Source organism: Streptomyces hokutonensis (genome assembly GCF_042751305.1).
Classification (GTDB): domain Bacteria; phylum Actinomycetota; class Actinomycetes; order Streptomycetales; family Streptomycetaceae; genus Streptomyces; species Streptomyces hokutonensis_A.
Window position 1 is genome coordinate 1,083,850 of the sequence record NZ_JBHYWD010000001.1, and the last position, 46,519, is coordinate 1,130,368.

Sequence of the window (46,519 nt, forward strand, 5' to 3'; positions counted from 1 at the left end):
TCGGCCGCCTCGTCGGCGTTCATGACGACCTGCATGTTGTCGGCCGGCCGGATGTGCAGGCCGTCGGTGGGCAGCAGGGCGAGGGATATGTGCCCCAACCGCTCGGGGATCTCGGCCAGTTCGGGGATGAGCAGGGAGTCTCCGGCGAAGTACACCGCGTCGGAGCGGGCGCGCAGGACGAAGGTGACCTCGTAGACACCGTGCTTGGCCGGGGCCGCCGCGATGGTGACGCCGCGATGGTGACGCCGCCGACCTCGGCCTCCTGCCAGGGTTCGAGGGCCGTGACGTTCGTGAAGCCGTGCTTGCGTGCCGTCTCGACGACGGTCCCGGCGACGAACAGCGGGACTGTCCGGTCCCGGTACGCGGCGAAGGCGTCCAGGTCGCAGTGGTCGTAGTGCTCGTGGCTGATCAGTACGCCGTCGAGCCGGGGCAGGTCGGGGATGCGGATCGCGATCGGCTCGCCCTGGTGGTAGCCGGGCCGGGTACTGAACCACGGGTCCGTCAGGAAGGTGCGGCCGCCTATTTCGATCAGGTGGCAGCTGTGCGTGATGCGGGTGACCGCGGTCTTGGGCATGGCGGGGTCTCCGTGGCGGGCGGGGGTCGGCAGGTGGTCCCGGCTCAGCGGGCGAAGGCGGAGAAGTCCGTGTCGGCGCTGTCCCAGATCGCGTGGTCGACCTGGTCGGGGGTCTCCAGCTGCGGGGAGTGGCCGGTCCCGGGGAGCAGTTGGAACCGGGCCAGGGGGATCGCGGCGGCGTAGGCGCGTCCGTAGTCGACGTCGACGATCCCGTCGCTCTCGCCCCACAGCACGAGGGTGGGGATCTCCAGGGACCCGAGACGCCCGAGGAGCGTGGGGTCGGTCATGGCGGAGCCCGCGTAGACGGCGATCGCGGCCCGGTTGCCCGCGGCGATCGCCTGCGCCGCCGGGGGCAGGGTCGCGGGGTCGATACGGAAGGGCTCGGGATCGTGGAAGCTGAGCTCGAAGACCTGATCCATGGTCAGGGCGAAGAAGTCGGCCACCGGGTGGCCGGTCACCTCGATCCCGACCGCGTCGACAAGGACGATGCCGCTGACCCGGGGCGACTTCAGCAGTGCGATCTCGGCGGTGATCCAGCCGCCGATCGAGTTGCCGATGACGGTCACGTCGGTCAGGTCGAGCTGGACCAGCAGCGCGCCGTAGAGCGCGGCCAGGCCGGAGACGGAGGCCAATGACTCGGGTCGTACGGTGCCGCCGAAGCCCGGGTGGGTCGGGACCAGCACGCGCACGCCGTGAGCGGCGGCGAACTTCTCGGCGAACCCTGTCACCGACTGCGGGCCGGCTCCGCCGTGCAGCAGCAGGAACGGCTGTCCGGAGCCGTATGCGGCCACGGACACCTCGACCGGGCCGACTTCGCCGAGGCTGACGGTGTACTGAGTGGTTGTTCCCATGGCCTTCTCCTTGATAGCAAGTGCAGTTACAGGTGCGGGTGTTCAGGCGAAGTCGGTGGACGGTTCGGTGGAGTACCGGCTCATCGCCTCGACCGTCGCCTCGTCGGTGAGCGGCCGGCCGCCGGCGATCATGTCGCGCAGGTCCCGGAAGTAGTTGACGTACAGATCCGGGGTGAACGTGTTGAGCAGGACCGTGGTGCCGTCGGTCGGGTTGGCGAAGGTGTGCGGGGCGCCGGGCGGGATCATGACCAGCGTTCCGGCGGGCGCGTCGTACACGGTCTCGCCGACGGTGAACCTGGCCGCGCCGGAGACGACGTAGAAGCCCTCGTCGTGCCGGGCGTGCCGGTGCTGCGGCGGACCGTCGGTGTGCGGGGCGAGCGTGATCTCCCCGATGCCGAGGCGGTGATCGGTCGTGGTGCCGTCCTCGAGGATCCGCATCCGGGTCGGGCCGAGCTGGATCGACTCACCGTCGTCCGGACCGACCACTGAGACGTCCGTCATCTGATCCTCCAGGGAGAGAGACCGCTGTGTTCATTGGGGTTGACTCTCATGAAGTTAGACGGTCAGCTCTCTTTATGTAAGTGAACTCTCATTATGAGGGCATGCCTGTTTCGAGGCCGTGGCAAGCAGCCGGGTGCGGGGCGCAGAGCCGCTCGGAGCGGTCGGCCGCGAGGTCTCGCGCGGCCCGTTCGCCGCTGAAGTCGACCGAAGTCCTCGCCGCAAGGCTGAGCCGAACCGAGCGTCCGGACCACGCCTGCCCGCGGCTCCCGACGTCCGCCTCGGCGCACCCGCCCCACGCGTGCCGGGGCAGACCCGCTCGCGGCGGATGCCGACGGATATGAACGGCGGGGCTTGACAACGATGTCGGCCGACGGCAGGTTCCACCAGGCGTGCACGGCGACCGACGCACCCGCTTCAGGACGGAGCTGTCCATGAGAAGAAGATCAGCGTTACGCGCGACGCGCTTCCTGCGAAGACGTCTCACGGGCATCGCCCTGGTGAGCAGCCTGGCGGCCATGACACTGACCGGTACGGCACGGGCGTCGGCGGACGCGCCGGCCAACCACCGCACCGCGTCGGTGACTTCAGGCAACGCGCGCTTCCAGGTCCTGTCCCCGACCCTGATACGCACCGAGTACGCGCAGGACGGGAAGTTCACCGACAGCGCGACGTTCAACGCGATCGGCCGCACCGCGTTCGCGCCGGCCTCGTACACCTCCAGCACGTCCGACGGCTGGCTGACCATCAGCACGAGCGCGCTCACCCTGCGATACCAGGTGGGTTCCGGGCCCTTCGACGCCCAGAACCTCTCAGTGCGCCTGTCGGCCGGCGGGTCGTCCGTCGACGCCACGCCGTGGCAGCGACTCACCTGCGGCCCGGGTGCCCTGTGCGAGGCCGAGCAACTGCCGCACAGCGGGCCCGGCGTGGCCTCGGACCACTCCGGTTACACCGGCTCCGGATTCCTGGCAGGCTTCGAGGGGACGGGCGACTCCCTGTCGGCCGACGTCGATGTCGCCACGTCGGGGACGTACCGGTTCGACATCCGCTACGCCAACTCCCTCGGCGGCGACGGCCAGAACACGGCGCGCACGCTCACCCTGTCGGTGGACGGCGGCGCGAGCCGGCCGGTGAGCCTGCCCGTCACCGCGAACTGGAACACCTGGGGTCTCGCGAGCAGCGCGGTGCAACTCGGCGCAGGCCACCACACCGTCACGCTGGCCAGGACCGCCGCGGACTCCGGCGACGTCAACATCGACAGCGTGGCCCTGGTCGACGAGGGCGACGGCTATCCGCCGACGTCGACAACCGCGATCACCGGCTGCGCGTTCGGGGCCAACTGCGAGGCCGAGGCCGACCGCGCCTCCGGTTCGGCGATCACGGCCACCGACCACACCGGCTACTCCGGCAGCGGCTTCCGTGCCGAACTGAACCAGGGGGCAGGCCTGTTGACCCACGTGGTCGGCGTACCTGCCGACGGCACCTACGCGTTGCAGGTCCGCTACGCCAACGCCACCGGCAGTGACGGACTCAACCAGACGCGTACAGCGACGGTGTCCTCCGGCGGCACCACGGGGACCCTGTCGCTGCCCGTCACCGGCAACTGGGACACCTGGAAGACCACCTCTGTTCCGGTCGCCCTCAAGGCCGGAGCGAACGACATCTCCGTCGGCTGTCCGGACGCGGCGAGCTGCCACATCAACCTCGACACGGTCTCAGTCACCGCCGCCAACTCACCGCCCCCGCAACCGCACTTGGCGCTCGGCGGCTACCGCCGCAGCCTCGACGGCTTCAACGGCGACAACGGCACACCGGCCACCACGCCCGGCCTGCTCTACAAGGACGGCTGGTACCTGCTCGACGACACCGTCTCGGCCCTCTATGACACCGGCACTCGCCAGGTCACCCCACGCCTGTCCCACGGTGGCACGCCGTACCAGGACGGCTATGTCTTCGGCTACGGCCACGACTACAAGCGAGCCCTGTCCGACCTGGCCACCCTCACCGGGCCGCCCCAACTCCTTCCCCAATGGGCCTACGGCGTCTGGTACTCGGAGTACATCGACCGCACCGCCGCCGACTACGAGAACAGGATCCTGCCCGCGTTCCGCGCCGAAGGTGTGCCCCTGGACGTCCTGGTGACCGACACCGACTTCAAGTCGCCCAACACCTGGAGCGGTTGGGAGATCGACACGTCCAAGTTCCCTGATCCGAAAGGGTTCTTCGACTGGTCCGCCGCCCAGGGACTGCACAACACCCTCAACGTCCATCCGAGCATCCTCAGCGGCGACCCGCAGTTCGCCCAGGCCCAGGCGACCGCCAAGGGCAAGCTGCACAAGGGCGGTTGCGCCCCTTCCGCGAACAGCGGCCCGGGGGACTGCTACACCTTCGACTGGGGCGATCCCGACCAGCTGAAGGCGTACATGGACCTGCACCAGACCATGGACCGGCAGGGCAACGACTTCTGGTGGCCGGACTGGTGCTGCGACAACTCCCAGTCCTCGCTGCCCGGCGTCACGCCCGACGCGTGGATCAACCAGCAGTACGCCACTGACGCCGACAAAACCGTCGGCCGAGGCTTCGTCGTCTCGCGTGCCTACGGCTCCCTCCAGGCGGGCGGCTACAGCGGCCAGCAGGGTTTGCCGACCGGACCGTGGGCCGACAAGCGCACCACCGTCCACTTCACCGGCGACACCTCCTCCACCTGGGGCACCCTGAAGGCGGAGGTCGGCTACACCCCCGGCGAAGCGGCGGCCACCGGCCTCTCGGCGATCAGTCACGACATCGGCGGCCACAACGACACCACGAACCTGACCGGTTCGGAGACCTACACCTCCGACGGCACGACCCACACCACGCACAAACTTCCCGACGACATGTACGCCCGCTGGGTCCAGCTAGGCACCTTCCAGCCCGTCGACCGCCTGCACAGCAACCACAGCGACCGCCTGCCCTGGCAGTACGGCACCGCGGCCCGCGCCTCGGCGGACAAGTTCCTCAACCTGCGCGAGAACCTGGTGCCTTACACCTACTCACTCGCCCAGCAGGCCAACGCGACGGGCGTCCCCGTCACCCGCGCGACCTACCTGGAATACCCCAACGAGCCGCAGGCGTACGCCACTTCGGGCAGCGAGTACTTCTACGGCCCCGACCTGCTCGTTGCCCCCGTCACCACACCCGGCACCACGGCCACGACCTCGGTGTGGTTCCCGCCCGGCACTCAGTGGACCGACTACTTCACCGGACAGACCTACGCCGGCGGCACCACCCAGAACATCACCTCCGGCCTCGACACCATGCCGGTGTTCGTCAAGGCGGGCTCCGCCGTCCCGACCCGCACCAAAAACGTCACCAGCGACGACAAGGCCCCGCTGACCAAGGTCACACTCACCGTCGCCGCGGGCGCGTCCGGCTCCTCCTCCCTCTACGAGGACGACGGAACCACCACCGGGCGCGGCCACACGGCCACCACGAAGATCCGGTACCGGGAGAACGGCGCCCGGCGCACGCTGACGATCAGTCCCACCACCGGGACCTTCCACGGCCAGGTCGGAACCCGGCAGTGGACCGTCTCCCTGCTCGGCGTCACCGCCCCGAACACCGTGCGCGTAGGAGGGTTCCAACTGTCCCCCGACAACTACCACTTCGACCGAACGACCCGCACACTGACGCTCACGCTGCCGCCGCGCAGCCGGCACGCGGCGATCACCGTGACGTGCAGTTGATCACTGCGAGGGAGGGCGAGCGCCGGCCCGTCATTCCGCGAAGTAGTGGCCCTCTTCGATGTCCGGGACCAGCGCGGGGTGCGTCGGCTTCCATCCGGTGCGTTGCCGGGTCAGCGCGCTCGACGCAGGGTTGTCGAGCGGGACGAACGCGGCCAGGAAGCCGGCGAAGTGCCGGTTCGCCTCGTCGGGCGTCAGGCTGACGGCCGGGACCTGCAACCGGCGGCCGATGGCCCGCGCGACCTCCCGGAACGGCACCCCCTCCTCGGCGACCGCGTGGAGGCGGGTGCCGGCCGGGGCGGATTCCAGGGCCAGCCGGTACAGGGTCGCCGCGTCGCGTCGATGCACCGACGGCCACCGGTTCGAACCGTCGCCGACGAACGCGGACACACCCGTCGTACGGGCGACGCCGATGAGAGCCGGGACGAATCCGCGTGCGTCCCCCAGGCCGTGCACGGTCGGTGCCAGCCGTACGGAGGACGAGCGCACCCCGAGCTCGCTCAGCGCGAGGACGGACAGTTCGACCTGGAGCCGTGGTGCGGTGACGACGGTCGGGACAGTGGGGGTCTCCTCGGTGAGCAGCTGCCCCGGGGTGCGGCCGAGGATCCCCGAGGTCACCACGAACGGCCGGTCCGTGCCCGCCAGTTCGGCGCCGATCGCTTCCACCGCGGCCAGCTCGGCCTTCGCGCGGGCGGTCGGGTCGGTGGTTTCGGAGATGTGCTGGTTCGCGGCGTAGACGACACCGTCCGCCGCCGCGGCACCGGCGCGCAGGCTGTCGGCGTCCGTGATGTCACCGCGGTGCACGGCGGCGCCGGATCGCGTCAACGCGTCGGCGGCAGAGTCCGAACGGGCGAGGCCGACGACCTGGTGCCCCGCTCCGAGGAGTTCGCGGACGACCGCGGATCCGACGTAGCCCGTGGCGCCCGCAACGAAAACACGCACAGTGGAGATCCCTCAGATCGGTCCGGGTCGACCCGGCGCCGGAGGGCGGCGGGCTCGCGGACCACGTTAGGAACGGAGATGCCCGGGTGTCCAAGGCCTGTGCGGCATACGGCGATACGCGGCAGGCATGACCTGGAGGAGAGGACAGCGCGAGACGGCTACGGCGCCGGGACCCATGACCTCGGGTCCCGGCACCGCGTCGTCCTGTCCCCGGCGATCAGCTGATGTGGTAGCTGTCTCCGTAGACCTTCCAGGACAGCGGTGTGTTGAGGTCGAGATTGCCGTTGCGGAGGAAGACGCGCTGTTCGGTGTCGACGCGGGTGGTGTCGCTGTGCGCCTCCTCCTGCTTCATGGCCCACACGCGCGCGTCGAGGAAGGCGTTGAGATACGTCGTCTCGTTGCCGCCCTGGGCCGGCGGCTTGGCCGAACGCAGGGCGCGGGCGCGGATGTTGCGGAAACTGGTGGGGTCGTCGCCGTCGCCGTGCATGACGATGGCGTCGTAGTACGTGAACTGGCCCAGGGCGCGCAGCCCGTCGGTCTTGCCCTGGCTGACGGCCGGGTTGAAGTACACGCGGTCGCGTTCGTCGTTCTGCGCCTGCTGGAACACCGTGTCCTTTGCCGCGGTGCGCCAGTCCTTCGGGAAGTTCGGGTCGAGGCCGGAGTGCGAGTCGGTGCCGTTGACCGAGCGGAGCGCGGGCAGGTACTTGGCGAGGACGTTGCCGGGCTTGCGGGTCGCGTAGAGCTGCACGAGGTCGAGCATGTCGCCGGTGCCGGAGCAGAATCCGATGATCCCGGCGGTGTAGCCGCGGCCGTCGCCTATGTCCTCGATGTACTTGTACTGGGCCTTCCAGTCGAGCGAGGAGTTCTCCGCGCTCGACACCAGCTGCATGGCGATCTCCTTCTTCGCCGGGTCGTCGAGGCCGACGGCCCGGACCGCCGGAGCGGCGGCCGAGGCCTGCGGAGTGCGCAGCAGAGGTACTGCCGTGAGCGACACGCCGAGCAGCGCGAGGAGGGTCCGGCGCGAGGGGCTCGCCGGTTCGGGGGTCGCTGAGGCACGGAACGGGTGGACCACTGGGACTCCAAATGGTGGTGGGGGGTGGGGAGTTGGTCGTACCGCTGAACTGATAGGAAACTTAACTATCAGAGGTTCCGCGAGGACGGCACCCGCCAGGAGTCAAGTTCGTAGATATGAACGAGAGTCGCATGTCTGTGTGAGGGCGATGCTTGACGGTTTGCCCGCCCTTGTCGCACCGGCCATGAGGCGAGGGCCGAAAGCGTGCACCCGGGTCTGCGCTGTACACCACCGAGGCCCTGTCGTCCGGCGACGGCCGCAACGGCGAAGTCCGTTCCCCCGACGGGATGTTGGACGAAGTCCTCGCGGCCCCAAAGGAGATGGGCGGCCCCGGCGGCGACAGGACCAACCCCGAGCAGCTCTTCGCCCGACTCGGCGCCTCCACCGTCCAGTTGGTGCAGGCCACCCATGAGGTGTGCCCCTACTCCAACGCGACCCGCGGCAACATCGACGTGACCCTCACGACCACCGTGCAACAAGGGGGAACAAGCACCTTCAGGCCTCGCGCCTCCCGACAGCGCGCGGCCTGCGGGCATCGGGCGGAAGCTAGGATGCGGCTGCCGAAGATCGGGAGACGCCATGGCACCAGGGACAGGACGCGGCGCGGGAGCCGCACCGCGCAGTGTCGACGTGGCACGCCTCGCGGGCGTGTCGCAGAAGACGGTGTCCCGGGTCATGAACGACGAGCCGTATGTCTCCGCGGACGTACGCCGTCGGGTCCTGGCCGCGGCCGAGGAACTCGGCTACCGCTCGAACAACGCGGCCCGCGCGCTGGCCTCCGGGCGCACCCGTTCCATCGGCGTCGTGACGCTCGGTACCGCTCTCTACGGTCCTGCCTCGCTGCTGATGGGCGTCGAGCGAGCCGTACGCGACACCGGCTACGCGCTCCGGGTGGTCAACACCATGGAGGGCGAGTCGGCGGGCATCGCCGGTGCCGTCGACTCGCTCCTCGAACAGGGCGTGGACGGCATCGTCATCTCCGAGCCGATCGACGAGGAGGACGGCGCCGACCTGTCCGCGCGGGTCGATGTGCCGGTGCTCGTCCTAGGCGCGCCGCCGCCCTTCGTCGCACCGCATGTGGTGACCGCCGGGATCGTCTCCGGCCGGCTGGCGCGGGCCGCAACCGAACACCTGCTGGAACTGGGCCACACCACGGTCCATCATCTGGCGGGACCTGTGCGCTGGTACTCGGCCCGGGACCGTCTCGAAGGCTGGCGGGCGGCACTCGCCGCGCACGGCCGGGCGGAACCGCCGGTCGTACCGGGCGACTGGTCGGCCGCCTCCGGCTACGCGGCCGGTCGCGCACTGTCCGCCGACCCCGGCGTCACCGCGGTGTTCGCCGCCAACGACGACATGGCGATCGGCCTGATCCGCGCCCTGACGGAGGCCGGCCGGCGGGTGCCGGAGGACATCAGCGTGGTCGGCTTCGACGACACCCCGGTCGCGGCCTATGTGACTCCGCCGCTGACGACCGTACGGCAGCCGTTCGACGCGATGGCGCGGACCGGACTCCAGCTGCTCGTGCACGCCATCGAGAACCCGCAGGCACCCCCGCTGACGGTGACCGAACCACCGGTCGAACTCGTCGTCCGCGCTTCGTCGTCGGCCCCGCCTCGCCAGGCCCTCCGGGCATGAAGGTCCGTCACAAGGCGCGGGTCGTGCTGCTCGACCGCGGTCACCTGGTCTTCCTGAAACGGGGCTGGCCGGGCGGCGACTCCTATTGCACGACCGTCGGCGGAAGCGTCGAGCCCGCCGACGCCGACCTCGAAGCGGCCCTGCGCCGCGAGGCCATGGAGGAGATCGGTGCCACGATCGGTCCCGCCACCGAGTTCCTGACCCTGACCGAACCGGGCGGGACGACCACCGTCGTACAGCACTACTTCCTCGCCGACCTGCTCGACATGGACCTGGACCGCCGGTACGGTCCCGAACTCGACGACCCCGACACGGGCGACTTCGAACCGGTCCGGGTGGCGCTGAGCCGCCCCGCCGTGGCGGCCCTCAACCTCCAGCCGGCCGAGCTCGCCGACTATGTGCTCCGGCATGTCGACGTTTGGGGCGCCGCCTGACGGTCGCCGTCACGGGAAGGCCGTCCGTCGAGGGAGGGCCGTACTACGGCGTCAGTACGACCTTCCCGGCGACCGTGCCCGACTCGGCGAGGCGCAGGGCGTCGGAGACTCGGGCGAGCGGCAGTCGGGCCGCGATCCGCGGTGTGACCTCGCCGCGCTCGACGGCGGCGAAGACCTGTGAGAGGTCGGTGCGCAGCTGGGTGCGGAAGCGGTTCTTGTTCAGGGCGCGCCCGGCCCAGACGTTGAAGAAGTAGGCGTGGCGGCCGTTGGGCAGCGCGTTCCACATCCAGACCCGGCCGAGGATCTTGAGCACGGGCAGCTGCTTGGAGCCCTCGTCGTCGCGGGTGGCGGCGCTGCCGTAGGAGACGAGGGTGCCGCCGGGGGCGAGGAGGCGCCAGGATCGGACGACGCTCTCGGCGCCGACGTGGTCGAAGACCGCGTCCACCCCGCGCGGGGCGAGGTCGCGGACCCGTGCGGCGAGGTCCGGGGTGCGGTAGTCGATGGGCTCGGCGCCCTGGTCGCGCAGGGCGTCGTGGTGGCGCGGTGACGCCGTGCCGATCACGTGCACGCCCATCGCGCGGGCGAGTTGGACCAGGACCGTGCCGACGCCGCCGTTGGCGCCGTGCACCAGGATCGTCTGGCCCGCGCGGACCCGGGCCTTGCGGTGCAGCATCTGCCAGGCGGTGATGCCGTTGACCACCACGGTCTCGGCCTCCGCCGCGCCGACTCCGGCCGGCACCGGCACCACGTCGGCCGCGTCGACCACTACATGGCTGGCCCAGCCGCCGACCTTCACCAGCGCGGCCACCCGGGTGCCGGCCAGGCCCGGTTCCACGCCGGTGCCGATGCTCTCGACGGTGCCGACCAGGTCGTAGCCGGGGACGAAGGGGAACGGGGGCTGGTCGTAGTACCGGCCGCGGCGCATCTGCTGCTCGGCGAAGGAGACCCCGGTCGCCTCCATCCGGATCACGACCTGGCCGGGGCCCGCGACGGGAACGGCTCCGTGCCGGACCTCCAGGCCCTCGGGCTCGACCTTGCCCGGCAGGACGACCTCGACGAGTGCGTCGGTGGTGTTGTTCATGGCGACCTCCACTGGGAGCTGCGGCGAGCTATGTTCTTTCGTGTTCGTTATAAGGTCTAACTCATGCTAGAAGGGATCGTCAAGTGCAATCGTGATACCTTCTAACTGAAGCGTGAGTATGTAGTCCCGTGAGTGTGGAAGGCGGCCGGTCATGGCGGAAACAGGCACGAGGACTCCGCGTGAGCGCTACCGCGACCAGGTGCGCACGGAGATCAAGGACCACGCGCGGGAACAGATCGCCACGGCGGGCGCCTCCGCGCTCTCCCTCAACGGCATCGCCAAGCGGATGGGCATGAGCGGCCCCGCGCTCTACCGCTACTTCGCCAGCCGGGACGATCTCATCACCGAACTCGTCCGGGACGCCTACCGCAGCCTCGCCGACACCTTCCGCACGGCCGCCGGCACCGGCACCGACCTGCCCGGACTGGCCCACACTCTGCGGTCATGGGCCCTCGCCGACCCCCAGCGGTACTTCCTCGTCTACGGCACTCCCGTCCCCGGCTACCACGCGCCCGACGACATCACCGCCATCGCGTCCGAGATCATGACGCCCCTGCTGGACGCCTGCGCCGCCGCAGGGCTCTCGGACGGTTCCGCGACACCGTTCGAGACGCATCTCGGGGACCACCGCGACTGGGCGGGCGACCACCCCGCCCCACCCGAGGCCCTCCACCGGGCCCTGACCTTCTGGACCCGCCTGCACGGAGTCCTCTCCCTGGAACTCGCGGGCCACTTCACCGGCATGGGCTTCGACCCGGCCGAGCTCTTCGCGTCCGAGGTGGCGGCTCTTGTGGAGAAGCGGGGGGAGTGAGGTCTGCCGGGTGCGGTGACGAGGGCCGAGGCGCGGTGGTCTTCGCCGCGCTGCCGATCAACTTCGGGCCCGGTGAACTCGGTGCAGTGGGGGAGGCCGTCCCGCGTCCCCTTGGGGGAGGGGCGCGGGGTGTTCGGCAGGACGGGTGAGGTAATAGGGGGCGGATTGGTGGCCGGTGACCGCCTTCTGTCCCTGGCCGTTGTCCTCGCGTATGTCCGGGCCAGGGCGCGGACGCGACGGCGGAGTTCACTTGAAGCGCGTTTTCGAACTCCTGGGCTGCAACGCGTGTGGCCGCCTGATCGTCGGCGTAGGCGTTGCGGGGCGGGCTGGTGCGGTCGTCGGCCTTGACCCTCACGACACGGGTTGCGAGTGCCGCGTACGGCGGGTTTGCCGGGAGGGGCGCATGACGGTTCCGGTGTCGTGCAGCCGGTTGGAAACGGTGCCGTGGGGCAGGTTGCCGACAGCCACGAGTCGTCGACCGTGGCAGCGGACTTGGCACGGGCGGTGGCCGGATGCCCTCTGACCGGGTCGAGGGCAGGACTGGTGGACGGCCCGCGCCCATGTACCGCTCCTCCGGTTCGAGGCACTGCACGAGACCGAAACGCGTTCGGCGGGCGGGGTGAGCGGAGGGCCCCAATTATCCGCACTGTGCCGGTAGTTGACACGCCGGATGACAAGGTGCGCCTCGGGTTGGGCTGCCCGGGCCGATGATCGCTCCGGGCAGCCGTACCGGCTTGATCAGGTGGTGAAGCGGTGGGTGCCGGAGCCGACCCGGTACACCGCGCTGTCGTCCTCCTGACGCAAGTAGGTCCCGTGCGTGTGGGTCACCGCGTTCGGGGTGGACGTGGGGATCCACACCTCGGCGGTCGTGTTGGGCGGCACCGTGCAGGTCAGCGTGAACCGGTCGGACCGCTGCCGCCAACGGGTGGAGACCGGGCCGTAGACCGAGGTGAACGTGGCGTGGGCGGTGGTGACGGCTCCGCCGGGGCGGGGGCGGATGACGATCTCGCGGTAGCCGGGCCGGCCCGCCGAGATGCCGGCGATGTTCGTGTACATCCATTCCCCCACCGAGCCGTAGGCGTAGTGGTTGAAGGAGTTCATGCCCGCGTCCTGGAAGCTGCCGTCGGGCCGGATGGAGTCCCAGCGTTCCCACATCGTGGTGGAGCCGCGGTCGATCTGGTAGCCCCAGCTGGGGAACGAGCGCTGTTGCAGGAGGCGGTAGGCGACGTCGGTGTGGCCGGTGTCGGTCAGGACGGGCAGCAGACGGGGAGTGCCGAGGAAACCTGTCGACAGATGCCAGTCCCTGGCCTCGATCAGGGCCACGAGCCGGTCGGCTGCGGCCTTCCGTGACGTGTCCGGCAGCAGGTTCATCGACAGCGCCAGGACGTAGGCCGTCTGCGTATCGCCCTTGATCCTGCCCTCGGAGGTGACGTAGGCGTTCTGGAAGGCTGTTCGTATCCGTTCGAAGAGATCGAGGTAGGGGGCGGGGTCCGTGCCGAGTTCCCCGGCCATGCGGGCTGCGAGGTCGGCGCTGTGCGCGAAGTACGCGGTGGCGATGACGTCCTTGGGGGTCTCGTCCTCGACGTTCAGCCAGTCGCCGTATCCCTGGTCCGGGCGCAGCAGCCGGTCGCTGTTCTTCTCCAGGTAGGTCAGCCAGGTCCGGACGGACGGCCAGGCGTCCGCGAGGACCTGGCGGTCGCCGTACGCCTGGTAGAGGGACCAGGGGACCGTGACCCCCGCGTCGCCCCAGCCTGCCGTGCCGTTGCCGACCGTGCCGACCATCGGTGCCACGTCCGTGAACGCGCCTTCCGCGGTCCGGGAGTCCCGAAGGTCGACGAGCCACTTGGACAGGAAGCGCGCCGACTCCATCGTGTACGCGGCCGTGGGCGCGAAGACGTTGATGTCTCCCGTCCATCCGAGGCGCTCGTCGCGTGCGGGTGTGTCGGTCGGAACGGAGAGGAAGTTGCCGCGCTGGCCCCAAGTGATGTTGTGGTGCAGCTGGTTGAGCATCGGTACGTCGGTCTCGAAGTCGAGGGTGAAGGGGGCGGACGTATGCATGACCCGGCCGGTGACGGTTCTCGCCGAGGGAGTGCCGGGGAGTCCGGTCACCTCGACATACCGGAAACCGTGGAAGGTGAAGCGCGGCTCGTAGATCTCCTCCTTCCCACCGCCCTTGAGGACGTACGTGTCGGTCGCCGCCGCGGTCCGCAGGTTCGCGGTGTACACGGTGCCGTCGGGGTTGAGCACCTCGGCGTGTCTGAGCCGGACGGTCGTCCCCGCGTCGCCCGACACGCGCAGCCGCACCGAGCCGACCATGTTCTGGCCCAGGTCCAACACGTAGACGCCGGGCCTGGGTTGGGTGACCTTCTTCGGCGTCAGCTCCCGCTCCACCCGCACCGGACCGTCCACCTGCGCGGTGATCAGGTCGGGACCGAAGTCGCCGACGCCCCCCATGCCTCGTACGCCGAGCCAGCTTGTGTCGTCGAAGCCGGGCGAGGCCCAGCCGGGGGTCTCCTTGCGGGCGTCGTACGTCTCGCCGTTGAGCAGATCGGCGGCGACGATCGGCCCCGCGGCGGCCCGCCAGCCGGCGCCCGACACGATGCGCTCGCTCGTCCCGTCTGCGTAGTCCACCTCCAACTGGGCGAGGAGCGAAGGGACTTGACCGTACTGACCGGGCCCGAACATGCCCACGTTGCCGGCGTACCAGCCGGGTGCCAGATACGCCCCGATGGCGTTGGCGCCGGGCCGCAGGAGTTCGGTGACGTCGTACGTCTGGTACTGGACGCGGGTGCGGTAGTCCGTCCAGCCGGGGGCGAGTTGGTCGAGTCCCACCCGGGTGCCGTTGAGGTGACTCTCGTACAGGCCGAGCGCCGTGGCGTACAGGCGCGCGCGGGCCACTTTCCTGCGCGGCAGCCGGAATTCGTGCCGCAGCTGTGTGACGGCGTACGACACCGGGACGACTCGCCCCCATGGTCCGCCACCCCAGGCCGCTGCCACCCGGACCGCCGGCCAGCCCCCGTCGTCGAAGCCCAACTCCCGCCACCCGTCGGCCGGTTCCTGATTCGTCGCCTTCCATGAGGCCTCGGTGAACACCTTCTGCTCGCCGGAGGCGGTCCGGACGGCAAGCACTGCGATGAGCCCCGCCGGGCCTTCCGTCGCGTTGGTGGCGGCGACCGCGATAACGTTGTCGCCGGCCCGGACGCGGTCCAGTACGTCGATCACCGCCGGGCGTTTCCAGTCCTCGTTGTCCGTGTCGAGGTCGGTGTGGGCGACCTCGACACCGTTCAGGGAGACGGTGTACACGTTGTCGGCGGTGATGGCGAGTGTGGCCGAGGTGATTCCGTCGGGCAGATGGGCAGTACGGCGGAACCAACGGGCTGCCGCAGGAACGCTGTTGGTCGGATCGCCCTCGGGGAACCAGATCCAGGAACCGCCCTCGAAGGACGGTGCGTCCACGAGGCCTGCCGGTGCGGAGATCCAGTCGGCGGTCCACTGCCCGGTGTCCATCAGTCCGGTCTCCCACCATGAGGGCGGGCTCCAGGCGGAGACCTGTCCGTCGGCGTCCCACACGCGTACGGACCAGTGGTAACGCGTCCGGGGCCTGAGCCCAGGACCTCCGTAGGACACGAGGACGGACTCGCCGGACGTGACCTTTCCGCTGTCCCAGACGTCCGGGCGGGACAGGCCCGACGCGGTGGTGGCAACGCGGATCTGATAGGCGCTCTGGCGCATGTCCATTCTGTCGGAGGCCAACGGCCAGCTCAGCCGGGGCTGTTGTGCGTCGATGCCCAGCGGGTGTCGGACGTATTCCACGGTCGGCGCCGTGACGCGCAGTCCGTCGCGCGGGGTCTGTGTCTCTGCCTGCGTCCGTCCGGATGCCGGCGCGGCCATCGCTGGTACACCGTCGACGGTCGCTGCCGCGACCGTGGCGACCGCGCCCGCGAGCATGTTCCTCCTGCTGATCACTACGACTCCTCACTCGCACGGAATGGATGAATCGATTCAGACTTGAGAGGCGTGGGTAACGTAGAGCTTGGTGAGGTCGGGGTCAATCGTCGTGCAATTGTTTTCGTGAAGCGGCTACTTCGCGATCGCTCCGGGCAGGGTCGGCGGGCGAGGTGGTTGCGAGGGCATTGAACGGTTTCAATGCCGGTCCGCAAACCCTTCTGCTGGGCAGGGCTCGGCACGCCGTGATCAGGGCTGCGCGGCGGCGTACCCGGCCGCGTGGAGACGAGCGTCGAACGCCTCGTGGGCGTCGGCGGGGAAGTGCGCGTCGGTCGGTCACAGCGGGCAGGAGGCCGGGCCGACGCAGTCGCGTCACAAGCCGGTGTACGGGTCGAAGCGGTGACCGGAAAGGAGCCGATGGCGTGCGGACGGTGTCGGTGACCGGGCTCCGGCCACTACCTGATCTTCGTATCGACCACCGCGGAGGGGGCGGGCCCGGCGGCCTGCGCCGCGCACGTCACGCGGCACACCGGCGGCTGCGGGAGTGACGGTCACCGTCCCGGCGGCCGTCACCCTCCTCACGGCCCGGGCGGTGCGTCTACGACCCCACCAGCGCCGTACGGCAGAACGGTTGCCGTTTCCCGTGGCCGCGGCCGACATCCTTGCCGTCGCACGGGGCCCGGCACCCGCGCTCGTCGCCGGAGTGCCGCTCGCGGCGTCGGCCACGCTGTTCACCCGGGAACGAGGAACGGCGCGGCCGGACACCGTGAGGATGTCCGGCCGCGCCGCCCCGCGCCGGGTCAGCTCGTCGCGCGCACCGCGTCACGGATCAGGTCGGCGACCTCCTTGGGCCGGGAGACCGCCACGGCGTGCGAGGCGCCTTCGAGTTCCACGATGGTGGCTCCGGCCCGCTTCGCGCCGAAGCGTTCGACCTCGGGGTTGATCGCCTCGTCCGCCCCGGCGACGAGCGCCCAGGCGGGCTTCGTCTTCCACGCGGCCGCGACCGCGGTCTCCTCGAACGCCGCGGCGGCCAGCGGGCGTTGGGCCGCAGCGAGGACCTTGGTGACGTCCCCGGGCACGTCGGCGGCGAACACCGACGGGAAAGCGTCCTCGGCGATGGTGACCTCGACGGCCGGGTCGCCGCCCGGGACCGGGTACGTCCACTGCTTGAGGTTGCTGACGAGCGACGAGAGCGGGAAGCGCCCCTGCAACTCGCCGAGGCTCTCGCCTTCTTCGAGGGCGTAGGCCGCCACATAGACCAGACCGACCACGTTTTCCGTGGTGCCGGCCACGGTGATCAGCGCACCGCCGTAGGAGTGGCCGACGAGGACGACCGGGCCGTCGATCTGGGACGCCACGGACGCGATGTACGCGGCGTCCGACGCCAGGCCGCGCAGCGGGTTCGACGGCGCGAGCACGGGGATGCCGTGACTCTGCAGCTCCGCGATGACACCGGACCAGCTGCCGGCGTCCGCGAAGGCACCGTGCACGAGGAGGACGGTGGGCGTGGTGGACATGGGGGGCTCTCTTTCTGGTGTCTCAGTGGCCGTGGAGCGCGATGTGCAGGGTGTCGACGGCCAGCTTGATCGCGGCCTCGGCGGCGTGGGTCTCGCGCAGGGCGTTGAGCATGACGAAGTCGTGGATGATGCCCTGGAAGCGGACGGCGGTGACAGGGACTCCGGCTTCGCGGAGTTTGTTGGCGTAGGCCTCGCCCTCGTCGCGCAAGACGTCGGCCTCGCCGGTGATGACCAACGCCGGGGGCAGGCCGGTGAGTTGCTCGGTCGTGGCGCGCAGCGGGGACGCGGTGATCTGGGCGCGCTCGGTCTCGTCGGTCGTGTACTGGTCCCAGAACCACTGCATGCCGTCGCGGCGCAGGAAGTAGCCCTCGGCGAACTGGTGGTAGGAGCCGGTGTCGAAGTTCGCGTCCGTGACCGGGTAGAACAGCACCTGCTGGAGGAGGGGGACATCGCCCCGCTCCTTGGCCATCAGGGTCAGCGCGGCCGTCATGTTGCCGCCCACCGAGTCGCCGACCACCGCGATGCGGGTCGGGTCGAGGTCCTTGGCGGCGCCCTGCTGGACGACCCACTGGGCGACGGCGTAGTTCTGCTCGATGGCGACGGGGTAGCGGGCCTCGGGGGAGAGGTCGTACTCCGGGAAGACCACCGCGGCGTTCGCGCCCACGGCGAGTTCGCGCACGAGCCGGTCGTGGGTGTGGGCGTTGCCGAAGACCCAGCCCGCACCGTGGATGTAGACGATCACCGGCAGAGGTCCGGAAACGCCCTCGGGCTTCACGATCCGGGCCCGGACGCTGCCCGTGGGGCCGCCGGAGACGGTGATCCACTCCTCGTCGACGGCGGGCTTCTCGATCTCGCCGGACTGGACCTCGTCGACCGCCTTGCGGCCCTCGGCGGGCGTCAGGTCGAAGAGGTAGGGCGGGTTGGCGGTCGCCTTCGCGAAGGCGGCTGCCGCCGGCTCCAGCACCGGCTGGACCGGTTCGACGGCGTTGGACATGTGCTTCTCCTCGGTTTCGGATGAGATCTGTGGGGACCCCGGTCAGGACGTTAGAACCGCGGGCTCGACGGACATTGCGCGTCAGCGCACCGGTGCCGGTCCGGAAGTGCACAGGAACTGACCCGGCAGCGCACCTGAGGGGGAAGCGGCGCGCTGTCGGACGCGAACTGCCGCGGAATTCACGGCGGTTCGCGTCCGCGGAACGCCGTCGAAACCCCGTCAGCCGCCCGGCCGCTGCCCGCGGTACTGCGCCGGGGTCATCCCGTACGCCTTGCGGAAGGCCTGGCTGAAGTGGGTGGGGCTGACGAACCCCCACCGGGCGGCCACCGCGGCGATGGTCCGGTCGGCCGCCGTGGGACGGGCGAGTTCGGCTCTGCACGACTCGAGCCGGCGCCGGCGTATCCAGCCGCCGACCGTGGTGTCGTGCTCGTGGAAGAGCTTGTGCAGATAACGCAGGGAGACACCGTGCGCGTCGGCGAGGGCTTGGGGGGAGAGCTCGGGCTCACCGAGGCGGGTCTCGATGGTGACCTTGACGCGGTCCAACAGTGTGGACTCCTGCGGACCGGGCGGTTCCGTGGTGGCCAGCCGGTCCGCGGCCAAGGTGGCGAGGAGGTCGGAGACGGCGCGGGCGAGCTCCTCGCGGGCGGCCGGTGCGACCAGGCCGATCTCCTGAGCCAGTCCGGACAGGAGCGGGAGCAGGAACGCGGCAGGCCCCTGGGACGCGTCGCCGACGACCTTCGCCGTGACCCGGCGTATCTCCGTCTCGCCCAGCCTCAGCAACGGGCGCGGAACCATCAGGACCCGAGCCCGCTGGTGTTGCGGCAGGACGAGGCCGAACGGCCGGCTCGCGTCGTAGAAGGCCAGGACTCCTGGGTACAGGTCTGCCGAGCGGCCGTCCTGGAACAGCCGGGCCCGGCCGTCGAGTTGCAGACGGGCGAACAGGTGGTCGCGGCCGTCGGCCGCCGCGTCCCGAGGAGTCCGGACGATCCGCACGGGGTCGGACTCCTCGGTCGCGACCTGGAGCGTGCCCAGTCGCAGCACCTGGAGGGAGCCCCGCCAGGACTCCGGGTCCGAACGAGCGACCAGGTCGAGATCGCCGTAGGCCGTCGACAGAGCCCGCTTGCAGGACGACAGCCCGTCCACGGCGGTCAGGTGGCCCGGCACCAGTCCTCCTCCGCGAAGCACCGGGCCCGCTCGTCCCGCAGCCAGTCGGTCGGGGAGACGCCGTACTCCCGGCGGAAAGCCCGTGCGAAGTGAGCGGTGCCGCTGAACCCCCAGCGCCGGGCGACGCTGCCCATGCTCGCGGCGCCGGTCAGTTCCCTGCGGCACTCCTGGAGCCGGAGCCGACGAATCCAGCGGCCGACGGTCGTGCCCTCCTGCTCGAACAGCCGGTGCAGATACCGCGCCGAGATGCCGTGGGCCCGGGCGATGACCGCGGGTGTGAGGCCCGGCTCCGCCAGGTGCCAGCGGATGAACCTCTGGACGCGCAGCAGGAGCACCCGGTCGGCGCCGGGCAGGTCGGCCGGTTCCTCGCCCAGTTGCTGCGCCGCGGTCGCCGCCAGCAGGCTCACGGCGCTCTCGGCCAGCCGCTCGGCGACCGGTCCGGAGTAGGACTCGGAGGTGTCCGCGAGACGCGACATGAACGGTGAGAGCAGGGCGGCGAGCCCGCCCACCGGACGCAGGGACCGCGCCGTGATCCGTCCCAGGGCCGCCTCCGACTGGCCGAGGAGACACCGCGGTACGGCGAAGATCTTCAGCTGGAACCGCTGCGGAAACCGCGTGCGGAACGGACGGACGGTCTCGAAGAACGCGAGGTCACCGGGACGGAGTTCCGTGCAACGGCCGTCCTGTTCGACCTGAGCGGTGCCGCTGCTCTGTACGGCGACGAGCACCTGACCGCCGTCGCCGCGGGCGACGAAGCGCGGGGCCCGGTGGACCTCTCCCGGATCGCAGTCGACCGTGGTGATCTGGAGTTCGCCCAGTCGGTCCGTACGCATCGTGGCGTCGTACGTCCCGCTCTCCGTGGCGATGTCCATCCCCACCAACGTGGCGAGCACGGCGTCGTGCCAGAACTCCAGACTTTCGCCGGCCGGTACGGAACTCGTGGAGAGCACCTGGCCGCGTCGCCTCGTCGTGGGGTCGTTCCCTGTGAAGGAATCGTAGAAGGCTGACATACCCGTCAGCCTGCCTTCGGCCGGGGGCGGACGCATCAGTCGGTCGACTGGTCCTCGCCACACAGCAGTTCGCGCAGAAAGGCGACGCCCTGCCGGACGGCCGCCCGCGTCGGCGGGCTGTCACGCAGTGCGGCCAGCGAGACGAAGTCGTGGACCGTGCCCAGGAACCGGGTCGAGGTCACCGCGACCCCGGCCAGCCGCAGCCGGTCCGCGTACTGCTCACCCTCGTCCCGCGTCACATCGGCCTCCGCCGTGATCAGCAGGGCCGGCGGCAACCCCGCCAGCTCGGCCGGGCCGGCGCGCGACGGGGACGCGGTCGGCCGGGCCAGGTCCCCGGGATCGTCGCTGTACTGCCGCCAGTACCCGCGCAGGGCCTCCCGGGTGAGCAGATAACCCTCGGCGAACTGCCGTTGGGACGCGCTGGCGCAGTGTGCGTCGGTGATCGGGTAGTACAGCAGCTGGGCACTGATCCTCGGGCCGCCGCGCGACTTCACCAGCATGGTGAGCGCGATGGCCAGGGTGGCGCCCGCGCAGTCCCCGGCCACTGCCAGCCGGCCGGCGTCCAGCTCCAGTTCGGCCGCGTGGCGGACGGCCCAGTCCAAGAGGGCGTAGCACTCCTCGACGGCCACGGGGTAGCGGGCCTCGGGGGCGCGGCTGTACTCGGGTACCACGGCGGCCACTCCCGCGCCGAGTACGAACTCGCTGATGAGCCGGGCGTGGGTCTGCGCGTCTCCCAGCACCCACCGGCCGCCGTGGACGTAGAAGAGGACGGGAAGCGGTCCCCGTACTCCGCGCGGTCGGAAGATCCAGAAGCCCACCAGCCCGGACGGTCCCACGGGTGACACCTGGAAGGAGGCGTCCACCGCGAAGTCCTCCACCCGGTGGACCTGGGACTCCGTCAGGGCCTGCCGGCCGGTGGCCGGCGACAGCTCGTGCAGAAAGGGCGGCGCCGAGGACGCCTCGACCAGGCGCTGCACCAGCGGATCGAGCGTCAGTGAGGAGGGGTGTCGTCTGTCCGGTTCCATGCGATGGCCGCCTCTCGCCCGTCACTTCTCGCACACGAGGAGATCGCGCAGCTGGTGGCGGCTGCTGATGCCGAGTTTGGGATAGACGTTGTACAGGTGCGAGCCCACGGTACGCGGCGACAGGAACAGCTGTTCGCCGATCTCGCGGTTGGACAGGCCGTCCGCGGCCAGCCGGACGATCTGCCGTTGCTGGGCGGTCAGTTCGACCAGCGGATCCGTCGACGCGGGAGCCTCGGCCACCCCGCTCGCGCGCAGCTCGCCGCGGGCCGACTCGGCGAGGTGCCGGGCGCCGAGCCGGGCGGCCGCTTCCAGTACGACGGTCAGCTGGGCGCGGGCTTCCAGCGGCCTCCTGCGTCGGCGCAGCCAGATCGCGTAGTCCAGGCGGGCCCGGGCACGTTCCAGGGGCCAGCGGGCCGCCTCCGGATTGACCACGGCCAGCTGGAAGTGGTGCTCGGGGTCCGCGTCCTCGTCGACCAACGCCGTCGCGTGGTGCATGAGCAGCGTCATCCGGGTCGTCGGCCGGGCGCCCTGGCTGCGCCGGACCCGCGCCAGGACGTGCGCCCCTTCCCGTCGCCGGCCCGTGCGATGGGCGGCGACGGCCAGTTCGGCGACGCAGCGGGGCGAGAGGAAGGGGTCGAGGGGATCGCCGTCGTCGGTGAACAGCGTCCGCAGGTGTCGGAAAGCGCTGTCCCCGTCTCCGAGGACCATGGCCGTCAGACCGCAGGCCCGCAGCATCCGGGCGTGCGTGGCGCGGTTCTCGTGGAGGCTGACGGAGCGCCAGTTCGGGCCGGTGAACCGGGTGCCCGGCACACTCTCGCCGCGCAGCGCGCGCAGGGTCGTACCCAGGGCTTCGAGGTCCATCTCGACCCGGGTCCACCGGTGAACGGCCGCGTACGAGAGCCCCTCCTCGATCAGGGACTCGGCCTCGGCCCAGCGTCCGAGCCCCAGGAGCGTCTCCACCTGGGCCGCGACGGTCCAGGCGAGCCGGCCCAGGGTACCGTGTGCGCGCAAGCGCTCGCCCGCCTGACGGAACTGCTCCGCGCACAGGTCCGACTCGTCGGTGAGGTGGGCGAGCGAGGCGGTCGTGAGCAGGCGGGCCGACCGGCTCGGACCGGTCGTGGTCGAGGCGAGGGCCTTCAGCGAGGCGAGGACGTCGGTGTGCGGCCCGCCGTCCTCGGACACCCGGCCGAGGAAGAACCCCAACTGCCGCCGGTGTTCCGGGAGTCCGGACTCGCGGGCGATGCCCGTCGCCACGGCCGCCAGGGCGAAGGCCGTCGTGCCGTCGCTCTCCGGCGTCCGCCGCGCCGCCTCCAGCAGGAGGTCGAACGCCTCTCGCTGGAACGACAGCAATGACAGCGCCCCACTCATGACGCAGGCCGCGACACCCATCAGCTCCGGGTCCCGGTTCAGCTGGCTCTGTGCCGTGTACAGCTCGCGCACCCACGCCGGGTCTCCGACGTCGCTCGCGGCGATGAGCGCCGCGGTGAGACGGCGGGCGCGGTCGTGGTCGAGGGTGCTGAGGAGCGCGGCCCGCTCCAGTGCGCGGGCCGCGGTGAACCGGTCACCCCGGTCGGAAGCGGCTTCCAGGGCCGCGGCCACGGACTCGTCCGGACCGACCGCGGCCATGGCCAGGTGCGAGGGGCCGTGGGCGGACACGGCGGCCAGATCCCGGTGCGCCCGCCGGCGCAGTTGCGCGGGCTGCCGGTGGTAGGCCGCCGTACGCGTCAGCGGGTTGCAGAAGGCCAGTCTTCCCTGGGCGACGGTGACCAGTCCGGCCGCCTCCGCCGGAGCCCACACCCTCAGGTCGTCGGAGCCCAACGCGGCCATGACGGTGCCGAGTTGCTCCTCCGGCAGGGCGGCCGCCGCATACAGCAGGGCATTCCGCGTTTCTTCCGGCAGCGCGTCCAGTCGCGCCGCGAACATCTGCTGGATGCCCCGGGTCCGCTCCCCGGCACGGCTGAGCTCGATGATCGCCAGCGGATTGCCCTCCGCCTGCCGGAGCAGCTCCAGCCTGGCCCGTCCGGTGGGCGCACCGGGCTGTGCGTCCAGCAGCCGGGCCGCCGCCCGCCGGGACAGGGGACCGAGGGACAGTACGGCGAGGTCCGAGGGGACGTCTGGAGGGGGAGCCTCGCCGTGTGCCGAGAACAGCACGGTGACGGACGGGTCGGTGAGGCGTCGTGCCACGAAGGACAGCACGGCCAGGGAGGCGCGGTCGCAGTCCTGGAGGTCGTCGGCTGTCAGCAGGAGGGGACCGGTCCGCGCGAGCTGGGTCAGCAGGGTCAGGACCGCGGTGGGCAGGACCATTCCGTCCGGCGGCACGTCGTCCGGCGTCGGTGCGAACAGGGCGCGCAGCGCACGCTGTTGGGGAGCGGGCAGGACGTCGAGCTCGTCCCGCACCGGCAGGAGGAGCTGGTGCAGACAGGCGTACGGCTGCTGCGCCTCCGACGAGCAGGCACGCGCCGACAGGACACGGGCCCCGCGCGCCCGGGCCTTCTTGGCGGCGATCCGGAGCAGCCGGGTCTTGCCGGTGCCGGTGTCCCCCAGCACCAGCAGGGACCGCGGCCCGTCCACGCCCCGCAGGATCCGGTCGACGTCCGCTTCCCCACCCACCGCTGTACTCCCGATCACTCTTGCCGCGCCCGGAGACCGGATGCTGCCAGGGATGCGACGAGCACCGCTTCTGTCATGTGACCAGTCGTGCGCGGCGGCCCTGGCAGGATGGGACGTGAGCGGTGGGGAGAACGGAACTTCATGGACGTCGGTGACTTCGGTACCGAGCAGGGACACGGGCCGGCGATCCTCGGCAGGGATCGTGAGATGTCACGGATCACGCGGCTGGTCGACACGGTGGACGGCGACGGCCCCAAGGTGCTGGTGCTGACCGGTGAGCCGGGGGCGGGAAAGAGCACCCTGGTCGACCGGGCCGCCACGCAGGCCGCGGACCGCGGCCGGCGCGTGCTGAGGGTACGGGGCTGCGAGGGCGAGCAGGACCTCGGCTTCGCCGGGGTGCATCAACTGCTGCGTCCCGTGCTCGGCGGCGTCGACCGGCTTCCGGCGCGTCAGCGCGACGCACTGCGCCACGCGTTCGGCTTGGATCAGGCCGACGCATCACCGACCCCCGAACCGCTGTTGATCAGAACCGCGGTGCTGACACTGCTCTCGGACACGGCGGCTGAGCGTCCGCTGCTGATAGCCGTCGACGACGCCCAGTGGCTGGACGTCGGCTCGCTGGACGTGCTCGCCTTCGTCGCCCGGCGGCTCGACGGGGAACCCGCTGTCCTCCTGCTCGCGGCACGCGACGAAGCGGTGCCCGCGCGCTTCGACCGTGACTTCCCGCATCTGACGGCCGGTCCGCTGGACCGGGCGGCGGCCGGGCTCCTGCTGGACCGGCAGCCGCAGCCGCCGCGGGGCCGGGTCCGGGCACAGATCCTCGACCAGGCGGCTGGGAACCCGCTCGCCCTCATCGAACTCGCGCGGGCCTTCGCCAGGCATCCGGGCGGCAGCGACCTCGGCCCGTTCGGTTCGCTGCCGCTCACCGCCCGCCTTGAGCACCTGTTCGCCGCCGACCTGCCCACGCTGCCACCCGCGACCCGACGAGCCCTGCTCCTGGTGGCGGCCGCGGGCAACGCACAACTCTCGGACGTACCGGATGCGGGCGGACCGGAGGTCTGGGAACCCGCCGAGCAGGCGGGCCTGGTGCGTGTCGACGGCGGCCGGGCAGGGCTCCGCCACCCTTTGGTCCGCTCCGCCGTGTACCAGGCCGCCTCCTTCGCCGAACGCCGCGAGGCCCACCTCACCCTCGCCGCCGCCCTCGCGCACGAACCCGACCGCCGTGCCTGGCACCTCGCCGCCGCGGCGCTCGGCCCGGACGAAGACGTCGCCCGCGCCCTGGCCGAGAGCGCGGAACGCCTCCAGCACCGCGGCGGCCACGCCGCCGCGGCGACCGCCCTCGAACGCGCCGCCGAACTCACCCCCGATCGGCAGGAACGCGCCCGCCGCCTGCTCGCCGCGGCCACCTCCGCCATGTACGCGGGGCACCCGCAGTGGGTGGGGGAGATCGCGGGCCGCGTCGACGGCCTCACGGACGACCCCCAGCTCCTCGCCGAGGCCTCCTTGCGGGCCGGCTGGTCCCTGGCTGTCACCCTGCGGCACGACGACTCGCTGGCCTTCCTGCTCCCCGTCGCCGAATCCATGGCCGCCCACGCGCCGGCCCTCGCGCTGAACGCCCTGGGCACGGCGGCGACCCCGGCGTACAACTCGGGCGACCCCCGCTACCGGCACGACATCCAGCGGATCGACGGCCTCATCACCCGGCAGCCGGACGAGACCGACCGCGTCTGGCCGCAGGCGGCCGGCCGGCCGTTCACGGACCGGCAGCAGACCCTGAAGAGCCTGCACCACGCCGTGGACACCCTGCCGGCCGGCTTCCTGGCCGGCCTCGTCTCACTCGGCGGCGCGGCCTGGATCCTGGACGAGACCGACGAGGCCGTACGCCTGCTCGACCAGGCCATGGACCAGCTGCGCCGGACCGCCACGGCCGGCGCCAACTGCACCGTCGCGCAGGCCCTGGCCCTGGCGCACTTCGAGAGCGGAGCCTGGAGCGCGGCCCAGGCCGCCGCCGAAGAGGCCCTCTGGATGGCCACGGAGGCGGGCGCGGACAACGTCATCGTGGGATCGCCCCTCCTCCAGGCCACTCTGCGCGCCGTTCGCGGGGATTACGCGGGCGCGCGGGCGCAGGTGGACGACGCCGTCCGCGGCCGGGACCTGCGCAAGTCCCGCAGCCTGTACGTGCGTCACCGGCACGCGCTCGCCCTGGCCGCCCTGGCGGAGGGCGATCACGAGACGGCGTACGGCCAACTCCGCCGCGCCTTCACCCAGGACGCCCGCCCGGTCCCCGTCCACTACCACGCGTCCCTCTACTGCCTTGCCGATCTCGCCGCCGCAGCCGTCCGGGCCGGACAGGCGGACGACGCCCGCGCCGTGCTCCATGCCGCCGAGCGGACCCTGGAGCAGCGTCGCTCCGCCCGTCTGGCCGCGATCGTGCACCGCGCCTCGGCACTGCTGAGCGATCCCGACGACGCGGAGCCTCGTTTCCGTGCGGCGATCGGCGATCCGGCCGGCGCCCGCTGGCCCTTCGAACACGCCCTCGCCCACCTCGACTTCGCCGAGTGGCTACGGCGCCGCCGACGCACCGCCGAAGCACGCCCGCTCCTCGGCACCGCCCTCGACATCTTCGAACGACTGGACGCGCGCCCCTGGGCCGAGCGCACCGCCGCGGAACTCCGCGCGACGGGCGTGGCCGTGGCACCTCCCGCCGTTCACGACGTCCTCGCCGACCTGACGCCGCAGGAGTTGCAGATCGCCGAACTGGCGGCGGAAGGCCTGACGAACCGGGACATCGGCACGCGGCTCTACCTCTCCCACCGCACCATCGGCTTCCACCTGCACAAGATCTTCCCCAAGCTCGGCATCACCGGCCGCGCCCAACTGCGCGACGTCCTCGACCGCTTCCGGCGGCCGGATTGACGACGGTGCGGGCTCCTGAGGCCGGCAGGGAGTACCGGCGAGCGCCGACGACACTGTGCGGCTGTGGGACGTGGCCACGGGAAGGCTGGGCCACGTTGACCGGCCATGGGGGCTCCGTACCGTCCGTGGCTTTCAGCCCCGACGGCCGCACCCTCGCAACGGGAGGCGAGGACGGAACCGACCGCCTGTGGGCCCGACACTGCCCGACCCGCGACAGGCCGTCGACAAGATCTGCGCCGCCGTGCGCCGGGACCTCACGCCGCTGGAACGGACCACCTACCTCGACGGCCACCGGGACGCGACCTGCTGACCCGACCGGCTGGCTCCGCCGACCCCGACGGTGTGGCGGCGCCGTTGTGAAGATCGGGTCGGGGACACTCGCCGTCCGGCGCCGCGCGGGCGGCGGGTTCCCCTGTCTGGCTGGAGAAACGTGGTGCGACTTCCCCTGCTGCGGGCCGTACTGGCGGCCTCGGTGCTCGTGGCGTCCGGAACGGCCGCCGCCGCCCCGGTCCGGGCGGACGGCAAGCCCCGGCCCCGGGCCGTCGACGATCTCGCGCGGTACGTCAACCCGTTCGTCGGCACCGCCCCGGGCGGCCCCGACTTCGGTCACGGCGGCGGCGCGGGCAACACCTTCCCGGGGGCCTCGGCGCCGCTCGGCGGGATGCAGTGGAGCCCGGACACGGTGACGTACCAGCACGGCGGTTATTCCTACGGCGACAACCGCATCCGCGGTTTCAGCCTCGCGCACATCTCCGGAGCCGGCTGCGCCGCCTACGGCAACGTGCCGTTCATGCCCACCCAGGATGCCGCGCCCCCGGCCTACGCCACGTTCTCGCACGCCAACGAGCAGGCGGCGCCGGGCAGTTACCACGTCACCTTCGACAACGGCATCGGCACCGACCTGACCACCACCCAGCGCTCGGGCATCGCGCGCTTCACCTATCCGGCCGCCGACACCCGCCCGGCAGCCGTGAGTATCGACGCGGCCAAGGCGTTCACCGCGGCCACCGGATCGGTCGACATCGGGACCGACACCCTGTCCGGGTACAGCGACAGCGGGGCCTTCTGCAAGTCCAAGAACCGCTACCGGCTGTACTTCCACGCCACCTTCGACCAACCCTTCGCCCAGGCCACGCACCCCGACGGCAAAGCCGGCGCGGCCATGGTCACCTTCGCTCCCGGAGTGCGCACCGTGACCGCCCGGGTCGGCATCTCCTTCGTCGACGTCGAGGGCGCCCGCCGCAACGCGCTCACCGAGCAGGCGGCGCGGTCGTACGACACCGTCCGGCAGGCCGTGCGCGACGACTGGAACAGCTGGCTGAACCGCGTCACCGTCGGCGGCGGGACGGACGCCCAGCGCCGGGTCTTCTACACCGCGCTCTACCACGCCCTCCTGCACCCCAGCGTTTTCAGCGACACCGACGGCCGGTACACCGGCATGGACGGACTCGTCCACCGCACCCGCACCGGGCATGTCCAGTACGCGAACTTCTCCGGCTGGGACGTCTACCGCTGCCAGGTCCAGCTGCTGGCGCTGCTCGCCCCGCGCGAGTCCTCCGACATCGCGCAGTCCGTCCTCAACCAGGGCCTGCAGGCCGGGTACTTCGACCGCTGGACCCTCGCGAACGGCGGCAGCGGTGTCATGGTCGGCGACCCGTTGCCCGCCGTCGCGTCCGCCATCCATGCCTTCGGCGGCACCGACTTCGACGCCGACGCCCTGCTGCGTACAGCTCTCGCGGATCGGGAGGACGACCGTCAGCGTCCCGGGCACACGCAGTACGACACGCTCGGCTATGTGCCCGCCGGCACCAAGGGGGTGTGGGGTTCGGTCTCCACCACCCTCGAATACGCCGTCGCCGACTACGCGCTGGCCCAACTCGCCCACCGGCTGGGTGACTTGACCGCGTACGACACCCTGTTGCGCGCCTCCGGGAACTGGCGCAACCTCTTCAACCCCGCCACCGGATACCTCCAGCCCCGCGCCGCCGACGGCACCTGGCCGGCCTTCACCCCGGCCCAGAAGACGGAGTATGTGGAGGGCAACGCGGCCCAGTACACCTGGATGGTGCCGCAGGACCTGCCGGGACTGTTCACGGCCATGGGCGGCGACGCGGCCGTCACCACCCGCCTCGACACCTTCTTCAGCAGCCTCAACGCGGGCGCCGGGGAGCCGTACGCATACCTCGGCAACGAGCCCTCCTTCGGCACCCCTTGGGCGTACACCCACGTCGGCCACACGGACCGCGCGGACGCCGTCGTGCACCGCGCGCTGGCCACGCTGTTCAGTGACGCGCCCGGCGGTCTCGTCGGCAACGACGACCTCGGCGCCATGTCGTCCTGGGCGGTGTGGGCGAGCCTGGGCCTCTACCCCGAGGTCCCCGGCAGCGCCCGACTCGCCCGCACCGCACCCCTGTTCACCACCGCCACCGTCCACCGGGGCGACGGCACCACCCTCACGGTCGGCTCCGCGTCGCCCAGACACTCGCTCCGGCAGCCACCCAAGTACTCAGTGCGGTAGCGGACTTCGTACGGCACGGGCCGCCGGGCCGGGAACGGCCGTCACCTCGGTCGGTGCGAGTGCGCCGTGCGGTCCGTCGCACTCCACCACCACCCGGACCGGCGCGCCGCACGCGGTGTGCCGGACGTCCAGCACCTGGCCCTCGGGGTCGGCGGCATACGTCTCGCCCCACTGCCGCAGCGCCATGAGGATCGGCCACAGATCGCGGCCCTTGCCCGTCAGCCGGTACTCGTTGCGCGTCCGGCTCCCCGCCTCCTGGTAGGGGACGGTCGTCAGGATGCCGGCCGCGACCAGCTTGCGGAGCCGGTCCGACAGCACCGCGTCCGAGAGCCCGATATGGCGCCTGAAGTCGTCGAAACGGCGGACCCTGATGAAGGCGTCCCGCAGGATCAACAGGGTCCACTTCTCGCCGACGAGATCGAGCGTGCTCTGGACCGGACAGTTCTCCGTGCTCACATCGAGCCATTCCATGCCGCCACCATAGCCACCTGGCTCTGTCATTGACAGTCAGCTGCGACCGGATCTAGCTTCAATGACAGAAGCCAGCAGAGGAGGCAGTACCGCATGGGACGGTCACGCACGTACGAGTGGCAGGACCCGGGGATCTCGGCAGCCGCCGTAGGGAAGACCACGGGTCTGGAGTTCCTGCGGGAAGTGCTCGCCGGACAGCTCCCCGCCGCACCCATCGGCGCCACCCTGAACTTCACCGTCGACGAGGTCGAGTACGGCCGCGCGGTGTTCTCCCTGATACCGGGGGAGGAGCACTACAACCCCATCGGGAGTGTGCACGGCGGGGTCTTCGCCACCCTGCTCGACTCCGCTGCCGGCTGCGCGGTGCAGTCGACGCTGCCGGAGGGCATGGGGTACACCTCGCTCGACCTGACCGTGAAGTTCCTGCGGCCGGTCACCGCCGACACCGGGCGGATCCGCGCCGTCGGCAGCGTCCTCAACGGCGGACGGCGCACCGCGCTCGCCCAGGCACAGCTGCTCGACGAGAAGGACCGGCTGCTCGCCCACGCCACCAGCAGCTGCCTGCTGTTTCCCGTGCCCTGACCGTCCCCTGACCGGAAACAGTCGTAGAAGAGGAGTCCGCCTGTCCCCCGCGCAGGCGGATCCGTACCTTCAACTCCCTTGATCCTCACTGACCCGGGCCTTGCAGGCACGCTGTGAAGTTTGCCGCAAGCCGTTGCCGTGGTGGTATGGGGAGAAGTACGTACGTGGATGTGACAGAGCGGGATCGTGAGGGCGAATGACGGTCGGGGCGACCGGGGCGTACGAGCGCATGCTGACCGTGGCGGTCGCGGCGCTGCACGAACGGGATCCCGCACGGCTGTGGCCGATGGTCGCCGCGGCACTGCCCGGCCTGTGCGGGGGCGAGGCGCTGATCTACAAGCTCGGCGAGTGGACGGACCGGACCGGCGCGATGGGGCTCTCGCCCGCCGCCGCGGCACACTTCGGGCGGATCGACGACGAGGCGATGACGGTGCTGCGCCGGGGCTACCCCTTCGCGGACCACTACGTCACGGCCGGTGCCGCCCGCCGCCCCGCAACCGCCCACCGGATGGCCGGGAAGGGCTGGGCCGACAGCCGCATGGCGGGCACGATCAACCGGCTGATGGACGCCGACCACGTCCTGGCCGTCCCGCTGCCGGGCACCTCCACCCCGGTCACCGGTGCCCTCGTCTACCGGTCCGGCACCGACTTCACCGAGGACCACGTCCGGGCCGCCGAAATGATCCAGCCCCTGCTGGCCGGCGTGGAACAACAGCGGCAACTCCTCGAACGCTGGCACGCCACCCAGGCCCCGCCCGAGATGTCCGAGGACTGCCCCCTCACCCCCCGCCAGGTCACCGTCCTGCTGCTCCTCGCCGACGCCCTCACCGCCTCGGCCATCGCCCACCGCCTGGGCATCTCCGTGCGGACGGTGCACAAGCACGTCGAGAGCCTGTACCGGAAACTGGGCACACGCGACCGGGTGAGTACGGTGCTACGGGCGCAGGAGATCGGCCTGCTCCCACCCCGCACGGGACGCTGACCCCCGAGCCGCCGCACCGACAGGAGCTCACCCTCGTGACGTACGACATCACCGCCCTGCGCGCCCTGTTCCCCGCCCTCAGCACCGGGACCGCCCACTTCGACGGACCCGGCGGCACCCAGACACCCCGGCCCGTCATCGAGGCCATAACCCGGGCGCTCTCGAACCCCCTGTCGAACCGGGGCCAGGTCACGGCGGGGGAGCGCAACGCCGACACCATCGTCACCGGCGCCCGCCAGGCCATGGCCGACCTCCTCGCCGCGGACCCCTCGGGCATCGTCTTCGGCCGCAGTGCCACCCAGCTCACCTACGACCTCGCCCGCACCCTCGCCAGGACCTGGGCGCCCGGCGACGAGGTCGTGGTCACCCGCCTCGACCACGACGCCAACATCCGCCCCTGGATACAGGCGGCCGAGCGGGCCGGCGCCACCGTCCGCTGGGCGGACTTCGACCCGGCGACCGGTGAACTGACCCCCGACCATCTCCGCGCCGCCCTCTCCGCACGCACGCGCCTGGTAGCCGTCACCGCCGCCTCCAACCTGATCGGCACCCGGCCCGCGATCCCCGAGATGGCCCGCCTGGCACACGCGGCGGGGGCGCTGTTCCACGTCGACGGCGTCCACTACACCGCGCACGCCCTGGTCGATCTCGGGCAGCTCGGCGCCGACTTCTTCGTGTGCTCGCCGTACAAGTTCCTCGGCCCCCACCTCGGCGTCCTCGCGGGCCGGCCGGAACTGCTGGAGACCCTGCGCCCGGACAAGCTGCTCGCCTCCTCCGACGCGGTCCCCGAGCGCTTCGAACTCGGCACCCTGCCCTACGAGTTGCTCGCCGGCACCAGCGCGGCGGTCGACGTCCTCGCGGGCCTCGACGCGGGGGCCTCCGGGAGCCGTCGCGAGCGGCTGACGGCCAGTCTCGCGGCGCTCCACCGGCACGAGGAGGTCCTGCGCACGAGCATCGACCTCGGTCTCGCCGCCCTGGACGGCATCACCGTCCACTCCAACGCGGCCGACCGCACACCCACCGTGCTCCTCACCTTCGACGAGGACTTCGGCGCGCACGCCACGCAGGACGCCTCCCGCTACCTCGCGGAACGCCACGTCCACGCACCTTCCGGCTCCTTCTACGCCATCGAGGCCTCCCGCCGCCTCGGCCTGGGCGACTCCGGCGGCCTGCGCATCGGCCTCGCGCCCTACACCGACACCGAGGACGTCGACCGGCTCCTGAGCGGACTGGAGCTGTTCCTGAAGCGGGCGTAGCGATGATGGGAAAGAGCGGTGCCCAATGACGGGAAAATGATGGATCCCATCCCTTCAACAATGCCCCGCGCCGCACCTACCGTTACGCCCAGGTAAATAACCTGGCCGCCGGCACCGGAAGCGGGACGGCGATGACCTCGACCTTCGCCGACCCCCACCGGAACCCCAGAAAGGCCACAGCATGACCACGTCCCCCCTGAACAGGATCGCCGGTGCCCCCATCTCGTGGGGTGTGTGCGAAGTACCCGGCTGGGGCTACCAGTTGACGCCCGAGCGGGTGCTGAACGAGATGCGCGAGGTGGGCCTGTCCGCCACCGAGTTCGGCCCCGAGGGCTTCCTGCCCGCCGAGCCCGGCGCAATGGCCCGCACCCTCGCCGACCACGACCTGCACGCCGTCGGCGGCTTCACCCCGCTGCTGCTGCACGTGCCCGGCCACGACCCGCTGCCCGAGGCCGAACAACTCCTCGCGGGCTACGACGCCTCGAAGGCGGAGGTGCTGGTCCTGTCGGCCGTCACCGGCCAGGACGGCTACGACTCGCGCCCCGAACTCGACGCCGACGGCTGGAAGTTGCTGCTGTCCAACCTCGACCGGCTGGCCTCGCTCGCCGCCGAACGCGGGGTGCGCGCCGTACTGCACCCGCACGTCGGCACGATGATCGAGAACGGCGACGAGGTCCGGCGCGTCCTGGAGCACTCGGCGATCTCCCTCTGTCTCGACACCGGCCACCTCCTCATCGGCGGCACCGACCCGGCCGAACTCACCCGCCAGGCGCCCGAGCGGATCGCCCACACCCACATGAAGGACGTGGACGCCTCCCTCGCCGCCAAGGTCCAGGACGGACAGCTCAGCTACACCGACGCCGTCCGCAAGGGCATGTACCGCCCGCTGGGCGCCGGCGACGTGGATGTGCAGGCCATCGTCACCCACCTCAGCGCCCGCGGCTACGACGGCTGGTACGTCCTGGAGCAGGACACCATCCTCACCGAGGAGCCCAAGGCGAAGGGCCCGGTCGAGGACGTGTGGGCCAGCGCGGAGCACCTGCGCTCGGTGCTGCGTGGGGTCGCGTAGCCCGTATGGAGGGCCTGATGCCTGAGCGATCGGGCGTCGCGTCCGTTCCGACTTCCCGAGCGTGACGAATCCATGGGAAGGCCAATGACCGCTGACGAATTTCTGTCCACTTGTTGGACCACAGCGGGCGACGCCGCTCCGGACGAGGTGGACCAGCGCAGTGCGCTGAATCTGCGGGAACGGGTGGAAGCGGCGCGCGAGGCCGGATTCACCGCTTTCGGGCTGCTGTACGCGGACCTGGTGGAGGCCGAGCGTGCATACGGAATGGCCGGGATCCGGTCGCTCTTCGCGGACAACGGGATCAACCACGTCGAGCTGGAGCTGCTGACCGACTGGTGGGCGGACGGACCCCGGCGGGCCGCGTCGGACGTGATCCGGACCGGCATGCTGAAGGCCATCGAGACGCTCGGCGCCCGCACCTTCAAGATCGGCCCCGACGCGGCGGACGAACCCTGGGAACTCGACGTCTGGGCCAAGGAGTTCGCCGTACTGGCCGCGCAGGCCGACGGGGTCGGCGCCCGGCTCGGCGTCGAGCCGCTGCCCTGGTCCAACCTGAAGACCGTGCACGACGGGCTACGGCTCGTCGAGGCCGCCGGCCATCCGGCGGGCGGCCTCATCATCGACGTCTGGCACACCGAGCGCGCCCACACCCCGCCCGCTGAACTGGCGAAGGTACCCGGTTCGCGGATCGTCGGCGTGGAGCTCAACGACGCCGACAGCGAGGTCGTCGGCACGCTCTTCGAGGACACCGTGCACCGCCGACGCCTGTGCGGAGAGGGTTCGTTCGACCTGCCTGGAGCTATCGCCGCGCTCCGCACGGCCGGTTTCCGCGGCCCCTGGGGCGTGGAGATCCTCTCCGACGCGCACCGCGCGCTGCCGGTGCGGGAGGCCGCCGCGGCGGCATATCGGAGTGCCGCGGCACTCGTGAACTGAAAAGGCCACAGGGGTGGCGGGAACGAAACCACGGTCGTTTCCGCCGCCCCTGTTCTCATATGCAAGAACACGGGGACGCCATCTTTCATGATGGCGAGACCGCCTTCTGCCGGGGGTGCGGCTCAGTCCTGGCCGCCGAAGACGTTCTGGTCCCAGTCGATGACCGAGCCGGTGACCACACCGCTGCGGTCGGAGAGCAGGAACACGACGAACTCGGCGATCTCGTCGACCTGCCCGAGCTTGCCCATCGGCTGCGACGCGGCGGCCTTCTCCCGCCAGTCGTCGCCCGCGCCGTGGAAGGCGCGCTGGGTGGTGTCCTCGCCCTCGGTGTCCGTCCAGCCGATGTTCACCGTGTTGATCCGGATCCGGTCGAAGCGGTGCGCGTGCGCCGCGTTGCGGGTCAGGCCCGCGAGTCCGGCCTTGGCGGCGGAGTACGGGGCGAGGTGCGGGGGCCCGCCGTGGGCGCAGTTGGAGCCGATGCTGACGATCGTCCCCGGCTCCTGGCGCGCGGTCATGTCGGCCACGGCCGCCTGCATCGCGAAGAACGGGGCCTTCAGGTTGATCGCCATGTGCTGGTCGAACAGTTCGGGTGTGGTGTCCAGCAGCGAGCCGCGTGACGTGAGCCCCGCCGCGTTGACGAGGCAGTCGACGCGTCCGTGGGCCTCGACGGTCTGTACGACGCTGTCGCGCGCCTGCGCCGGATCGGCGAGGTCCGCGCGCAGGAAGTGGGCTCCCGTTTCCGCGGCGAGTTTCTCGCCCACGTCGGCCCGGCGGCCGGTGAAGACGACGGTCGCGCCCTCCGCCACGGCGGCCCGCACGACACCCGCGCCGACGCCCTGGCTGCCGCCGTTGACGAGGACGACCCTGTCCTCAAGCAGTCCCATGAGAGTGATGTTTCCTTGTCTCAGCTCTGGCGGCGCTTGGCCGCGGCCTGGAGTTCGTGGCGCAGCCGCTCGGGGTCCCAGTCCTCGGCGACGGCCTGCCGCAGAGTGTCCGCCTGCGAGGGCGGGGCGAGACCCTCGACAGGCGGGTCGAGGTCGAGGTTGGTCGGGAAGGGGTAGCCCTCGGCGGTGGCGGCGATCACGCGGCGCAGCCAGTCCTCCGAGACACCCTCGGCCTTGCGGCTCAGCAGCACCGGGAAGACGGCGTTCGCCATCGCCTCGCGGTCCACCGTCTCCATGGCACGCCCGAACGCGGAGGAGACCTGAAGGAGATTGGCCATGCGCTTGATGTCGGCCGACCGGTTGTGTCCGGCGGCGTGGAAGAGCGCCGGGTTGAAGAAGACCGCGTCGCCCTTCTCCAGCGGGAGCTGGACGTGGTGCGCCTCGAAGTACTCGACGAACTGCGGGAGCCGCCACGCGAGATAGCCGGGCTCGAACTTCTGCGAGTGCGGCAGATACAGCGTCGGACCGGACTCGACGGGCATGTCGCAGTGGGCCACCGCGCCCTGGAGGGTCAGTACCGGGGAGAGCCGGTGGACGTGCGCGGGATAGGCCGCCGCCTGCTCCTGGGAGAGGAACCCGAGGTGGTAGTCACGGTGCACGCTCTGTGCCGCGCCGCCCGGGTTGACCACGTTGACCTGCGAGGTGACCTGGTACGCGGGGCCGAGCCAGGCCTCCGAGATCAGCTCCAGGATGTCGTTGGCGTAGTAGTCGGCGAACGCCTCGGGCGCCCGTACGGCAACCTTGTCCAGCGCGTTCCACACACGGTCGTTCGCGCCGGGCTTGGCGAAGTGGTCACCGCGCCCCGCGCCGCTCGCGCGCTCCTCCTCGATCAGCGCCCGGAAGGCGTCGGAGGCCCGGTCCACGACAGCCTCGTCGGGGAAGGCGCCCTTGAGGACCACGATGCCGGGTCCGTCGAGCAGCGCCCGCACCAGTTCGCTCTGTACGTCGCGGCGGCCCTCGGCGGTGGCCGCGAGCTCACGGAGCCGGGCGCTGTCGTAGAGCGGGACGTTCTGCTCGATCCGCTCCGCCAAGGGGTGGCCGGCGAGATCGGTGCGCTGCTCCACGAGGGAGCGGAACGCGTCGAGATCGCAGTCCGCCTCGGTCAGCCAAGTCCGCGTCCCTGCGGTTACGGAAGACATCCGGGTCCTTTCGCCGTGGCGTGGTTTCTGCCAGTCTTGATAACTCGAACCCATCATTCAATGCTTGTCAGTACATCAAAAGTGCATCACCGGCTCTTGGGACCCGTCATGCGACACCGCTATCCGATCAGGGAAATCGCCCGCCAGGCCGGGCTGAGTACGGCCACGGTCGACCGTGTCCTCAATCAGCGGGGAAACGTGACGGAGAGCACCATCAGGGAGGTGCAGGAAGCCATCAAGGACCTGGACCGCCAGCAGAGCCAGGTCCGGCTCGCCGGCCGTACCTTCATGATCGACATCGTGATGCAGACCCCGGAGCGGTTCTCCACCGCCGTACGGGACGCGCTCGAAGCCGAACTGCCCTCGCTGCACCCCGCTCTCGTGCGGTCGCGCTTCCACTTCCGCGAGACCTGCCCGCCCGCCGAACTGACCGCCACCCTGGACGGGATCGTGAAGCGCGGCAGCCAGGGCGTGATCCTCAAGGCCCCCGACGAGCCGGAGATCTCGGCGGCCGTCGCCCGGCTGATCACGGCCGGTATCCCCGTGGTCACCCTGGTGACCGACCTGCCGCACAGCGCGCGTCTCGCCTACGTCGGCATCGACAACCGCGCGGCCGGCGCCACCGCCGCCTACCTCCTCGGCCAGTGGCTGGGCAGGCGGCCCGGCAATGTGCTGACCACCATCAGCAGGGGTTCCTTCCGGGGCGAGGAGGAACGCGAGATGGGCTTCCGCAGCGCCATGCGCCTCGCCGACCCCCGACGGTCACTGGTGGAGGTCACCGACAGCGACGGCCTGGACGCCACCCAGCACGATCTCGTCCTGGCGGCGCTCAAGCGGGACGAGGACATCATCGCCGTCTACTCGGCGGGCGGCGGCAACCTCGCCACCCTCGACGCGTTCGACGCGCTCGGCCGGGAGTGCGCGGTGTTCATCGCCCACGACCTCGACCACGACAACACCCGGCTGCTGCGCGAGCGCCGCCTGTCCGCCGTCCTCCACCACGACCTGCGCCAGGACATGCGGCGCGCCTGCCAGATCATCATGCGCGCCCACAAGGCACTCCCCGACGACGGCCCGTCCCTGCCCTCGGCGATCCAGGTCGTCACCCCGTTCAACATGCCGCCGGGAGCGCCGTCCGCGGCACCGGCCGACTGACAACGCGGGGCGCGCGCGGGGCCGCGCCGATAGGCTGGTGGTGGTCGGCACATCAGGGCTCGCTCAGCCGGAACTCCAGCGATCGCAGCACAGGAGGAACCATGGCCGGTCAGTTCGAGGCGACAGCCGAGATCAACCGCCCGGTCGAGGAGGTCTTCGCCTTCCTCGCCGCCGGCACGAACGACCCCAAGTTCAGCCCGAGAGTCCAGCAGATCACGAAGGCCCCGGAGGGCCCGACGGCCGTCGGCACGGTTTTCACCAGCACGGTCAAGGACGCCGGGATGAAGACGGGCCGGACCTTCCGCATCACCGAGTTCGAGGCGCCGAACCGCATCCGCTGGGCAGAGACCTCGAAGAACGTCGTCACGGCCGACGAGGGCGGCTACGACCTCGAATCCACCGGTCCGGGCACGACCAGGGTGCGGATCTTCAACGTCCTCGAAGGCCACGGCATCGGAAAACTGCTCGTGGGCTTCGCGCTCAGCGCGGCCCGCAAGGACGCCCCGGCGTTCGGACAGCGCATCAAGGCGGCCGTGGAGGCGTCCTGAGGCGCCGGTGACCGTCAACGCGCCGTCGCGGGGCGGCTGTTGTAGGCCTCCACCGTCAGCAGCGGATGCCCGGAGGCCAGTGCCCTGGCCGGCCAGGACAGGGTGACGGTCTGCGACTCGCCGGGCAGCAGCCACAGGCAGTTGTGGCTGTACAGCGTCGGCAGCACACGGTGGCCGGTCGCGCCGTTCGTCAGCAAGAGCCGGACCATCGCGGCGACGGCGGGACCGTCGTTGCGAACGGTGGCGGTGAGCCAGGAACGTGTCACGCGCCCGAGCATCGCCGACATCGTTGTCCGCGGCGCCCCGCTCAAGCCCCGCATGGCGGCCGGCGTGCGATAACGCCAGTACGTGTTCCGCGACCGGACCCGGCCGTCACCGTCCTCCAGCGTCAGCCGCAGCAGATGCAGATCGGGCAGGTCGTCGGTCCAGGGAGCGCTGAACGCCTTCGCGGTCGCGGCCGGTGCCACGTCCACCCGGGCGCTCCTGCTCCCGCCGAGCCGACGGCCCGACAGGTCGAGGAAGAGCGCGGAGACCACGGCGTTCTGCGGACCCTCACGCGTGTGGTTGACGGCGATGACCTGCCCCTCGGGGTCGGCCTGGACGTGCAGCGGCTCGCAGGCCGAACGGGCGCCGTAATACGTGCCGTTGACGTCGAAGTCGTAGTCGTAGGTCTGCCAGACCGTGCTGTGCCAGGCCGGGTGGGACATCCACAGCATCAGGCCGCCGGCGTTGTCCCAGAGGTTCGCGTTCCAGGCCTCGAACATGGCGCGCGTGTTCTCGCAGTTGACGAACTGCGCCTTGCGCGCGAAGTCGTCCAGGCCGGTCACCTCCCCGAGGCGCGTCTCTACGGCGGCCTTGTACGTCTGCGGTGCCTGGTTCCCGCGCTCGCTCCAGTCGTGGTAGTACCAGGCGCCCCGGATCGGCCACTCGGGCTCGTCGCCCGTCATGTTCCGCAGGCTGGCGGCGGTGGAGACGACAGGCATGCCGATCTCGGTGTGGAAACGGAAGTCCTTGCTGCCGTAGGTCGCCGGGTCGAAGTACCTCTCCGGCTCGACCCAGCCGTAGGGTCCGCCGCCGGTGATGATGCCGCCCGCCGAGTTGTTCTGGTAGAGGACGCCGGGGACTTGGTCCTCTACGGGCTTGCGCATGCCCTGGTCGATCGCGGCGGGCGGGTTGCCCTGGTTGGCACCGCACCAGACCACCACGCTGGGGTGGATGCGATAGCGCAACACCGTGTCCCGTGCATGGGAGTTGAAGGCGTCGTGGTCCGGCGGGTCCATGCCCCACGCGTTGGGGAAATCGTTCCACACCAGGATTCCGTGCTCGTCGCAGGCGGCGAAGAACTCCTCCCGGTCGGATGTGCCGACCCAGTTGCGGATCATGGTGAAGTTCATGTCCCGGTGCATCCGCACGGCCGCGTCCGTCCGCTCCGGCGGCATCCGGCGCAGCAGCTCGTCCCAGCCCCAGTTGCCGCCCCGGGCCAGCACCCGCACCCCGTTCACGCTGATCTTCAGCGGATCCGGGGTGTTGGACACCGACTTCACATCGGTCCAGGTGTCCGCGTCGTCCGACACCTGGATCACATACGTCTTCGGATATGCCGACTCCCACACGAGGGCGACCTGGTCGAACTTCTTCGAGGCGCCCAGGTCGACCTGGATCCACTGGTGGTCCTCGTAGGCCGAGGACCAGCGGGTGCCCGGATCGTCGTCCGTGGCGTGCGCGGCCGGGTGGTCGGGATCCTCGGTGGAGGCGGTCGTCGTACGACGGAGAGCGAGATCGGTGCCGGGGGCCGTGCTGTCGATGACGTTCAGGGACCACAGGGAGTTGCCCCAACTGGTGTTGCGCAGCCCGCAGTTGATGCGGAAGTAGCGCGCGGTCCGGGGAGCGAAGCCCTCTGTCTGCAGGCTGGCGTTGCCGTTGTTGAAGGGCTGCGGAACCGCGCTGTTGTCCACCTGGTCGTGCTGCTGCGCGAGTGAGCCCCGTTATGTTTCCAGCAAGCCCTGACGCGCGAAGGAGTCGAACCCCACGATGGACCAGCTCGTACGACGGCACGGCGCCCGCTTCACCGGGCGCACGGCCGTGATCACCGGAGCGGCCTCAGGAATCGGCGCCGCCACGGCCGTACGCCTCGCCGAGGAGGGAGCGGACGTCGTGCTCGTCGACATCGCCGAGGAGCGGGGCGAGGCGGTGGCGGAACGCATCGGCAAGGACGGCGGCTGGAGCGTCGTCAAGGCCTCCGCGTGACCACGTTCCCCACTCAGCAGAAAGGCTGTACGACATGACGCCCTATGCCCGTCGCGGCGTGCACGGCCAGACCGTGGAAGTCCTCGCCCGCCGCATCCTGGGCGGGGGGATCCCCGAAGGGGCCACGCTGGACCTGGTCACGCTGCAGAGCGAGCTGGACGTGAGTCTGACCGCGCTGCGCGAGTCGCTGAAGGTGCTCGCGGCCAAGGGGATGGTCGACGCCCGTCAGCGGCGCGGTACGTTCGTGCGCCCCCGCGCCGAGTGGAACCTCCTCGACGCCGACGTGCTGCGCTGGCAGTTCGAGGGTGCCTCCACCACCGAGTCGGACCGGGCGCTGCTGCACAACCTCGCCGAGGTGCGCGCCATCATCGAGCCCGCCGCCGTCCGTCTCGCCGCCCAGCGCCGCACCGAGGAGGACCTGGCGGCTCTTGACGGCGCCCTCGACGCGATGGGGGAGGAGGGCGGCGACGCGGCCCACGCCGTCGAGGCCGACCTCGCCTTCCACCGCGCACTGCTGGCCGCCACCCACAACGAACTCCTCGAACGCATGGAGATGGTGATCGAGTCGGGCCTCGCGCACCGCGACCGCATCGTGCACAGCGCGCCGCACAGCGAGGACCCGGTCCCGGCCCACCGCGCCGTCCTGGACGCCGTACGCGACCAGGACCCGCAGGCCGCCGAGGCCGCGATGCGGGCCCTGCTCGACCAGGCAGGCCGCGACCTGGACCGGCTCGGCGAGTCCGAAGAGGGTTCGGAGACAGACCCCGAAGAGACAGACCCCGAAGAGACAGGCTCCGAAGAGGCGGAAGGCTCCCGCTCCCGGTGAAGATCACCCGTGTGGAAACCTTCCTCGTCCCGCCCCGCTGGCTGTTCTGCCGGGTCGAGACCGACGAGGGCGTGGTCGGCTGGGGCGAACCGGTCGTCGAGGGGCGCGCCGAGGTGGTGCGCGCCGCGGTCGACGTGCTGGCCGAACACCTCGTCGGCCAGGACCCGTTGCGCATCCAGGACCACTGGCAGGTGATGTCCAAGGGCGGCTTCTACCGGGGCGGCCCCATCCTCTCCAGCGCCGTCGCCGGCCTCGACCAGGCGCTGTGGGACATCGCCGGGAAGACCTACGGCGCTCCCGTGCACGCCCTGCTCGGCGGCCCGGTGCGCGACCGCGTCCGGGTCTACGCCTGGGTCGGCGGCGACGAGCCCGCCCAGCTGAGCGAGCAGATAGCCGCCCAGGTCGAGGCGGGCTTCACCGCCGTGAAGATGAACGCCGCCGGAGCCACCTCACCGATCCCCACCCCCGCCGGGACCGCAGCGATCGTCGCCCGGGTCGCCGCCGCCCGCGAGGCACTCGGCCCGGACCGCGATGTCGCCGTCGACTGCCACGGCCGCTTCACCGCCCCCGCCGCCCGCCGCGTCCTGTCCGAACTCGCCCCGCTGCACCCGCTGTTCGTGGAAGAACCGGTACTTCCGGAGCACGGCCATCTGCTGGCCGGGCTGGTCGAGTCGAGCCCGGTACCCCTGGCCACCGGTGAACGCCTTTACGGACGCGCCGAGTTCCTGCCCCCGCTCGCCGCGGGCATCGCCGTCGTCCAGCCCGACCTGTCCCACGCCGGCGGCATCTCGGAGGTGCACCGCATCGCCTCCCTCGCGGAGGCCTACGGCGCCCAGCTCGCCCCGCACTGCCCGCTCGGCCCGATCGCGCTGGCGGCCAGCCTCCAAGTCGCCTTCGCCACCCCCAACTTCCTCATCCAGGAACAGAGTCGGGGCATCCACTACAACAAGGACGCCGACCTGCTCTCCTACCTCGTCGACCCCGCGCCGTTCCGGTTCGTAGACGGCCACGCCCTGCGCGGCGACGCCCCGGGGCTCGGCATCACCGTCGACGAGGCCGCCGTACGCGCCGCCGACCGCACCGGTCACGCCTGGCGCAACCCTGTATGGCGGCACCCCGACGGTTCCTTCGCGGAGTGGTGACCGTGCCGCTGGACATCGTTATCGACCTTGCCCACGGCGGGCGTTGGACCTCGCTGCGGGCGGGGGAGTGCGAATGGCTGTGGCGGCGCGACGCACCCGAGCGGGAGAAGTCGGTGCCCGGCGACGCCTTCGTGGACGCGGGCGGACTGGAGGAGTGTGTCCCCACGGTCCGGGGCACGCCCGACCACGGGGACGCCTGGTCACGGCCCTGGACGCGGGAGGGGGAGGCGGATGTCGTCCGCTGCGACCGCTTCACGCTGGCACGTATGGTGCGCGGCACCGGCGGCGGTGCCGAGGCCGACTATGTGTTGACGGCCGACGCGGGTTTCCGCTTCGTATGGGCAGCTCATGCGCTGCTCGACCTCTCCGACCAGGCGCGGCTGCACCTCCATGAGGGAGCGCGCACCCGGGTCTTCCCCGAGGCGGCACCGCTATTGGACGGGGTGTGGCCGGAGGGCGCGCCGTGGGCGGAGGGCGACTGGCCCGCGCCGCGCGGACTGCGCCTCGACCGGTATGGGCCGGACGACGGCACCGCCGTAGGAGCTGTCGTGGACGCTTCGCGGTGCTGCGTCCACGACGGGGCCGACCGGCTCTCGCTCGCCCTCGAGTCCTGCCCGGCTCGCCGTGGACTTGACCGCACCGCGGGACAGCCCCAGCGTGTCGGCGATCTGCGCCTCGCTGAGAAGGGTGCGGCCCCGGCCTTGCGAGGCCGCACCCTCAGTGCACGCTCTAGTTCGGTGCCGTGATCCGGAGCCTGATCGTGCGGGCTTCCGGGCGCAGCGCGAACGCGGGCCACACGTCCGGGCCGCAGGCCCGTGAGCCGAGGCCGTGCTGGGCGGCGTCGACGGTCAGGTGGCTCGACGTCGAGCGCGGCAGTTCGAACGGGTGTCCGGAGCGGGCGATCTCCTGCGGGGTGTGGCGGCTCAGCGTGAAGCCGGGACGGCGGCCCTGGGTGTCCGCGAGAGCCTCGATGCGTAGCACCCTGGTGTCGCCGGTCGTCAGCGCGAGGTGCCGTACCGCAGTACGGTGTCCCGTCTCCTGGGGCCGCGCGTACTCGACCGAGAGGTCACGGATGCCGGCGGCGAACCGGCCGGTGCGGGCCGCGCGCAGGCTGTCGGGGTAGGACTCCAGTGGACCCAGGCCGAACCACTCGGCGCCGTCGACGGGAGCCGTGTCGTCGGGCAGTTCGAATCGCACCCCGATCCGCGGCCACACCGTGCGCCAGCCGTGCGAGGGCTGGATCTCCACTCGTAGTTCGACCTCGCCGTCGCTCTCCCGCGACCAGACGGACTCCACCAGCACCGACAGCGCCGAGTCGGCGGCCGAGACCTTGTCGACCGTGCGCAGCGCGTCCTCGGTCTGCTCGACGGACACCCGTCGCGAGGTCAGCCGGTCGAGCCCGTCGCGGAGCCACAGCTCGGCGTTGGACACCCCCGAGACGCTCGCGTCACTCTCCTCGACCTCGCCCCACGCACCCTTGTCGTTGTCGGTCGGCGCGCGGAACAGCTCCAACCGGGGCCCCGATACGGCACGTTCACCGAGCCGCACGAGTGATCCGCCGACGAACTCGGCGATGCCGAGTGTCAGTGTCCCGTTGCCGGGCAGCCAGCCCTTCCGGGGCCGTACACCCGGGGCCGGGCGGCGAACCGAGCGGTCCAGCTGGGCAGTTGCCACCACATGACCCTCGGACGCCCACGCCGTGTCCCGCGCCAGCTCCGCGTCGATCGTCAGCCACGTCTCCGCGTCCGGCGACACCGCGACCGGAGGCAGCGACACCCACCCCGAGTCGCCCGCCCCGACGGACGGGACCTCCAACTCCCCTGAATCCACCGGCACTCCGTCGTGCTCGACCCGCCAGCGGAACCGCAGGTCGGACGTGTCGGCCGTGTGCCGCAGATTGGTGATCGCGACCTTCTCGCCGTCGAACGCGAAGTCCACCGGCGCCACGACGGCCTTGAACTCGTACAGGCTCGGCGTCGGGCTGCCGTCGCTCAACACCATGCCGTCCATCACGAAGTTGCCGTCATGGATGACCTCCCCGAAGTCACCGCCGTAGGCGTAGTACGGCGTTCCGTCCGGGGCCGTGGCCAGGATGCCGTGATCGCGCCACTCCCAGACGAACCCGCCGTGCAGACGCGGGTGTTCACGCACCAGCGCCTCGTACTGGTCGAACGCGCCAGGACCGTTGCCCATCGCGTGGGCGTACTCGCACAGCAGGAACGGCTTGGTGCGCTGCCGGGCGCCCTGCGCGGGCGTGCAGTTGAGCAGCGGGGCGCGGGAGCCGTCGGTGCCGATCTGCTCGGTCTCCAGCACGGACGCGTACATACGGGAGTAGACGTCGGTGTACTCGCCGGTGTAGTCGCCCTCGTAGTGGACGGGGCGTTCGGCGTCGCGGGCGTGGACCCACGCGGACATCGCGGCGAGGTTGCTGCCGGTGCCCGCCTCGTTGCCGAGCGACCAGATCACGATGCTGGGATGGTTCTTGTCCCGCTCGACTGTGCGCTCGATACGGTCGAGGTACGCCTCGCGCCAGGCCGGGTCGTCACTGGGGTTGCCGGTCCAGCCGACCTTGTCGAAGCCGTGCGTCTCCAGATCGCATTCCAGGATCACCCAGAAGCCGAGCTCGTCGGCGAGGTCCAGCAGCCGGGGATGCGGCGGGTAGTGGCTGGTGCGGATCGCGTTCACGTTGAACCGCTTCATGAGCGTCAGGTCCTCGCGGGCGTGCGCCTCGTCGAAGACCCGGCCGCGCTCCGGGTGGGTCTCGTGCCGGTTCACCCCGTGGAACACGACCCGGCGCCCGTTGACCAGGAACTGGTCCCCGCGGATCTCGACCGTACGGAAGCCGACCCGCAGGGAGAGCGTCTCCGCGGCCGTCGACACCGTGGCGTCGTAGAGGCGGGGCAGCTCGGCGGACCACGGCTCGACGGCGGCGATGTCGACGGGCGTCACGTCGGCCGGCGTGGCCCAGACCCGCTCCACGCCGAGCTCGGGGATGCGCAGTGTGACCGGGAACGCCGTCGCGTCGGCGGTGATCTCCGCCTCGACCCGGCCGCGCCCGCCGTCGAAGCCGGTCCGCAGCCAGACGTCCTCGATTCCCCCGGCCGGCCGGGCGACCAGGGTGACATCGCGGAAGATACCCGGCAGCCACCACTGGTCCTGGTCCTCGACATAACTGGCCGCCGACCACTGGTGCACCCGCACCGCGACCACGTTCTCGCCGGGCCGCACCGCGGACGTCACATCGAACTCATGGGCCAGCCGACTGCCGCTCGCGCCGCCGATCTCCACCCCGTTCACCCACACCCGGAACAGCGACTCGACACCGTCGAAGCGCAGCACGACCCGCTCGGCGTCCGACCAGTCGGTGGGCACGTCGAAGGTGCGGCGGTAGTCGCCGGTCGGGTTCTCGTCCGGGACGTACGGCGGATCGATCGGGAACGGGAACTGGATGTTGGTGTAGATCGGGCGGCCGTACGCGCCGTCGCCCTCCAGCACCCAGTGCGCGGGCACGGGGATGCTGTCCCAGCCGTCGGCGTCGAAGCCCTCGGCCGCGAAGTCCTCCGCCGCCGATGCCGTGGGGGACAACCGGAAGCGCCAGGACCCGTTCAGGGAAAGGGACTTCGCGTCGGAGTGCAGCCACGAGCGCGCCGGGCGCAGGGCACCGCGGCCGGGTGCGAGGTCGGAAACACGGGGAGAGAACTCGGGGAGCAAGAGGTCACAACGCTTTCATGAGAGCAGAACGGGGCGTATTGCATTCGATCATGGCGGTCCGCGGTCCCCGGGGGGGGGCGCGGGGGAGGGGCACGGGGGGGAGCCGCGGGGGGCGGGGGGAGGGTGGGGGGGGGGGGGGGGGGAGTTGGGGAGGGCGGGGGGGGGGGGGGAGGCAGAGAGAGACGGGGGGCACCC

At 71.1% G+C, this 46,519-nt stretch carries 34 protein-coding genes and 3 pseudogenes (1 of these 37 cut by a window edge); 18 read left to right on the forward strand and 19 right to left on the reverse strand.

The features are described 5' to 3' along the window. From ACFXC1_RS05030 to ACFXC1_RS05045, 4 genes and pseudogenes are all read right to left on the reverse strand, one after another. Positions 1 to 155: the 5' portion of an MBL fold metallo-hydrolase gene (locus tag ACFXC1_RS05030; RefSeq protein ID WP_381238848.1), read on the reverse strand. The gene continues 187 nt to the left of window position 1, outside the view; only the first 155 of its 342 coding nucleotides appear in the window; its start codon is at positions 153 to 155; its stop codon lies off the left edge, out of view. Positions 156 to 268: 113 nt separating this feature from the next. Further along, positions 269 to 574 (reverse strand): annotated as a pseudogene (locus ACFXC1_RS05035) (MBL fold metallo-hydrolase); the annotation flags it as partial. A 44-nt stretch (positions 575 to 618) separates the two neighbouring features. After that, positions 619 to 1,425 carry an alpha/beta fold hydrolase gene (locus ACFXC1_RS05040; protein WP_381238851.1) on the reverse strand — a complete coding sequence of 269 codons (807 nt, stop codon included), beginning with the start codon at positions 1,423 to 1,425 and terminating at the stop codon, positions 619 to 621. Between the two features lie 42 nt (positions 1,426 to 1,467). Beyond that, entirely contained in the window at positions 1,468 to 1,926 is a 459-nt protein-coding gene (locus tag ACFXC1_RS05045; protein WP_381238854.1) for a cupin domain-containing protein, read from the reverse strand. A 515-nt stretch (positions 1,927 to 2,441) separates the two neighbouring features. Between ACFXC1_RS05045 and ACFXC1_RS05050 the strand changes: the two genes are divergently transcribed. Continuing rightward, positions 2,442 to 5,648 (forward strand): TIM-barrel domain-containing protein, encoded by a 3,207-nt coding sequence (locus ACFXC1_RS05050; RefSeq protein ID WP_381239466.1) that lies wholly within the window; start codon positions 2,442 to 2,444, stop codon positions 5,646 to 5,648. Positions 5,649 to 5,678: 30 nt separating this feature from the next. Here ACFXC1_RS05050 and ACFXC1_RS05055 read toward each other — a convergent pair whose 3' ends face one another. After that, positions 5,679 to 6,587 carry an SDR family oxidoreductase gene (locus ACFXC1_RS05055; protein WP_381238856.1) on the reverse strand — a complete coding sequence of 303 codons (909 nt, stop codon included), beginning with the start codon at positions 6,585 to 6,587 and terminating at the stop codon, positions 5,679 to 5,681. Positions 6,588 to 6,804: 217 nt separating this feature from the next. Continuing rightward, positions 6,805 to 7,659 carry a chitosanase gene (locus ACFXC1_RS05060; protein WP_381238859.1) on the reverse strand — a complete coding sequence of 285 codons (855 nt, stop codon included), beginning with the start codon at positions 7,657 to 7,659 and terminating at the stop codon, positions 6,805 to 6,807. A 579-nt stretch (positions 7,660 to 8,238) separates the two neighbouring features. Between ACFXC1_RS05060 and ACFXC1_RS05065 the strand changes: the two genes are divergently transcribed. Together ACFXC1_RS05065 and ACFXC1_RS05070 are read left to right on the forward strand one after the other, a co-directional pair. After that, entirely contained in the window at positions 8,239 to 9,294 is a 1,056-nt protein-coding gene (locus tag ACFXC1_RS05065; RefSeq protein ID WP_381238862.1) for a LacI family DNA-binding transcriptional regulator, read from the forward strand. Then, a complete protein-coding gene (locus ACFXC1_RS05070; RefSeq protein ID WP_381238865.1) occupies positions 9,291 to 9,728 on the forward strand; it encodes an NUDIX domain-containing protein in 438 nt (145 codons plus the stop codon). Before ACFXC1_RS05065 ends, ACFXC1_RS05070 begins: the two co-directional genes overlap by 4 nt. Before the next feature lie 43 nt (positions 9,729 to 9,771). Here ACFXC1_RS05070 and ACFXC1_RS05075 read toward each other — a convergent pair whose 3' ends face one another. Beyond that, positions 9,772 to 10,809 carry a medium chain dehydrogenase/reductase family protein gene (locus tag ACFXC1_RS05075; protein WP_381238868.1) on the reverse strand — a complete coding sequence of 346 codons (1,038 nt, stop codon included), beginning with the start codon at positions 10,807 to 10,809 and terminating at the stop codon, positions 9,772 to 9,774. Between the two features lie 151 nt (positions 10,810 to 10,960). On the opposite strand from ACFXC1_RS05075, the gene ACFXC1_RS05080 reads away from it, so the two are divergent. Further along, on the forward strand, positions 10,961 to 11,620 hold the full coding sequence (locus ACFXC1_RS05080) for a TetR/AcrR family transcriptional regulator (protein ID WP_381238871.1): 660 nt from the start codon (positions 10,961 to 10,963) through the stop codon (positions 11,618 to 11,620). 738 nt (positions 11,621 to 12,358) lie between these two features. Here the strand turns inward: ACFXC1_RS05080 and ACFXC1_RS05085 are convergent. The 7 genes from ACFXC1_RS05085 to ACFXC1_RS05115 all read right to left on the reverse strand — a co-directional run bounded on the left by ACFXC1_RS05085 (position 12,359) and on the right by ACFXC1_RS05115 (position 23,885). Beyond that, positions 12,359 to 15,586, reverse strand: a complete 3,228-nt coding sequence (locus ACFXC1_RS05085; RefSeq protein ID WP_381238873.1) for an alpha-L-rhamnosidase — start codon at positions 15,584 to 15,586, stop codon at positions 12,359 to 12,361. Between the two features lie 779 nt (positions 15,587 to 16,365). Continuing rightward, complete coding sequence (locus ACFXC1_RS05090) at positions 16,366 to 17,082, reverse strand: alpha/beta fold hydrolase (RefSeq protein WP_381238875.1); 717 nt, start codon at positions 17,080 to 17,082, stop codon at positions 16,366 to 16,368. A gap of 22 nt (positions 17,083 to 17,104) precedes the next feature. Then, a complete protein-coding gene (locus ACFXC1_RS05095; protein ID WP_381238878.1) occupies positions 17,105 to 18,076 on the reverse strand; it encodes an alpha/beta hydrolase in 972 nt (323 codons plus the stop codon). Between the two features lie 219 nt (positions 18,077 to 18,295). Next, entirely contained in the window at positions 18,296 to 19,240 is a 945-nt protein-coding gene (locus ACFXC1_RS05100) for a helix-turn-helix domain-containing protein (RefSeq protein WP_381238881.1), read from the reverse strand. Further along, positions 19,225 to 20,190 carry a helix-turn-helix domain-containing protein gene (locus ACFXC1_RS05105; protein ID WP_463293292.1) on the reverse strand — a complete coding sequence of 322 codons (966 nt, stop codon included), beginning with the start codon at positions 20,188 to 20,190 and terminating at the stop codon, positions 19,225 to 19,227. The genes ACFXC1_RS05100 and ACFXC1_RS05105 overlap by 16 nt, the downstream gene beginning before the upstream one ends. Positions 20,191 to 20,285: 95 nt before the next feature. After that, complete coding sequence (locus tag ACFXC1_RS05110) at positions 20,286 to 21,275, reverse strand: alpha/beta hydrolase (RefSeq protein WP_381238886.1); 990 nt, start codon at positions 21,273 to 21,275, stop codon at positions 20,286 to 20,288. A 21-nt stretch (positions 21,276 to 21,296) separates the two neighbouring features. Further along, positions 21,297 to 23,885, reverse strand: a complete 2,589-nt coding sequence (locus ACFXC1_RS05115; protein WP_381238889.1) for a helix-turn-helix transcriptional regulator — start codon at positions 23,883 to 23,885, stop codon at positions 21,297 to 21,299. A gap of 141 nt (positions 23,886 to 24,026) precedes the next feature. Between ACFXC1_RS05115 and ACFXC1_RS05120 the strand changes: the two genes are divergently transcribed. The 3 genes from ACFXC1_RS05120 (at position 24,027) to ACFXC1_RS05130 (ending at position 29,319) form a co-directional block, all read left to right on the forward strand. Further along, positions 24,027 to 26,801, forward strand: a complete 2,775-nt coding sequence (locus ACFXC1_RS05120) for an ATP-binding protein (RefSeq protein ID WP_381238893.1) — start codon at positions 24,027 to 24,029, stop codon at positions 26,799 to 26,801. Positions 26,802 to 26,988: 187 nt separating this feature from the next. After that, positions 26,989 to 27,111 carry a hypothetical protein gene (locus ACFXC1_RS05125; RefSeq protein WP_381239494.1) on the forward strand — a complete coding sequence of 41 codons (123 nt, stop codon included), beginning with the start codon at positions 26,989 to 26,991 and terminating at the stop codon, positions 27,109 to 27,111. A gap of 120 nt (positions 27,112 to 27,231) precedes the next feature. Then, the gene (locus tag ACFXC1_RS05130) at positions 27,232 to 29,319 is read left to right on the forward strand and encodes a GH92 family glycosyl hydrolase (protein ID WP_381238896.1); all 2,088 of its coding nucleotides are present in this window, start codon (positions 27,232 to 27,234) and stop codon (positions 29,317 to 29,319) included. On the opposite strand, the gene ACFXC1_RS05135 is transcribed toward ACFXC1_RS05130, so the two are convergent. Next, complete coding sequence (locus ACFXC1_RS05135) at positions 29,308 to 29,790, reverse strand: winged helix-turn-helix transcriptional regulator (RefSeq protein ID WP_381238899.1); 483 nt, start codon at positions 29,788 to 29,790, stop codon at positions 29,308 to 29,310. The two genes, ACFXC1_RS05130 and ACFXC1_RS05135, sit on opposite strands and share 12 nt — an antisense overlap. A gap of 93 nt (positions 29,791 to 29,883) precedes the next feature. On the opposite strand from ACFXC1_RS05135, the gene ACFXC1_RS05140 reads away from it, so the two are divergent. The 5 genes from ACFXC1_RS05140 to ACFXC1_RS05160 all read left to right on the forward strand — a co-directional run bounded on the left by ACFXC1_RS05140 (position 29,884) and on the right by ACFXC1_RS05160 (position 34,612). After that, positions 29,884 to 30,372 (forward strand): PaaI family thioesterase, encoded by a 489-nt coding sequence (locus tag ACFXC1_RS05140; protein ID WP_381238902.1) that lies wholly within the window; start codon positions 29,884 to 29,886, stop codon positions 30,370 to 30,372. A 196-nt stretch (positions 30,373 to 30,568) separates the two neighbouring features. Next, entirely contained in the window at positions 30,569 to 31,354 is a 786-nt protein-coding gene (locus ACFXC1_RS05145) for a helix-turn-helix transcriptional regulator (RefSeq protein ID WP_381238905.1), read from the forward strand. A 35-nt stretch (positions 31,355 to 31,389) separates the two neighbouring features. Continuing rightward, entirely contained in the window at positions 31,390 to 32,610 is a 1,221-nt protein-coding gene (locus ACFXC1_RS05150; protein ID WP_381238908.1) for a cysteine desulfurase-like protein, read from the forward strand. A 181-nt stretch (positions 32,611 to 32,791) separates the two neighbouring features. Then, the gene (locus ACFXC1_RS05155) at positions 32,792 to 33,679 is read left to right on the forward strand and encodes a sugar phosphate isomerase/epimerase family protein (RefSeq protein ID WP_019068220.1); all 888 of its coding nucleotides are present in this window, start codon (positions 32,792 to 32,794) and stop codon (positions 33,677 to 33,679) included. An 84-nt stretch (positions 33,680 to 33,763) separates the two neighbouring features. Continuing rightward, on the forward strand, positions 33,764 to 34,612 hold the full coding sequence (locus ACFXC1_RS05160) for a sugar phosphate isomerase/epimerase family protein (protein WP_381238911.1): 849 nt from the start codon (positions 33,764 to 33,766) through the stop codon (positions 34,610 to 34,612). A 122-nt stretch (positions 34,613 to 34,734) separates the two neighbouring features. Here ACFXC1_RS05160 and ACFXC1_RS05165 read toward each other — a convergent pair whose 3' ends face one another. Both ACFXC1_RS05165 and ACFXC1_RS05170 read right to left on the reverse strand, forming a co-directional pair. Then, positions 34,735 to 35,496, reverse strand: coding sequence for an SDR family oxidoreductase (locus ACFXC1_RS05165; RefSeq protein WP_381238914.1), 762 nt, complete (start codon positions 35,494 to 35,496; stop codon positions 34,735 to 34,737). A gap of 20 nt (positions 35,497 to 35,516) precedes the next feature. Then, positions 35,517 to 36,695: a phytanoyl-CoA dioxygenase family protein gene (locus tag ACFXC1_RS05170; protein WP_381238917.1), complete on the reverse strand. Its 1,179-nt coding sequence runs from the start codon at positions 36,693 to 36,695 to the stop codon at positions 35,517 to 35,519. Between the two features lie 108 nt (positions 36,696 to 36,803). Between ACFXC1_RS05170 and ACFXC1_RS05175 the strand changes: the two genes are divergently transcribed. Together ACFXC1_RS05175 and ACFXC1_RS05180 are read left to right on the forward strand one after the other, a co-directional pair. Beyond that, complete coding sequence (locus tag ACFXC1_RS05175; protein WP_381238920.1) at positions 36,804 to 37,850, forward strand: LacI family DNA-binding transcriptional regulator; 1,047 nt, start codon at positions 36,804 to 36,806, stop codon at positions 37,848 to 37,850. A gap of 101 nt (positions 37,851 to 37,951) precedes the next feature. Next, positions 37,952 to 38,398 (forward strand): SRPBCC family protein, encoded by a 447-nt coding sequence (locus ACFXC1_RS05180; protein ID WP_381238923.1) that lies wholly within the window; start codon positions 37,952 to 37,954, stop codon positions 38,396 to 38,398. A 14-nt stretch (positions 38,399 to 38,412) separates the two neighbouring features. Here ACFXC1_RS05180 and ACFXC1_RS05185 read toward each other — a convergent pair. Beyond that, a pseudogene (locus ACFXC1_RS05185) lies at positions 38,413 to 40,353 on the reverse strand (discoidin domain-containing protein); the annotation flags it as partial. 76 nt (positions 40,354 to 40,429) lie between these two features. On the opposite strand from ACFXC1_RS05185, the pseudogene ACFXC1_RS05190 reads away from it, so the two are divergent. From ACFXC1_RS05190 to ACFXC1_RS05205, 4 genes and pseudogenes are all read left to right on the forward strand, one after another. Next, positions 40,430 to 40,618 (forward strand): annotated as a pseudogene (locus tag ACFXC1_RS05190) (SDR family NAD(P)-dependent oxidoreductase); the annotation flags it as partial. A gap of 61 nt (positions 40,619 to 40,679) precedes the next feature. Continuing rightward, on the forward strand, positions 40,680 to 41,471 hold the full coding sequence (locus ACFXC1_RS05195) for a FadR/GntR family transcriptional regulator (protein ID WP_381238926.1): 792 nt from the start codon (positions 40,680 to 40,682) through the stop codon (positions 41,469 to 41,471). Beyond that, positions 41,468 to 42,613, forward strand: a complete 1,146-nt coding sequence (dgoD, locus tag ACFXC1_RS05200; RefSeq protein WP_381238929.1) for a galactonate dehydratase — start codon at positions 41,468 to 41,470, stop codon at positions 42,611 to 42,613. The genes ACFXC1_RS05195 and dgoD overlap by 4 nt, the downstream gene beginning before the upstream one ends. Then, positions 42,610 to 43,359 (forward strand): hypothetical protein, encoded by a 750-nt coding sequence (locus ACFXC1_RS05205; RefSeq protein WP_381238932.1) that lies wholly within the window; start codon positions 42,610 to 42,612, stop codon positions 43,357 to 43,359. Before dgoD ends, ACFXC1_RS05205 begins: the two co-directional genes overlap by 4 nt. On the opposite strand, the gene ACFXC1_RS05210 is transcribed toward ACFXC1_RS05205, so the two are convergent. Further along, a complete protein-coding gene (locus ACFXC1_RS05210; RefSeq protein WP_381238935.1) occupies positions 43,343 to 46,324 on the reverse strand; it encodes a glycoside hydrolase family 2 TIM barrel-domain containing protein in 2,982 nt (993 codons plus the stop codon). The two genes, ACFXC1_RS05205 and ACFXC1_RS05210, sit on opposite strands and share 17 nt — an antisense overlap. Between the last annotated feature and the right edge of the window lie 195 nt (positions 46,325 to 46,519).

Bases quoted from the DNA above. Each gene is read 5' to 3' on its own strand.
- ACFXC1_RS05040 (WP_381238851.1), bottom strand. From the start codon at position 1,425: ATGGGAACAACCACTCAGTACACCGTCAGCCTCGGCGAAGTCGGCCCG.
- ACFXC1_RS05045 (WP_381238854.1), bottom strand. From the start codon at position 1,926: ATGACGGACGTCTCAGTGGTCGGTCCGGACGACGGTGAGTCGATCCAG.
- ACFXC1_RS05050 (WP_381239466.1), top strand. From the start codon at position 2,442: ATGACACTGACCGGTACGGCACGGGCGTCGGCGGACGCGCCGGCCAAC.
- ACFXC1_RS05065 (WP_381238862.1), top strand. From the start codon at position 8,239: ATGGCACCAGGGACAGGACGCGGCGCGGGAGCCGCACCGCGCAGTGTC.
- ACFXC1_RS05070 (WP_381238865.1), top strand. From the start codon at position 9,291: ATGAAGGTCCGTCACAAGGCGCGGGTCGTGCTGCTCGACCGCGGTCAC.
- ACFXC1_RS05075 (WP_381238868.1), bottom strand. From the start codon at position 10,809: ATGAACAACACCACCGACGCACTCGTCGAGGTCGTCCTGCCGGGCAAG.
- ACFXC1_RS05080 (WP_381238871.1), top strand. From the start codon at position 10,961: ATGGCGGAAACAGGCACGAGGACTCCGCGTGAGCGCTACCGCGACCAG.
- ACFXC1_RS05090 (WP_381238875.1), bottom strand. From the start codon at position 17,082: ATGTCCACCACGCCCACCGTCCTCCTCGTGCACGGTGCCTTCGCGGAC.
- ACFXC1_RS05095 (WP_381238878.1), bottom strand. From the start codon at position 18,076: ATGTCCAACGCCGTCGAACCGGTCCAGCCGGTGCTGGAGCCGGCGGCA.
- ACFXC1_RS05110 (WP_381238886.1), bottom strand. From the start codon at position 21,275: ATGGAACCGGACAGACGACACCCCTCCTCACTGACGCTCGATCCGCTG.
- ACFXC1_RS05120 (WP_381238893.1), top strand. From the start codon at position 24,027: ATGGACGTCGGTGACTTCGGTACCGAGCAGGGACACGGGCCGGCGATC.
- ACFXC1_RS05135 (WP_381238899.1), bottom strand. From the start codon at position 29,790: ATGGAATGGCTCGATGTGAGCACGGAGAACTGTCCGGTCCAGAGCACG.
- ACFXC1_RS05140 (WP_381238902.1), top strand. From the start codon at position 29,884: ATGGGACGGTCACGCACGTACGAGTGGCAGGACCCGGGGATCTCGGCA.
- ACFXC1_RS05145 (WP_381238905.1), top strand. From the start codon at position 30,569: ATGACGGTCGGGGCGACCGGGGCGTACGAGCGCATGCTGACCGTGGCG.
- ACFXC1_RS05155 (WP_019068220.1), top strand. From the start codon at position 32,792: ATGACCACGTCCCCCCTGAACAGGATCGCCGGTGCCCCCATCTCGTGG.
- ACFXC1_RS05160 (WP_381238911.1), top strand. From the start codon at position 33,764: ATGACCGCTGACGAATTTCTGTCCACTTGTTGGACCACAGCGGGCGAC.
- ACFXC1_RS05165 (WP_381238914.1), bottom strand. From the start codon at position 35,496: ATGGGACTGCTTGAGGACAGGGTCGTCCTCGTCAACGGCGGCAGCCAG.
- ACFXC1_RS05170 (WP_381238917.1), bottom strand. From the start codon at position 36,695: ATGTCTTCCGTAACCGCAGGGACGCGGACTTGGCTGACCGAGGCGGAC.
- ACFXC1_RS05175 (WP_381238920.1), top strand. From the start codon at position 36,804: ATGCGACACCGCTATCCGATCAGGGAAATCGCCCGCCAGGCCGGGCTG.
- ACFXC1_RS05180 (WP_381238923.1), top strand. From the start codon at position 37,952: ATGGCCGGTCAGTTCGAGGCGACAGCCGAGATCAACCGCCCGGTCGAG.
- ACFXC1_RS05195 (WP_381238926.1), top strand. From the start codon at position 40,680: ATGACGCCCTATGCCCGTCGCGGCGTGCACGGCCAGACCGTGGAAGTC.